Origin of the sequence: Enterococcus malodoratus ATCC 43197 (assembly GCF_000407185.1) — a bacterium.
GTDB classification, from domain to species: domain Bacteria; phylum Bacillota; class Bacilli; order Lactobacillales; family Enterococcaceae; genus Enterococcus_A; species Enterococcus_A malodoratus.
This window is the reverse complement of sequence record NZ_KE136484.1, coordinates 57,672-115,342: the sequence shown is the minus strand read 5'-3', so window position 1 is coordinate 115,342 and position 57,671 is coordinate 57,672. Positions and strand designations below refer to the sequence as shown.

The following is a 57,671-nucleotide window of genomic DNA, read 5'->3' as shown; positions in this document are numbered from 1 at the left end:
AGACGGCTATCGATTTAGGAGGTTTATCTTTAATCGCTTAAAATTTTATTGTTCTTGGTGTGAACGAAAATACCGATTAAAAAAGATATAACTAGAAACAAGTGAAGTAATCGGTAAGATAATTACCGCGGCCATCCCAGTCAGCAGACTGATCAGAAGCTCTCCAACAAAAGCTTTGGAGTTAACGATCTCGAGAAAAGAGTAATTCAAATCTTGGATCCAAATAATCAACGCTAAACTCGATCCCATGAAGGCGAATAGCAGCGTATTGATGGTTGAACTCAATAATTCATGGACCACCGTCATGCTGGAGTGAAGCAGTTCTCTAAATGTCAGATTATTTGTCCGCCGATAAAGTTCATAGGTGGAGCTGCTGACCGCCATGCTGCTGTCGATCACTGCTCCGGAGAAACTCATCAAAATGATTGAAAGATTGAGTGCAGAAAACGGAACAGAAACTGAGAAATCCATCATCTGCAATTCGTCTAGCTCCTCCATAGCGAATCCGTGCGTCTTAACAAGTTGGATGAGCGGCAGCGTGACCAACGTGAATACGATCAAGAAAAACAAGACACAGAGAAAGGCCGCCTTGGTTTTTTGGTTGAAGTCATTAATATAGAACAAAGTCACCACTGTTACCCCTAGGAAAATCAAAAAAGTCACAAGATACACCGGAGAGCCGCTGCTCAATAAATACAATAGTAAAATGAATAGACAGAAGTTAGCAAAAGTCCCTGTAATCATATAGATCGCACTCTTTTTGAAAACTAGCACCATCAGAACAATCAGCAGCAAGGTAAGACAGATTAATACGCTCATTGACTTGCCCTCCTGCCTAATTTTTCAGAGACACTGAATGCCAATAAAGCAGCCGGAACTGACAAAACGATCGCAAAGCCGCCGCACAATGTCCGTAAAATCTCTAATGATAAATGCATCCCGATCACATCAGGGAAATTCCAGCCATTCGCCATATAAAAGACAAAGGATGGGATTGCGCCGCTAAGATAAGCAAACATCAGAACATTGATCATTGAAGAAGCTGTATCCTGTGCAACTTCACGTCCGGACTGCATTAATTTTTTCAATGGGAGCTGTTCGTTTTGTGCGCGGATCTCATCCAACGTTGAAATGATCGTTACCACATTGTCCATACTTGCACCAATCGCGCCAATCAGCAAACCAGCCAAAAAGACCGAGCGGTAAGGTCGCGTAATAAACTGCATCTCTTCATATCTCAAGCCGCTATCCTTCAGCAAATTCATCGCAATCAGACAAATGAAGAATGCGAGAAAGACACTCACCAATGTGCCAAAGATCTTTCTTACATCAAGATTTTTAAACCCATAAGAAGTTCCCATAGCGACAAAGATTGCTACGAAAGTATATATTCCCATCAAAAGCATCAACGACCAGCCGCCATTTTGCTGATTCAGCCATAAAACTAATAACAGCAGCAAACTGTTTATCGCTAACCCGATCAAGGCAAATATCCCTTTTTTTCTGCTGATAAGCAGAATGATCCAAATAAACAGACCAATCAAAATGAATACATAGCCATCTCGCTTCATTTCCAGTACCCGCCAATAATTGCCGGATTTTTGCAGAATCAATTGATTCCCCTTACGGTACAACGGAGAGATACTCTCATTTTTGTAGTACGGAGTCTCCAATGTAACGTTGCCCTTTTGATTCAACAATTTTCCTGCTATTTTTTGTGTATTCGCAGCGGAATTCACTTCCACTTTCTCTACGCGCATCACGGGTTCTGAGTAAAAAATACTGCTCTTTGCTTGAATGAAAAAGCCCAGCAAGATAATAGCTGATAAAGCGATTATGTATGTTAGTCTTTTTTTCATAAAAGACCTCCCTCTAGTTGTGCCTGCCATTTATTCTACCATTCAGCAATAAAGTTAGGCGCGCCTATAATTAATCATTAGGAATTTTTAGTCGATTCTTTATACTTAAAAAATGAGTCAAACTTCACCCTAATCCGAAAAAAACTTCAAAATAGTAAACGAACTGCTTCTTCGCTCACCATTTTGAAGTAGTTCCTGTTTATTCGAACACTGCCAAATCGGGCTGTTTAGTCTTGCTAGAACTAGAGTTGCCTAACTGGATCGTACTATGACCAAATCCTTTTGCAAATTCAAAATCATGGGTGATGATTACAAATGTAATACCCTTGTTGGCATAGTCAACAATCATGCGTTGCACGCGCCGCATATTCCCAGCATCCAATCCTGAAGTCGGTTCATCCAAAATCAGCAGCTCAGGTTCTCGCATCAAGCCTACCGCAAAAACTAAGCGCTGCTTCTGTCCGCCAGACAGTGTAGCTGGATGCTGATCTTTGAATTTCAATAGATTTAATTCTTTCAGTAATCGCTCTGCCTTTACTACATCCGCGTCCGTCTTTTTCGTTCCTAAAAGCAGCTCATTCCAAACACTATCGGAAAATAATTGATAATCGGCATCCTGCAAAACAAACCAGCATTTTTCCCGCCGCTTCTTGACCGATTGAGGTTGGCCGTTGATGCTGATAGTACCAGCCTGCTGCTTGTTCAATCCGCAAAGCGTCCGAGCTAACGTTGTTTTACCTAAACCATTTTCACCGGTGATTAGGATAATCTCGCCTTTTGCTACCTCCAGATCAAGGTTTTTGATCAAGCTGGGAGCCAAGCGATGATAGCCAATTGTCAATCCCTTTAAAGATAAAAAGGACGAGTCACTTTGTTCTTTACCTGTGTCTGCTCTCAATAAGTCCGTGATAGAAATTTCCTGTTTCTCACGAAGATCGAATGAGTGAACGGAAGCTTTTGACAAATGACGAAATTCATCAATCGTCCATTGTGCAGCGATCTCGCCTTTTGCCATATAAACAACTCGGTCTACGACATCCATCAAATAGTGAATTCGGTGATCCGCGACCACAATCGTCTTACCCGCTTGCTTTAACTGTTTTATTGTGGCCGATAATTGTGAGTTGCCCTGATTATCTAAGTTTGCCGAGGGTTCATCCAATACAAAGATCTCGGGAAAGTGAACTTCGACAGCGCCCATCGCAACCTTTTGTTTCTCACCGCTCGAAAGCTGAGCCAATTTTCGTTTCTTCAGCTGTTCCATCTGATTCAGTTGAAGCACATAGTCAATCCGCCGATTGATGGTTTCGGCTGACTGACAATAATTTTCTGAAGCAAAAGCCAATTCATCTAACACATTCGAAGTAAAAAATTGAGAACGAGCATCTTGAAAGACACTTCCGACTTGTTTGCCGTATTCCCAATCCTCCATTTCCTGTGTATTTTCTCCATTTAAATACAGTTCGCCAGTCAATTCTCCTTCATAATAATGAGGAATCAATCCATTGATCAAGCGTGTTAACGTCGTTTTCCCGCACCCTGATGCACCAGTCACCAGAACACATTCTCCTTTTTTGATCTCTAGCGAAAGATTTTTCAACTGTGGTTCTCCCGCATCATAACTGAAACTGATATCGGTCAACTTGATCGCTTGTTTTATCATCTAGACCTCCAAAAATCTGAATGTAAAAATACTGACTGCATATCCAATGAAAAGTACGACGAGCAGTAAATCTTTGCTAGCTAATCGCGTCTGATAAATCGAGGTTCGCTGTCCTGGATGATCGATGCCTTTCGTCATAGCTGATGCAGTCAGCTCATCGGTGATTTTCATTGTCCGCATCATTAACGGAACAAAGGTATATTCAAACGCCTGCAGCGGACGCAGCCAATTTCGGGGTTGCGAATAAGACAGACCGCGCAAACGAGCCGACATTTGGATCGTATCATTTTCCAATTTGATAATCGGAAAAAAACGCAACGTCACTGCCAAAGTAAGAATAAAATTTTTCGGCAGCTTCAAGGATTGCATCGCAGCCATCAAACGACCGGTAGGAACCTCTTGCAAAACCCGTGCCATGATCAGAACTGGACCAAAACGCAATACAAGAAAAATTAGAAAGCCGACATATTTCACCCACTGCTGATCAGAACTCAAAATGTAGAAATATAATGCGGTTGTTGCAGCAATAACTGCCCCGAATTTAAAAGCCGTTTGAAAGAGACCGGCATAGATTAAATAGAATATCCCAAAGACATTCAATAAAATCAATTGATCCATTTGAGCACACAACACTAAAATACTTTGCGCGATCAGTAAAAGAAATTGGATTCTGGGATCGATACTTTTTTTCATACGCGTCTCCTCCAGATTAAGTAGATTTGATAACTCCGGCCTTAACAAAGTGCTTATTCAATAATTTGTAGCCGAACAAACATCCTAAACAAATCGAGACAATCAACGCCGCGGTTGAAACCATAATCCAAAACGGATTCGTCAAATATTCAAGATGATTTTCAGTGTAACCAGAATTTTTCATCACAGAAAAATAGTAATCCGCAGAAATCGCTAAAATAATATAGTTTGAAAAACCATATAAAAGGTTGTAGATCGTAAATACTACTGTTTGAGCACCCAATTTCCGATAGCCATTCGTTTTGGCTAAAATGACTTCACCGATCAGGCCGCCCAATAGTGTTATCGGTAAAATGTAGACCGATCCCATAATGGCGTAAAACAACCCGTTGATCGCGCCAAAGAGCAGCAAAGTTCCACGTTTTCCAACCTTAAAGGCCATCAACAAGTAGATCGGACAAGTAAAAAACAAGACAAAAGCAGTCGCATAAGGATAAAACCACGCCAAGATCGGCAAAGTCGCCATCGACATGACCATCATTACAACAAATTCAACAACGCTATATAACCCAATCGTCAAGTAATCTTTTGAGATAAGTTTCTCCGTTTTTTTATTCTTCATTTTTTTCTCCGTTCCTATAGGGGAATTATTTTTTTCGTTCACTCCAGTATCATTTCGCGATTCGTATGAAAAATACGAATGGGGATCGCGTAAATAGATATCCTTGTTTGTCAAAAAAAGATCGATCAGCCTTTACTGAATTTCCAGTTGGTCGCTTCATTCTGCATATCGACCAGCTTATGGTAAAGCTCACAAGTTTGGTAAAGCTCTTGATGCGTTCCCTTAGCTGCGATCGTTCCTTTGTCCAATACAACAATTTGGTCCGCCTTCATAATCGTTTTTAAACGATGGGCGATCACAATCACAGTTTTATCGGCAACAAGATTTTTGATTGCCTGCTGAACACCAGCTTCATTTTCCAAATCCAAAGCAGCGGTCGCTTCATCCAGTAAAATAATCTCCGACTGCTTAATAAAAGCCCGCGCAATACTGATTCGCTGCTTTTCTCCGCCAGACAAGGTCGAACCGCCTTCGCCAACCAGTGTTTCATAGCCGTCAGGCAAGGCACTGATAAACTCATGGCAATGCGCCTTTTTGGCAGCGGCCACCACTTCTTCAAAGCTGGCTGTTTGATTGCCGACACGAATATTATTTAGGATCGTATCCTTAAAGAGATAAACATCTTGAAACACCATCGATAAATGACTGTACAAATTTTCTGGATTGACTGTCTTAAGGTCCTTTCCTCCGATCTCAATCACGCCCGTTTGGACATCATAAAATCGAGCCAATAATTTTACAATCGTAGATTTTCCGCTGCCGGATGGGCCCACCAAGGCCGTCAATGTTCTAGGCTGAATCTCCAGGTTAATCTTTTGCAGCACCGGTTCTTCCTTATAAGAAAAACCAACATCCGTAAAACGAATTGTATAATCTTCGTTTAGTTCTTCGGTTCCCGCAACCTCTGGCTGATTCCGAATCTCCATGATTCGTTCACCACTGATCAGCGCATAACGCATCTCCGTATAATTGATCATCAGTGTAGTGAAGGGATCATAAATTCGGCTAGCCACGACAATAAAGACTAAGAAAACCGATTCTACTAAACTTCGTTGAGCTAGTAGATATGAACCGATGAAAACTAGGATCGGCAAACCCATCCTCAAAAGTGAGATGGCCACCATTACGACCGGTCCCAATACGCCTTCTATCCGAATCGATTCTTTGCGCAGTGTATCAAAAGCCTGTTGAATTCTAGCAAACTGCTGGCCGCCCAATGAATAGGCTTTGATTTCTTTAATCCCTTGCAGATATTCCTGTAAGCGAGAGGCACTATCTACTTTTGCTTGGATATGACGTCCGCCTAGTTTTTTCATTAAAATATTCGAGCCTTTAACTACCAGTAAAACAATTGGCAGCATAGCATACAGACATAATGTCATTCGCCAATCAATCAGACACAAAGAAACAAAAGCCAGTACCAGTAAGATCACGGCAGCCAATGCTTGAGGGACCAAACGTGAAATCGCACTTTCCAACAAGGCATAGTCCCCTAGCATCATCGTCGTCAAATCCCCTGGATCACGACTATCTAAAAATCCCAGTGATAATTTCCGTAAATGATTCGCCAATTTCGTCCGACCTTTTTCCGAAACATCATAGGCAGCAGTATATTGCTTTTCATATGCAAGCGTGGAGATTAGAACTTGGACCGCAAACCACACAACACTGGCAAGAATCAAGTAAAGAAACAGACGAGTATTCAGCGGACGATTCTGCTGGTAAGATTCAAACAATTCAAAAATTCCATAAAAGGCAATGACTGCCGGCAGCAAACGAGCCACCGATTCCAAGGTCGCCCAAAAAGTTGATTGAACTAATTTCCTAGGTTCCCCCGAAGTAATATTGTAAATCGCGTCTTTCATCTTACTTCACCTCCCAGTCTTTGGTTTCTTCATTGATCATCCACAATTTCTGGTAGAGCGGATTATTCACCAGTAATTCCTCATGAGTTCCAGTTGCTTGTATTTCTCCTTTGTCACAAACCAATATTTGATCGACATGCTGGATCGTCCACAAACGATGAGCAATGATCAAAACAGTTTTCCCTTTGACCAGCTCACTGATAGCCTGTTGAATATAGACTTCATTTTCAGCATCCGCATATGCGGTCGCTTCATCTAAAACTAAAATCGGTGAATTTTTCAAAAGTGCTCGCGCAATCGATATCCGTTGGGCTTCCCCCTTAGATAAGAAAACACCGTGCTCTCCGATCATCGTGTCATAGCCATGCGGCAACGCTTGAATAAACTCATCGCAGCGTGCCAAATCGGCGGCCCAGCGAACCTCTTCCGAACTAGCCTTTTTATTGCCCATTCGGATATTGGCAGCGATCGTATCGTTGAACAATGTAACGTCTTGAAAAACAAAAGAAACATCCTGCATCAGCGTATCGATTGTTACTTCGCGAATATCAGTTCCGCCAATTTTGATTGCTCCTTCTGATGGATCATAAAAACGTAATAATAGCTGCGCAATGGTACTTTTCCCGCCGCCAGACGGCCCGACTAAGGCATTCATCGTATTGGGCTGCAGCTCAAAGCTGACTTTTTTTAAGACAGGATTTCCTTCTGTATAAGCAAAGGACACCTCGTCAAAAGAAATTCCATTTCCTGAAAACTCCGCTGTTGTCGCCTTTTCTACTACCGTCGCCTCAGCAAAAATCTCATCTACTCGTTTGACTCCTTCGTTGACATTACTAAAAGTCGAGGCCGCATACATCAGTTTCATGAAAGGACCCGTCGTTCCTGAAGCCAAAATGATGAACAGCATGACCGTCAATAATAATGTCTTGTCCTGCGGATTCTGACTGATTAAGAACGCGCCAAACGGCATTACAAACAGAACAACAGATGTTATTAACGTGGTAAATAAAACGTATCCTGCTCGAAACCCATTTGACCAATCCATTACCAGACTCCGATAATCCTTGATACTTTGATGAAATCGTTTAAAGTTTCCGACAGACAGCCCGAAGACTTTGACTGCTGGCATTGCCCGAACATATTCAACACCGTTACTGTTCATTGCTTCCAGTGCGTCATGATATTGTTTCACTTTGTTGTTTTTCATCGTTTTCCCCATCAGCGAAGAATAAATCCCGACGGCTAGAAAAAGCGGGACTAGAGACATCAAGCCCAATCGCCAATCAATCGTCAGCATCAGGCCGATATAGATCAATGGAAAGATCAAAGCCGAAACAATATCGGGAATTTGATGTGCGATAAATGATTCCATTTTCTCGACACATTGATCAATGATTTTCATTAATTGCCCACTCGATTTTTGTGTAAAATACCCCATCGAGACCTTCGATAGATGCTGCAGAATATCCATTCGAATTTCGTACAAAATATCGAAGGCGGCAACGTGCGAACACATTGAGGAACCATATAACAAAACTACTCCAGCCAGGACACTCCCCATCGAGACAAGACTCCAATGAATCAACCCTCCTGCCGAGTAATCCCCGATCATCAACAACTCAATAATTTTATAAATACAATAAAAAGGAATAAACTGTACCATTGTTGAGATGGTCGCCAAAATTCCCGATACCGTCAATAATCCTTTCTTCTTCTTGATGTAGCGAATCAAAACCGATTCATTCTTCATCCAACTAACTCCTTCCCTATTTCCTCATTTGAAACAAACATCCCAACAATTAAGAATCTTAAATGATAATGAGATTCATTCTCATTTAACCATTTTTTCTGACCGTTTTCAACATTCTTTTGCAGATGGATGATGATCACCATTGTTTTTAATGGCTGGGAAAGGCATAATTGGGGCTTGATTATTCCTAATTAGATCGTTGTTTTTATTAAAAAATCTATCTCCCAGCTGGGAGATAGATTTTACTATTTCTTAGTTCGATTTCTTTTTGCTTCTTTGATGATTTTCAACGCACGTTTACGGGTCTTGATGTTGGGGCTTTTTAAACGGCGATAAGCACTAGCTAAATCTGTTTTTTCCAATGGCTCCACCTCTTGTTTAATAGTTTAATGCGCCAGCATTTCTTGCGCGATTTCATGGCTCTTCATCGTAGTTGGGTAATAGGTTGGCCAATGATTCAACTCATCATACAAAGCCTTTTGACTCTCTCCGCCAGTATAAATATGGAAATGAGCTGCTTTGGCTGGTGCGATACCATGATCGCTGAATTGAACATATTTGAACTCACCGGCATCTGGATCTTTAGTTTCAAACGTGAAACGTACGCCGCGATTGCCTTTTTCATAAGTCAAAATTTTTGAACCGGCATATTCATACGTATACTTGTGGTGTTTCCCATCAACCATAAAATCTATTTGGTTATTGGTAATCTTAATTTTATCCACCTTGGTCTGATAACCAGTCTCATAATAGGTTTTATACTCTTCTGCTGTTTTATCCTTGTTCAATTTTGCTTTGTAATCGAAGACTTGATCCAAGGTTCCATTCTTCAATAACGGATACACTGATTGCCAATTGCCGGCATAATCGGATAATTTACGGGCTTTTACCTCAGAGTCTTTAAAATACCCGTTATAAACAGTTTGTTCTGTTGCGGTATCCTCTTCAGGCTTCACATCTTTACCGGGAACACTGGTGGTTTTCTTTAAGGCCATCAAGTTTTCTTTCATCACGGATAGGTAGCTTTCACCGGCATCGATCTGTTTATTGGTTAAGCTTTCTATCGGATTGAGCACCTCCAGCTGCACCTTTGTTTCATCCGCCAATGTTTTCGCGGTCTTTCCTTGATTGTTGTTCTCGAAATAAATATATTTGATCTCATTATCTTCCACATAGTGTTTCAACTTAGCAATTCTTGAAGGATCGGGTTCTTGATCTGGGTTGATTCCTGCTATCCCAACCTGATTCAACCCATAATCTAAGGCTAAATACCTAAACGCCGTATGCTGAGTAACGAAATTCTTTTGCTTCGCGTCTTTCAAGGTATCCGAATAATTTTTATCTAACGCTTCTAGTTTAGCCAAGTATTTCTTTGCATTGGCTTCAAAGACATCCTTTTTCTTAGGGTATAATTTGACTAATTGATCTTTGATCGAAGTAACTTCCTTGATTGCACGATGCGGCGAAAGCCATGTATGGGGATCAAGTTCATGATGATGACCTTTCTCATCGCCATGGTCATGATCGTGTTCTTCTTCCTCACCACCGGGCAGTAAAAGCATATCCTTTGTTCCTTCAATCACGTTGGGTGAACCTTTTTTCCATGACTTGGCCGCACGCGGCACCCAAGTCTCCATGTTTTCATTATGATATACAAACGCATCAGCCTCGGTAATTTTCGCCATATCTTTTGCAGACGGCTCATAATCATGCGGTTCTGATCCAGCAGGAATCAGCAAAGAGACATCTCCCGCATCTCCTACAATGTTTTTAGTAAAATCGTACATTGGATAAAATGTAGCGACGATTTGTAATTTCTCATCTTTGCCCTTGGTTGCTGCTTGATTACTCTTGCAAGCCCCTAACCCGACAAGTGCCAGTAGACTGATCAGGGCAATCACAAATTTCTTCTTCATTCCAGACCTCTTTCTTTTTTTAGTTACTTTAATTATTTGATCCCTGACCGATTCATTTCTTTATTCAAAAAAACGCCCCCCGCTTCATCAAATTTGTCCTAGTTCGATCTTCCTGTTATTACGATCGAACTATTTATGAACGTAAGCCTCTCCGGATCATCAATAAACCTTGATTTCATCCATTCCTATTTACGGCTTGCAAATCGTAATGATTACGATTCAACAGCAACACTTTATCATCCTCAGAAAAGAGTGTCAAGATAAAATAACATGAAATTTTATTCATGTGAATGTAGAATCATTTTTGACTAAGTGAAATAAGTTTAGAAAATACTGATTTCACCGTCTATTTTGCCTATCAAAAATTGTTTACACGACAAAAAAAGCGATTAAAATCTTTTGATTTTAATCGCTTGATTCATTTTAAGCCAGCTGCTCTTTCTCAAACTGACTATTATATAAATCGGCATAGAAACCTTTTTGTTCCATCAAATCTTCATGATTTCCTTGCTCGATGATATTTCCTTCGTTCATAACTAGAATCAAATCCGCATTACGAATAGTGGAGAGACGGTGAGCAATCACAAAGGATGTGCGGTTATTCATTAATTTGTCCATCGCTGCTTGAATCAATTCTTCAGTCCGAGTATCGACCGAACTGGTCGCTTCATCCAAAATCAACATTGGCGCATCTTTGATGATCGCACGCGCGATCGTCAATAATTGCTTTTGTCCAACGGATAAACTGACACTGTCATCCAAATAGGTTTCATAGCCCTTCGGCAAGGTTCGAATAAAATGGTCGATCCCAACGGCCTTGCAGGCATTAATGACTGTTTCATCAGAGACATGCCGCTGATTATAGATCAGATTATCTTTGATCGTTCCTTCAAACAGCCATGTATCTTGCAGTACCATACAGAATTGATCATGAACCTCTTCTCGGGTCATATCTTTAATCGAAACACCGTCGATCATAATATTGCCTCGATTCGTCTCGTAAAAACGCATCAACAGATTGACGATCGTTGTTTTCCCTGCTCCAGTTGGACCTACAATCGCGATTTTTTGTCCCGATTTTGCTTCGACATTAAACTGATGAATGATTGTCCGCTCTTTATCGTAACCAAAGCTGACATTTTCAAAACGAACATTGCCTTCTGCGTTTCGTAATTTTGCTGGTTTATCTGACTCATCGGTCAATTCATCCTCAGCTAAAAATTCGAACACACGACTCATAGCAGCCCCAGCCGACTGAAGATTAGAAAAGGCCTGGGCCAGTTGTGATAAAGGTTGTGAAAATAGACGAATATAGACTGTAAATGCTACGACAACGCCTAAAGTAATATCACCCCGCAATGTCAAGACGGCGCCGACAACACAGACTGCTACATACCCAAAGTTCCCAATAAACCCCATCAATGGCTGCATGATTCCAGAAAGGAATTGTGCCTTCCAAACGCTGCCATAAAAATCTTGATTAATTTCATCGAACTCGACCTTCATGTCTTGCGCAGCATTGTAGGCGCTAATGACTTGCTGCCCAGAATAAGCTTCTTCAGCGAATCCATTGATCTTAGCTAATTTCTGCTGCTGTTGGTTAAAGTGGACCTGCGATTTCGCCATGATAAGTGACATCAACAAGAATCCTAATAAAACAGAAACGACCGATGTGAGTGTTAATAGTAAATTGGTGCGGAACATCATGACCAGACAGCCGATGAATAAAGTAATCGATGGAAACAGTGAACTCAAACTCTGGTTCAGTGATTGACTGACGGTATCCAAGTCATTTGTCACCCGACTCAGTGTGTCTCCCTGACTGTGGGAATCAAAATAGTTCAACGGCACCGCGTTGATTTTTTCCGAAATTTGACGACGCATTTGTTTAGAGAAACGCTGAGTAACTGTCGCCACAATAAATCCTTGGAAATATGAAAGAATGGCCCCGATACCATACAAAACCACTAAGCTCAGTCCAATTTGACTGATCCTCGTAAGATTGATCGAACCTCGCAATCCTTGCGTAATCAAATCCGTAATCTCACTTAAACGATTCGGACCGACGATCTGCGTGACACTTCCGATCGTCGCAAATAAGATCGCTGCAATCAAAGGCCATTTATATTGATTGACTGCTTTAACGATATTTTCTCTTAAAGGATGCTCTTTCGTCTGCGTTTGAACATTTTCCAGTGTATTATCCATGAGCTAATTCCTCCTTTGAAAGCTGCGAATAGGCGATCTCTTGATAGACCGCATTTGTTTCTAGCAACTCCTCGTGGGTTCCCTGCCCCACGATGTGCCCTTCATCCAAAACAACGATTTGATCCGCATCCATGATCGTGCTGATCCGTTGAGCGACGATCAATTTCGTTGTATCGGCAAGTTTTTCTTTTAGAACTTCACGTAATTTTTTATCTGTCTTATAGTCCAATGCTGAAAATGAATCATCGAATAATAAGATCTCCGGCTGTCGTGCGATTACCCGAGCAATCGCTAAACGCTGCTTCTGACCGCCAGAAAAATTACTCCCGTTTTGAGCGACATGGCTATTCAATTTGTCTTCTTTTTCATTAACAAATTCACTCGCCTGCGCAATCGACAGTGCTTCCTGCATTTTTGTATCATCCAACGGATCATTGCCGCTGGTTCCAAAATCTAAATTGGACTCGATCGTTCCACTGAACAGTACAGGTTTTTGCGGAATATAGCCGACGATATCATTCAAATTTACATGACTATACGTATTGATTGGTTGCCCATCAATCGCGATCGTCCCTTCACTCACCTCATAGAAGCGAGGAATCAAATTCAGAATCGTACTTTTTCCGCTGCCGGTTGAACCGATAAAAGCGACTGTCTCTCCCTGTTCCGCTTTAAAATTGATATCATGGATCACTGGTTCGGAGGCATCCGGGTAGCGGAAGGTCACATTATTAAATTCCACCGTTCCCTTATTCTCTGGATGAACTTTCTCACCCTCTGTCGGAAATTCGACTGATGATTTTTTAGCTAAGACTTCATTGATCCGTTTAGCCGAAACGGTCGCCCGCGGCAAGATCATGAAAATCATCGACATCAAAACAAAGCTCATAACAACTTGCATCGCGTAAGAAGAGAACACGATCATATCGCTAAAGAGAGACAATTTCACCATGCCTTGCGCCTGTTGAATCATGTAGGCACCAATCCAATAAACAGCAAGGGTCAAGCCGCCGGATATCAAACTCATACCTGGGCTCATCAAGGCCATCACTCGTCCCGCGAATAGGTTGGTCGATGTCAGGTCTTGATTAGCTGTTTCAAATTTTTCTTCTTGATAACTTTCCGCATTATACGCACGTACCACTCGTAATCCTGTTAAATTTTCCCGCGTGATACTATTTACCTTGTCTGTCAATTGTTGAACCTTTGCAAAACGTGGTTGTACTAAGGTCAAAATTACCGATAACAAAATCAGCAAAATCAAAACGGCTACACCCGTAGTTGTGGTCCACTGCCAGTTCTTACCAGCAATCTTCACCACTGCCCAAACCGCCGTGATCGGTCCCTTGATCAACAATTGCAATCCCATCGCAACCACTTGTTGAATTTGAGTTAAATCATTCGTAGTCCGTGTGGTTAAACTAGGGATCGAAAATTGTTGAATCTCATGTGTCGAATAATCCATCACTTGGCCAAACATATCTTGCCGCAAACGGCATGTTAAACTGGCGGCCAATTTGGCAGCGAATAAACCTACGATCGACGAGAAGACAAAACTCATTAACGAAAGCAAGACCATCCAACCACCCGGTTTTAAGATCTCTCCGATGGCGGTGTTAGGCGTTTGGAGCAGTGTTGTGATCTTCGACATATAATCGGGTACTTTTAAATCCATCCAGACTTGTCCAACGATGAATAGAACACTAACCAGTACCAGCAATCGTTCTTTAGAATTGGTTCTTTTTATTAGTTGTATCATGATATCCTCCTTCTGATTACATTAGCATGCTAACTATCGGCGGAAATAGAAATCTGATTGTTTTACCAACCAGATTATACTTCGATATTTCGTTTGAACTTTTGCATCGTTGCGAAAAACTGAGCCAATTCTTCCTCTGAAATTCCCTGCTTCAATACCTTCTCGATGCCTTCAATTTGTTTTTCAACCTCAATCGTTGTTTGAATTGCCTTCTCCGTTACGATCAGTTGTTTCAATCGCTTGTCCTTTTGAGATGGAGCAGTCGTTAGAAAACCATTTTTGATCATACGGTCAACTAGATTGCTGGCGGTGGGTTTTCGAATCGACAACCTTTCTTCCAAATCTTTTTGATAGATTTCCTTGTCGCGATTGTGGACCAAATAGCCTAAAGCAAAGCCTTGTGGCCCACGAATGTGCCCGCCTTGACTCATTTTCTCAATATACCTAGCAATCAGCAGCGATAGCTCCCTGACCTCAAAACCAATGGTTTCTGGCTCATTCATGTTATTCTCTCCCTAAATAGTTATCATGCTAACTATTCTAAAGTCATTTTCTATTTTTGTCAACCTTGTTTGCTATTCTCTTCTTTTTTATAGATCAGTGTCACGATGTCGCAGATCAAGGCACAGAGAAAACAAGAGATCGTTGCCATAAGCACCTTATTACTGGCAGAAATTTCACTTAGCCTAAATATCAGATATAACAGCAAAGAGGTTCCCATTAAAATCCCGCCAAACAAACGATTTGAAAACTGCCAAATTCGTTTCCCGTAACAAATAAACGCCAGTCCTCGATAGCCGATCCCGCCAGTATATTCCTGTGCGCTAATCACCAGAACAACTAAGCCTAAAACTGCGAATAATAAGGGTACCGAGTCTACCTGTGCTTTTTCTATGATCCCTGCAACGAACATCTCTAGCCCTCCAGTGTTCACTTTTATAAATCGATTATACCCTATATTTGAATATACAAAAAAAGCGATCAAAACCAGATTGGTTTTAATCGCTTTACATTTTTTACGCACGTTTAGTATTGTCGCAGCTTGGTCCTGTCGGTGTTTCATTTTTATTTGATTTAGCTAATCCTTTGATCGATGCACGAATGATCATTGAAGCCGCGAAACCAACCAATGCCAAAACAGCGAAGATCCGTAACACATTGGTATACGCATGGAACATTTCAGTGATCTTATTCAAGAAGATCGGACCAAACATTCCTGCTGCGGCCCAAGCCGTCAAGATATACCCGTGGATCGCGCCGACTTCTTTCGAACCAAAAACATCACCGATATAAGCGGGAACGATTGAAAATCCTGCGCCGTAACAGGTCATCAGTAAGCAGATCAATGCCGCAAAAAGCAGCGGTGAGTTCACCACTGATAAACTCAGCAACACGACGATATCAATGACGAAAAGGATCGTAAAGACATTTTTCCGGCCTAAGAAATCGGATACCAAAGCCCAGACTAAACGACCGCAACCGTTGAAGACTCCCATCACTCCGACCATCGTAGCGGCCATCCCTGCGCTCATTCCAGTGATTTCCTGCGCCATTGGCGAAGCTTCGGAAACGAGCGAAATTCCACAAGTAATATTTAGAAACAGCATGAACCATAATAACCAAAATGTTTTGGTTTTAATTGCTTGATTAGCGGTTAATTGAACACCGCTGTATTGTATTTTAACTTCGGTTTTTGAATCGGGCGCCTCAAAACCTTTCGGCGTCCACCCAACAGGCGGTTTTTCCAAATAACGCGAAGCGGTAAACATGACTAAGAAATAAGCAACACCTAAAATGTAGAAGGTTTTAGAAACGCCGACATGCACCATCAATTGCTGTGCGATCGGTCCAGTGATCATTGAAGCAAAACCGAAGCCCATAATGGCCAGTCCAGTGGCTAGTCCTTTTCTATCCGGGAACCACCGAATCATTGTTGATACTGGTGTTACATAGCCAGCGCCCAACCCAATCCCGCCGATAATCCCATACGTAAGATACAGCATTGGCAGCGAATGACTAGAGATGGCAAAACCAGTCGAGATAATTCCTAGGCCGAATAAAATCGATGCGACCGTTCCGGTTTTTCTTGGACCAAATTTCTCCACGAATTTCCCCATGAATGCCGCTGATGTTCCTAAACAGAAAATCGCTAAACTAAATGCAAAAGAGATCGACGATTTGTCCCAACCTGTCATCTCTTTGATCGGTTCCTTAAATACGCTCCACGCATATGCTGAACCGATAGACAGATGAATCGCTACTCCTGATAAGGCGATCAGCCATCTATTTTTTTCCCTTTGCATCCTCTTCCCTCCTGATTTCAATGCATTTGTTGTGTTTGAGTGCGATAAAAAAGAGATAACATCCGTTATCTTTTTTTATTTAAAAAAATATTTTTTTCGAACACCCAATAAACACGAGTATACGCTCTCATTTACTTAAATTCAACAAAAATTTTAATATAATTCGAATACAATCTTTCTTGTTAAAAAAAAGAATTTTGGAGGAGGAGTTTATGTATTATCATCTTATTTTTAAGTTCATCATAACCGATCAAACCGCGTTTTCATATTAAAAAGATTACTGAGAGACAAAACAGCTCTCAGCAATCTTTTGTTCTTTTCTAAATTACTCGTTAATCGATCGTCCATTTCAGCAGCCTATTTTTAATTTTTTCAAACAGCTGCATCACCAATACCAGTACTAGCACCATAAAGATGAAGCCGCCCCACATGTTTTTGTAGATACCTAAGCTCGAATAGCGTTTGACGTAGAAACCCAGGCCATATGTTGCACCATACATCTCCGCATAGACCAGCATCACGAAAGAACTGCGTAAAGAATTGACAAAGCCCGATAAAATCGACGGACTAGCCGCCGGTAAAATGACTTTGAAAAATTTCTTCGCCCCATGTAATTCTAAGGTCGCGGCATTATCCAAATAGCGCTTATCAATCGTTTGAATCCCCGTAATCGTCGCAAAAAGTGTCGCCCATACCGTCCCGTAGACAATCAAAATGACCGATGCCCACCAAAAGTCCGGTGCCAATAAAACGACAAACGGCGAAAGCAAAATCGACGGTACACAGCTGAAGGCGTAAATGATTGGATGCAAAATCTCGCGCAGGCGAGTATTCATCCCAACCAGTACTCCTAATCCTAAAGCGATCACTAATGTTACTGCAATCGAAGGAATCAGGAGCTTCAACGAATAAAGTAGATTGAGTACCGCATAATCTCGATCCTTGACAAAAGCTGCCCAGATATCTTCGACTGGCGGAAACATCAGCGCATTGAATAATTTATTGTCAGAAATGTATTTATAAAGAAAGACGAACCCGACGCAAATCAGAAACGTGATCCAATATTTTTTGATGAATGCCTGTATTTTTCTCATCCTAAATCTTCCTTTAGGCGACTACAAATTATTTTCTTCATAGAACGTAACCGCATTTTTATAGAACTCTGGATCTTCATCACTATATTTCTCCACAGCCTCATCTAGCGCTTCTTTATAAAGATCCGAATAGATCCGATCCTCAAGCTTCACATCTTTATCTTCTTGATCGATCCCGCCAACGGCTTTCATATACTTGTAGTTATCCATAACCGTATTTTTAACCGTATCCGGATTAATCCGGTAATGCTCATTCAGCATATAGGCTTCAACATACTCTTTGTCTGTACCTAATTGTTCTGCCATTAACCCTACACATTTTTCACGATTTGCTTCAAAATAGGCCTGCGCACGGATCAACGCTTCATTCAATAATTTAACGGTTTCTGGATTTTTCTTCACCCAAGAATCCCGTGCGACCATCCGGCAGCAAGAATAGTTTGGCGTGATATCGCTGCAATAATCCACGATCTTGATCCCTTTTGTGTTTTGGACTTGATACATTTTTCCCGTGCCAATTACAGCATAATCAAGTTCGCCTTTTTGGATCGCAGTTATTTCATCATCATCGCTGATATCAACAAAGTCGATTTCTTTTTCTAAATCATGTCCCTGTTCATACAATTCATGCAATGTTGCATAACGAGAGATCGTATCTCCATATTTACTTCCTAATAAGGATTCAGGACCCTTCCATTCCGTATCATCTGCCGCAATAATCGGCATCGAACCCGTCAGCATAAAGCCGCCGATAATCGCCATATCATCTCCCGCCGCGATCATTTGGACCGGCGTCCATGTTCCTGAATTAGAAGCAATGTCGACTTGCCCAGTAGTCACTGCTTCCAGCTGTCCTTCATCCAAAGGAACCTCGTCGATCGTTAAGCCAAGCTCTTTAAAATAGCCCTGATCTTTGGCGATACTCACCAAAACATTTCCGCTATTTCCCTGTGCCCACGTGATTTTTTTAGTATTGCTCTTTTCTGACTTCGCATCTTTCTTGGTATCCGCTGTGCCACTCTTCGCTGAATTTCCGCCGCAGGCACTTAACCCCAAAACCAACGCTGATAATGCCAACAAAGCCATCACTCTTTTTTTCATGCTTCTCCTCCTAATGTACTTCCTATTCAATATGTTTTTCAACATCGCGATTGATGTTCTTAATCAAGGTATTACGCAATTTCAGCACCTCTAGATTTTCAAATTGCGTGTCTCTTGTCGCTCGTTTTTCATCGGGAATCCGACATTCGTAAATAATGTTGCTTGGCGACTGGCCTAAAACAACGATTCGATTTGCCAACAGGAGCGCTTCATCCACATCATGCGTCACAAAAAGGACTGTTTTTTTCATTTCTTCTTTTGACCATAAATCTAGAATCAGATCTTGCAGACGGGCACGTGTTACTGCATCAAGTGCTCCAAAAGGTTCATCCATCAAAAGAATCGGGGAATCGACGCTCAGTGACCGTGCAATCGCACAGCGCTGTTTCATCCCGCCCGAAAGCTCTTTCGGCAATTTTTTATAGACCGTTTGATCCAGACCAACCTTTTCGAACATATCTAAAATGATCGTCTTCAATTCCTTTTTATCCTTTTGCGGATATTTTTGTTTCAACGCGAGTAAAATATTCTCACCCGCACTCATCCAAGGAAATAAACCATAGTCTTGAAAAACGACCCCTCTCTCTAAACTCGCTCCCTTGATTGGGACAGAATCGATGGTAAGAGCTCCCGAAGTCGGCGTTTCCAATCCGGCCAACAGCCTTAAAAAGGTGCTCTTGCCGCAACCCGATTGTCCTAATAAACAAACAAATTCTCCAGATTCAATCTCCAAATTGACATCTTTCAAAATCAATCGATTCGGTGCTTCCTTATACGCAAACGATACATCGGCAACTTTTATCTGTTCCATGTGTCTCCTTTCCCAGGCTAAAGGCTCCCCCGTAAAATGAAGGAAATCTCTATTTTCGTTTCGAATGCCCTGCCGCTGATCGCCAACAAGCATTCTTTTCCAAAGCTATCTATGATTGTAGAACGGCAAAAGCCTGTTCAAAATCGGCAAGGATGTCTTCCTTATTTTCCAGCCCGCAAGACAAACGAATTAAATTGTCTTTGATTCCTGCTGCTTCTCGATCCTCTTTTGGCATATTGCCGTGGGTCATGCTGGCAGGATGCTGCACTAATGTTTCTGGGTCCCCAAGACTGACCGCGATCGAGGCAAGTTTCAATTGGTTCACGACTTTTTTACAAGCAGTAAAGCTATCCATGCCGTTGATTCCCTCTTTTAACTCAAACGCCATGATCCCGCTGAACTGATTGCTCATTTGTACTTTAGCCAATTCATACTGCGGATGACTTTTTAGCCCCGGATAATAAACCTTTTCGACAAAAGGCATATTTTCAAGATATTCAGCGACCGCCAAACCGTTTTCGCAATGACGTGCCATTCGTAACTCCAATGTTTGCAATCCGCGAATAACTAAAAACGAATTGAACGGACTTGGCGTTGAACCGCAGATTTTCGTTGCCGCATCTTTACGAATCGTCGTAACATCTGCCTCATTACCGATCACAAAACCTGAAATCACATCCCCGTGTCCATTAATATATTTCGTACCGCTATGCACGACGATATCGGCGCCTAAACGTAATGGGTATTGAATTGGCGGCGGCGCAAAAGTATTATCGACCACTACTTTGATCCCATGCTTGTGGGCTAATGTTGAAATCGCCGTGATATCCGTTAATTCAAGTGTCGGATTCGTCGGTGTCTCAAAGTAAATCATTTTTGTATTTTCTTGGATTGCTGCTTCCACCGCAGCCAGATCACTGGTATTCAGGAAAGTCGTTGTAACACCAAATTTTGTTAATGTATTTTTCAACACCAGTGACGAACAGCCATAAATACATTCCCCGCTGATCACATGGTCTCCAGCTTGTAATAAGCCCATAAAAACTGAACCAATCGCTCCCATGCCCGACGCCGTTGCAACACAAGCTTCGCCGCCTTCTAATGCCGCCAGTTTATTTTCTAGCGTTGCATTCGTTGGATTGCCTCCACGAGAATATGCATATCCCGGAATCTCACCGTCAAAAATTTGTGTCCCTTTTTCGACTGTCTCAAAACAAAACGTCGATGTTTGATAAATCGGTGTAGCCAATGATCCATAAACCGGATCAGGCTCTTGCCCTGCATGAATAGCCAATGTTCCAAACCCAACTTGTTCCAAATCAATCTTGCTCATTTTATTCCTCCACTTGTCTTCATTATTGATTCGCTTAAACTTCCATTCATAGATACCTTGGATTCCTTCGATTAGAATGTTTTTTAAATACAGACGTTATTAAACAGGTATCGCTTGCCTGCAATTTTTTTGTCCACGACAAAAAGAGGCATACCATTCAGTATGTCTCCCCATTTTTCAATCGCAAATAAACCCACTAATTATTGAAAAAAATGAGGTGAGAACGCCTGTTTATTCTGTTAGCTGTCCTAGAAACTCTAAGAATTAGCGATTCTCACGCTCAGTAACGATGCTTAAACACATTCTCACCTCCTCGTTCATTCCAATTAAGTGAATTCCATCACTAGTATACCTTTTAATGATAGCGTTTTCTATACTATTCAAAAAATAGTTCTTTTTTCATTTTTTTAAGAAAAAGACCACCCAACGATATACGTCAAGTGGTCATTTTCAGAATGAATCCCCTAATTATTAATGCGTCTTTTTTTGAACAGGTACATAGAACCGCATTTTTCCCACACCTGAATAGTCTTCAAGATTAAAATTTCCGGCAATTTGAAAAGCTTCATTTTGTGTCAGTTCACCATAACTGCGGCCAATCAGCTGATCTAACTCGATTTGATCGGTATAACTCAGTTCAAAACACGCATATGTTCCGGCCGGCAAATCAAATGTTGAAGGACGCAGCTCTGCTGTCTCTGTATTCCCGATCAGATAGCATTGATCGCCATCAATTACTGCGTTTACTGCAAGCAGTTCCCCTTCAGCTTTTGCTGCGTATTCTTCTTTTGCCCGTATTTTCTGTTTGCTCATTTCTGCCAATCCATCCGCGGAAGTCGGAGCCCTCAAGGTCGTGATCCAACCATGAACGGTCATCGCCTCTCTCTCAATCGTCTTAAACATGACCAGTTTCCTTCTTTCTTTTGAGTTAGCTGTCTTATTTATCAGTAAACATTCTTTCTCTATACAAAATCTGGGATTCATCCACTACACGTTAAATATATGCCCCTCACCTACTCAGTACAACAAAGATGCCTGCTAAAAATGAACGATTTGTGCGGCCGCAAGAATATAAAGCACTAAACAAAAGAGATTCGCAAAAATTGTAATGAGCAAGAAAATACTGACACTATTTTTTACGAACGACGTCATGTCATCCTGCAAGTTTTTAAAATGAATCACACATAGCCAGATCGTAACGATCATTATCCAAAGTTGAACAGGAATGATATTCTCTAATCCCCCGCCATTGAGCACCGCTGCTAATCCAATCATTGAAAATAAGAACATAGAACCCGCGCCAATGATTGAAAACAACCCCATTCGAAGCGAATCCAACAACTTTGCCTCTTTCCTCATCTTAGTCATGTACTTCGCATCTCCTTTCATCAAATAATCAAGGGATACCTCATAATAATCACTGATAGCAACTAACGTCGGAATATCCGGGTAATTCTTTTCATTCTCCCAATTCGAAATCGTTTGACGTGTCACATGAAAAATATCCGCGGCCTCCTGCTGTGTAAGCCCTCGTTCTTTTCTTTGAGTCTTTAAAATTTCAGCAATCATAATGATCTCTCCCTCCTAACTTAATGATAGAATCTCTAATTAAATTATACTAGAAAGGACCGCTTTCCTGACTCATTTATCGCGCAAGCCGTGTTTGTCATTTGAATATTGCAACGACATTCTGCAACAAACTTGCCTTTTCCTGCAACAAACGAAAAATAGATTCTTTCTGGTACCAATACTTGCTATGCTTAAGTCACAGAAAAGGACAGAGGGGGACAGATTACTCGAACTATTTCATTATATAAGGAGAAAACAGATGCACATCAACTTTACCTGGGTAAAGGAAAAAGCGATAAACGAAATAGATATCTTCGCTAATCCTGAAAATGAAGCACGATTATTACACATTGAAAAACAACTACAGCAAGAGCAGGAATTACTCGCGATCGATCCAAAGAATAATCGCTCAGTCAAATTGTCCTTGAATCAAATCTTATCTTTTGAAACGCTAGGACATCTGGTAAAAGTGACGCTGCTGGATCAAAAATCATATATCCTGCAAAAGCGGCTCAAAGAACTAACTGCTTTAGAAAGCCAAAATTTTTATCGGATCAATAACTCGCAAATTTTAAATCTAAACTGTATCCAATCGTTTCAGTTAGGTGAACATGCCCGCTTGGAAGTTCACACGCAAACAGCTTCAATTTATGTCGTCAGTCGCCACTATGCTAAAAATATTAAGGAGAAACTCTCATGTTCAAACAATTAAAAAATAATTTCTTTCAAGCAGCTTTCGGATCAATGGTCTGGATCACCATCATTTGTTCACTAACCGATTTCTTTTCAAAAATCCCCTTCAATTACGTGTGGAATCTGATCGGGATCAGCGGAATGGTCGGTCTCGTCTTTGGCATAATTTATCCCTATTTGTGGAACTACTCTACGTTGAAGGCTTCCACTAATATCATTCTCTGCACAGGAATCAATACGCTATGTGCCTATGCTTGTGTTTATCTTTATTCGACACAGATGTTTGATCTAATCCGTCCATTTTTTATTGGGGTTTTACTTTTGACGTTGATTTTGCACATTATTTCCTTCTATTTTTATTCAAAACACGACAACAAGAAAATGGCCGCAACCTTAAATCAATTAAATCCTTAAAAAAAATCCCTGACGTGATCACTCATGTCAGGGTTGTTCTATGCTCTAATTTACGATCAAAACGTTACGGTTTTATCGGCCCATTCTACCATTTCGACACAATCAAACATGGTTGAAATCGGACAAGACGTCTGGTCTTCTAATTGACGCGATTTTAGACAAGTGCCGCAAGCTAATAACTCGCCACCCTGTTCCTTTAGTTTTTTCATCTCTGCCGGCACATCGTATTGCTCATCTTCAATGCTTTCGACTTCAACAGCTTCCCCCATTAAGAAAAATTTTACTTCATGCTTTTTCTTTAATGCGGCTACACCAAAGCGAAAGGCATTCCACGCCTTTTCATGTTCCTTTGTCTCCAAAATAATTACTACCTTCATTTCATCGCTCCTCTACTTTAGCTCATAATAGTCTTTATCCTATTTACCTAAATTATAGCGTTTTCAATAACTGAAGACAATCGTTCGAAAAATAATCGTTTATTTCTACGAGCCTAAGATTCCTGCTGACCAAAAAAATAAACGGTACTCAGTTTGCACCACTATCGCGATCGATGCCGGTGTAAAGATATTGTTTGATATTCTTTTATTAATAATCGGATAAAAATCTTTCCACTAATTATTTGCACAAATTTTAGAACACTTTCATATCTTGCACAGTCACCTTTGGAATCACTTGAGACAAATAGGCAGCAATCGTTTGAAGTTCCTCACCTATTTGTTCCTCCGTAACGCCAGGCACACCATAAATAAAATATAACCCATTCTGCGTATTCTTCGTTATTCTCGTTCGAAAATCTGGGCCTTTGATAATACTTGAAACAACCCCAGTTTGATCCGATAGATGCATATCTTCAAGCATCAATGATTGTTCCTTTTTTGATATTCCTTGGTACGTGAAAGGCTCATTTGCCACATCAATCACTAAAGAGCCTTCAAAGGTATCTAAGTCATGCCCTGCGGTTAATAACAGGTGTTTGACCTCCGCTAAAAACATCGCCTCTACCGCCGGTCCCACCGAAGGAATGCTTTTGTCTTTCAAAAGGATGGATTCCAACTGACCCAAGACATGATAGGTTTTCTTGAATTTTTTGTAATATGCGCCATAGTGACACAACGGTTTCGTTTCTAACATTTTTTTCCGTTCATACTCGGGATAAACCGCCCTCAACTGCTCAATTTCTCCAGATACGATTGTATCCATTATCGCTCTATCACTGTCTTCTTGTAATCCATTAACCACTAAGTAACCAAACTTGGCATCAGGATAAAACTCACTCACTGCTGCTGATTTATCGATCATCTTTTCATTCCTTTCCTTTTTCAGATATGCTATGATTTTAGCATCCAAAAAGCGGACCTAAAAGTACCGCTTTATTGATTTTTTGATAGTACCACTTTAAAGGAGTTGTACCTATGTGGATCAAGCTTGATAACAAAGGTAAGCTGGCGCTGTCCCGGCAAATTGACCATCAAATTCGCCAAGAAATTCTCAGAGGACAGTTGCCCGCCGCAACCAAACTGCCCTCTACTCGAAAACTGGCTGCTGAGCTATCTGTCTCACGCAATACTGTGGTTGAGGCTTATAATCAGCTCATTGCCGAAGGGTACTTGAAGACCTATAAAGGATCTGGCACTGTTGTAGCTGAAGGTCTGAACGCAAAAGATCTTCTTATCGCAACTGCTCAAAACAAGCAGGTTAAGCAAAAGAAATTACATAAAGAACGAATTGATTTTAAAACAGGCGTTCCGGCCTTAGAACATTTTCCTCGAAAAATTTGGAGCAAGCATTATCGTGATGTCTGTGAAAACATTTTCCCCCCCGAGCTTGGTTACACCGTAACTTCAGGAGTATACGAGCTTCGTGAGGCAATCGCTCAGTATTTGTATCAGACAAGAGGGGTCGTTTGTGATCTCGATCAGCTCATCGTTACTTCCGGAGCCACACAAGGTCTCTCTATAGCCGCTCATCTGTTGAAAAACACCCGAAAAAAAGTCTTAATGGAAAATCCGACCCACCGTGGTCTGCGTGAGGTGATCCTAGCTGCTGGCTGTTCGATTACTGATATCCCCGTTGATATTCAAGGGATTTGTACTGAGTTGATCCAAAAAGAAAAAGAGTCCTCCTTCATCTACACTACTCCTTCTCACCAATACCCATTGGGAAGTATTTTGCCAATCAAGAGAAGATTGGAACTTGTACGTTACGCTGAACAGAACGATTGCTTTCTTGTTGAGGATGACTATGATAGCGAGTTTCGTTACGAGGGGCGGCCTATCAGTACATTGTATGAGCTAAATCCTGAGCGAGTCATTTATCTCGGCTCTTTTAGCAAAGTATTAGCCCCGTCAATCCGTTTAGGCTTTATGATTCTTCCTAAAAGCCTTCTTGATAAGGGAAAATATTTAAAAAAGTATTCAGATGTTCACTCCGATACCCTCAGCCAATATACTTTGGCACGTTTTATAAAAAGCGGTGAATTCGAGCGGTATATTTGGAAAATGAAAAAACTTTACGCCAAAAAGCGACAGCATATGATTCAAACCCTGACAACTTATTTTCCCAATCAATTTGAACTTTTAGGTCATGCTTCTGGACTTCACCTAATTGTGAAATTCACTGATGCTGTCTTCACCCCAGAGCTGCTAGAAAAACTTGAGGCTAATGGAGTTCGTGTTTATCCAATAGGATCTTTCTATTCGCAAAGGAACGTCGCTCAAAATGATAAAATTATTCTTGGCTACTCACATCTGTCACTTGAAGACATTTCCAGTGGGATAAAAATTATCCGCAAGACGTTAACAGAATAACAAAAAAAGTATCAGTATTTTTTCATACTGATACTTTTTAATTGGGCCTAACGATTCATCCTTAGGCGCAATCAGTTTACTCTGGTTTCTGGGTTACGTCTTCTTGCATTTTTCCTTGCGCAAGGATATTTACACGAGTTTGTAACTCTTCATAAAGTGAAAGAACTGATTGACGTGAATCATTCACTTCTTCAGAAATTTCTTTTGCCTGATCATTGATTGTTGCTAATTCTTTTTTGGCTTCATCAATAATCCGATAAGCTTCCATCTTAGACTTTTCTACCATACGATTGGCTTGTTTCCGTGCTGAAATCAAGACCTCACCAATCTCCTGTTGCGTTGAAATCGCTTCTTGTTTCAACTGTTCATTTTCTGAGTGGAGTGCCGCAACTCTTTCTTGCAATTCAGCCATTTCTTTTGCTTGAATCTCTTTAGCCGCTTGTTCTTCCACCATTTGGTCCATCGCTTGATCTTTTTCAACGATTACTTTGTCTAATTGAGAATACTGTTCGTCCTTCTCATTAATTTCTGCGAGAAGTTCATTGATCTGACCTTCCAATTGATGGATTTTTTCTTGGCGTTGGATTTCTTCATCTTTTTGCTGAGCAACTAACGCTTGGTGTTCTTCGTGAATTTCTTCCAACTCCTGTTCTACAGTGGCCAAATGGGTTACGGAATCCTTCAATTTCTTGTTTTCTTCTAGAGTTTGCTCCAATTGTTGTTTCAGATTGTCTAACTCTTGGGTCTCTTTTAGACGCTGAACCTCTTGCCGAGCTCGTTGAACTTCTGCTTCTAAATCTTGAATTTGTCGACGATTTTGTGCCTTTTCCTCACCCATTCGTAAAACAGATTGACGATAGTTCTCATTTTCTTTAGTCAGCTGTTGATTTTGGGTCGACATTTCTTTTTTATACTTCTGTAAAACTTGTTCTTTTTCAAAAATCAAACGCTTCAATTCTTTTACTTCTTCTGTTTGCTTTTCTGATAACTCTGGTACCGTATTATCAGAGACCATCTTTAAGGCAGGCGCAGGCTTTGCTTGAGTCGGTGTCGGTGCCTGCGTTTGACTCTGTGTTTCTGTTTCAACTTTCTCTTCTGGAACGGAATTGATTTCATCGATAATGTTCTTATTGAAAAACCATCCGCTCTTTTTTTGTTGTGCTACCATCTTTTTCCCTTCTTTCCATTAGTCTTCTTGAATCATTAAAAATTTATCTTCTCCATTCTCACGAGAGAAAGTACAACTGTAATCTTGTTTCTGTTTCTCCCCATCCCTTACATTTAGTTGGAAGGTGATCTGAGTCAGATTGGATACCCCCTCTGCTTCAGTCGCAAACGCCTGGATGTTTTTCTTGATTTGTTGGCGATTGTCTTCACTGGTCAAATCTCCCGCCAAAGCAATGTTTAAAGTTTGAGTCGGTATATCTAAGACGATCAATGTCGTCGGCAAGCCAAAATAAGGACTAAGTTTATTGGAAAGATCACTCTCCATTGCATATTGTTTTTCCCGGCTATCATCGGAGAACAAATCGTCCCATGAATATTCCTCCAAGCCGATCCCCTCTTTGGGGTACTCTTTGACCGGCAGCTTATTCACGAGTTTCTTTTGTTCCTTTTTCATCACTTGGACATCATCTTTTAGTGCATTGTTCTGTTCATTGACTGCATAAAGCTGATCTTGTACTTGGAACAAGCTATAAGTAGTCAATAGTACCCCTACTGCTAAACAGAAGGTTACGAATAATAAAGCTGATATATGTTTCGTTTGTTGAATTTGCCTGACATAATCCAACTTCCGCTGAAAAGTCGCCGATGCATCTCTTGGTGGCTTGATCAATTGCAAGCGAACGTTGATAACCATTCGATATAACCACACTAAGAGCACTACAATAATGAGCCCTATGCAAATCCAATTAATGATTATCACGAGTTTTCCCCTTTTCTTTTAGTCTCCCAATCTTGCGAGATGAATCGCTGGAAAACGAAATTGGACAGTTCCCTCGATTGATTTTCGGTGTACAAAACCAAACGTTCGACTGTCTTTAGAAACGTCTACATGATCCCCAACCACAAAGTAAACATCCTCTGGAATTTTGTTTAGCGTTTGAAATTCATCTGCTACGGTTGGCGATAGCTGATACGTGTTTGTCGTTTCAAAATCACCTTGTTCTCCAATATCTAGAACCATCCGCTCATTTCGTACAAACATGCTGTCGCCTGGTAAACCAATCACACGTTTGACAAACATCCCTTCTTCCTTATCAATTGAAAAAGCAACAATGTCGTAACGTTGAACCTGACTTTTTTTCTTTACTAGAACTTGATCCTCTTCGGTCAACGTTGGGATCATGGAAGTGCCTGAAATCGTATGAACACTATAGTGCTTTTGTAATTGCCCTCTCATAACAAGCAGCATCGTTACAGATAAAATGATTAGAAGTACGACAGTTAAGAGTAATGTTCTCCTATCATTCGGCGGATCCTCAGCGTGACCATAGCGCTTATTTGCCATGAGTGATGGCACCCCTTTATTTTGCTTTAATATACGTAACTAGATCGGATTTCGCTAAGTTTGCATCAATAACCCGATAGGAAATCACAGTACCTCCATAAACATTGCCTTCAGAGATCAAGATTCCCTCTGGTCGAACGACCTCAACAAAGGCAACATGTCCATAACGCGGATCTGATCCTGCTGTACCCGGTGTGAAGGATATCAACCAGCCCGCCTTTGGCTCACGACTGATTTCATAGCCTAATGCTTTCCCTTTTGTTCCCCATTCACCGCCGTTGCCCATAAAGTCATCCACGCTCTTTCCTAACTGTTTAACTCGGTTAAAGGCGTACCATGTACATTGTCCAACTGGATACGAGCCAGAGGTGTTGTAATTGACCCCGTTATAATCTGGGTAACGCATCAAGGAACGATATTCTTCTGGAATCTCTTCTTTTCCTTTAACAAAGACTCCTGAAGACTGGTCAATCTTCACTTGATCGTATTGCGTCAAGTTATAGACCGCAATGATCGAATTTAATTTTCTATCATAAGAAGTATCTGTGGCGTAGGTTCCAGTCAATGCATGCGTTGACCGCAAATAATTTTTAGCTGTGGACCGCCATGTTTTTTGATAGTAGCCATCATTACCGGAAATTCCTCCACGCAGTAATTGAACATAATCCCCAAGTGAGGCTGCATAATTTGGATACTTGCGGAAGGAAGAGTTAATGGAATACAGCTCGCCATTTCCACGATCTTCTTGAGTCGCCATCGAAACAGCCTGCCCTTGATAAGTTCCTTTCACCCCGAAAAGGTTATAGTTTGGCGGCAATGATAAACCGCTGCTTCCCGAACCACTTTCCAGCAACGCTTGTGCGATCATCACTGAAGCAAAGACATCATATTCTTGACCCAATTTACGCGCGTCTTCCGCAATTTTTGAAATAAAGTTCTTTGACCCTTCGTTTTCAGTAAAATTAATCGAGGCAGGATATTCCGCTAAAATCGTTTGACCATACTCTGTCAGGGTAACGTTAGGCAACGCTTGAACCAATAGATCTTCCTCTATATCCATCGGCTGAAGAACGACTTGCCGCTGCTTTTCTTTTTTGTCTAGTTCTTTCTCTTCTTTATCTAAACTCTTATCAGCCTTTTTAGCTTCATCATCTTCCTTAGTTTCTGCTTCTGTTGATTCTGATGAAACATCTGTTTCCACATCATCCACAGTCAAATAGTAATCTTTACCGACATATACACCGACGATTTCAAGCTGATCCTTTTTTTTCTGATAGAGTACGCTGCCGACACTGATTTCTTCTTTCGGTTTCTCGGGCGTTCCTGTGATCTCAGCCGCAAAAAGATCGCTATAAAGTTTAGCCGCTAATTGTTCTACATTGAAGTCTTGTTCTTGTTCAATTCCAAGCTTTTTGATACCGTCGTAAATCAAAGCCGCATGGGCTTTATTTTCAAAGCTTGAAAGCAGCGGCAACTCGAAACCCTTCAGATCTGATTGTGCAACTTCAGTAGTTTTTAAATCACTTGGCAGCTGCAAGGTACTCGTTTCTGAAAAAGCATCTGGTGTTGTTTGATTAATAGCCGCACTAGCCTCAACCTTGGGCTCACTTGGTGCCGGCGGTGTAGGTGTACTCTGTGCTGGATTTTGACCTGAACCTGGTGCTGGTGTAGACGGAGCTGGCGTACTTGGTTGCGGTTGCTCCTGGTCAGAACTTGGCTGCGTCGAAGAACTGTTCGTTGTTCCCGTTGCCCCTCCACTAGTTGAACTGGTAGTACTCCCCGGCGTACTGCTAGAAGTAGAAGTTTCACTTGTAGAAGTACTTGGTTTGGTAGTGCTAGATGTTTGACTCGTTGAAGTCTCACTGCTTGAATTTGATGATTCTTTTGTTGAACTATCGCTTGTTGAACTTTCACTCTTCGGTGGCTCAACTGTGCTGCTCCCTGCTGGTACTTCCGTTACCGATTCCTTCGGCGTATTCGCCACTGGCGGTTGCACCGTCGGAGTTTCTGCCGCAGTGGATGGTTCCGCTGATGGAGCATCTGGCACAGGAGCTTCAGGAGCCGCTGATGGTTCTATTGGTGTTTCTGGTGTGGGCGTGACAGGTTCCGGAGCAGTTGGCTCAGCAACTGAACTTTCTGGTACCGTTGTCTCTACGACAGAAGATTCTTGCAGTAATTCATCTGCTTTCAATGCCCCGCTGCGCAGGCTAGCTACTCCCCAACAAAATACTGCTACCCCGCAAATTACCATAACAATCTTTTTCATGAATATTTCCCCTTCTTTCTATCTTGGATCAAGCAAAGTATTAAAAAATACTAGGGGCAACCAATGACTTGAAAAAAAATCAAGGATGCTGACAACAATCCGCATCCTTGATTCATTCTTCGATAATGATGCATCCATCACTTAAAAATTATCCAATGAATGCTGATCATTCTTCGCCGCTCATTGCTAAAATTTATAAGTAGCATCTGATAAGTCACAATATTTCACTGACTCACGGCTTTTTGGCTTCTCACAATAAGGAGAGACGCTAATCAACATGATCGATGACTGATACCCATCAACCTTCTACATGTTGTCAGTAATAAAATTACAATGACCGGATTTCTTATGTATTTTTGTTTTTTTATGAATCGTTTATGATAATTTTGCTCATTGCAAATGATCGTTACTTAACCTCTTTACAACAACCGCAGAAAAATCTAGAAACACCTTCATTGCGCGCACCATTGGTTACACATATTATTTTACCTGCATTTATAAGGAATGTCCCAGCCATTTTTAAAATATAAAATTTAATTTTTGGATAAAAATAAGCATTGACGCTATTTGTATCCGCTTCCAAATTTGCCGTTGCCTAAGTCTAGCTGATTCCACAATTATTAAGAGTGATAATATCAGAAAAATTCTTTTTTTGTTTTTTTTATTCACTTTTTGGATAATTACTTTTAAAGTGTTGAGCCTGCAAAAAAAAGGAAACATCGGCTATAAAGGCCGATGTTTCTGTCAATGAACAATACTATTTTCTTTTTTGGTTCGTAATTTCTGAACTGTGGAATGTTCCTGTAAAATCTCGGCTAATTCCAGTAGATTCTTGATACACAGATCTGCGCCCTGTTGGTAGAAAATTTCGGCCGTTTGTTGGTTTAGAAGCTCCATTTCTTCTTTTGAAAGCTGTTTGTATTCTTCCAAAGATAACCCCATCACTGAACTGCCTTCTGTCACTGCGATGCTCAGAACACCCGCATTTTTACCTTCTTGAATATCAGAAATGGTATCTCCAACTTTGATGACCTCTTCCATCGAGTGATTTTGAAAGTAACGCATATTATCAAAAATCATAAAGGGATACGGCCGTCCTAATGAATCTACATCATCTGGTGTAACAACATAATCTGGATGGTAGCCCTCTACTTTGGCAGTTTCAAAAACAACGGCCATCATATCCTTGGTATAGCCAGTTGTTGAACCAATATTATAGCCCAGCTGCTTGATCTTTTTCATTGCTTGTTTGGTTTCCGGCTTAAGGTGACTGTTTTCTGCTAGATCCGCAAACAAGTATTTTTCAAAATCTTGATAGATACCTAATACATCCGCTTCAACTGAAGGTCGGCCATACAGATTAAACCATTGCCTTTTAACTTTATCAAGTGCAAGCAGTTGCTTGATATGATCGATTTTAAGCATCCCCATCGGCTTTCGAATTTCCTCATACGTAAGCTCAATGTTTTTATTCTCAAAAGCCTTCTTAAACGCTGCGACGGGAGCCATACAACCAAAGTCGACAGTCGTTCCCGCCCAATCTAAAATTATCGTATTAACTGACATTCGCTACCTCCGTATATTTCTCAATGACTTCGACTAACTGATCGATATCTGCTGGATAAATATCACCGATATTTCCAATTCGAAAACAATCAACCGTACTGATTTTTCCCGGATAGATTACAAAACCATTTTGTTTTAGATGATGATAAAACGTGTCGAAATCAAATGCTAATTGCTCTGGGTAAAGGAAAGAAGTAATAAATGGCCCCTGATGCTGCTTGATAAATGGCTGGAACCCTAATTCTGCCATTTTTTGCCGCAACAGCCGATTATTGGTCAAATACCTCACATAACGCTGGTAGATGCCACCTTCTTTATCCAATTCCTTCAATGCTTGATGAAAAGCTAAGACTATATGCGTTGGTGAGGTAAAACGCCACTTCCCATCTTTTTCCATCGTTTCATATTGATCATAAAGATCTAATGAGACAGTTCGTGCAAAATCTCGACGTTTCTCCAGCTGATCCCGTTTCGCCAAAGTAAAGGAGAACCCGGGAACTCCCTGGATACACTTGTTCGAACTTGATATCAGAAAATCAATCGATAACGCGGAAACATCGATCGGAATGCCGCCAAAACTAGACATTGCGTCAACAATAAATAGTAGTTCATTATCCTTGACCAGCTTAGCGATCTCATCTAATTCGTTTAAAATACCTGAAGTCGTTTCACTGTGAACCATTGCGATAGCAGTAATTGATGAATCATTCTCAAGAATTTCCGCTACATCTGCTGCCCGTGGAATCTCATCCTCAGCAACTTCATAGACCGTGTAAGTTAAGTTATGCCGCTCACTCATACTGACTATTCGACGGCCGTACGCTCCATTCACACAAATCAGTATATGATCCTCCGGTCCGAGCATTGAACTCAAAACAGCTTCAACACCAAATGATCCACTGCCTTGCATCAAAATCGTTGTATATTCTGCATCCGATACTCCTGCTAAAGACAACAATTCTTGTCGAATCTCTTGGGTAATGGTTTTGTATTCCTGATCCCATGTACAATGGTCAACCATCATCGCCTGTTTAACTGATTTGGTCGTTGTCAACGGTCCAGGTGTTAATAATTTATAGTCCATACTGCACTCCTTAATCAACCAATTTTTGATGCTTCTCAAGTAATTCTGCTGTTAATTCATCCGGGAATACTTTCTGATCCTTCGCTACTTGTTCTGTATCGACTGTTTCTCCCTCATACAATGCACTAGGATAAATTTTTAATAGATCTTCCCGTCCTTTTTCTAAGATCAGATTCACCATTTTTTCTGCTTCTGGGTTAGTCTTTTCACCCTTATCAATCACAGCCAGTGATTCTGTCAATGTGTAAGTCCCTTCTGAAGGTTCAATAAAATCAATCGGCAGTCCGTCCTGTTTATCTTTGACTGCCTGATGTCGTAGTCCAAAACCAATTGCTACTTCGCCTAAACGAACCTTTTTCAATGGACCGGAGCCAGAGCTTTCCAAATGATCACCGGCATTCTTATAAATTCCTTGTAGAATCGTTTTTGCTTCGTCTTGCCCATAGTTATCAACTAATGCTTGGAACAGCAGCCACGCTGTAGAAGATTGTTTAATATCTGAGATCGACAAAGCATCCTTATATTTCGGATCGGCTAAATCTTTTAAACTCGTTGGAACCGACAATTTCATTTCCTTCATTACATCGGTATTGTAAAAAATCGTCCCTTCTTGAACCGTGAAAGGTGCGGCATAGTCTGGTATTTTCGTCAATGGATCGACAGACAAATCCAACTTTTTGAACATCTTATCTTTTTTCTGAGCACTATTTAAATAGAAGGTGCTCATCGTCACTAAGTCGGCTTCAATGTCTTTTCCCTCTGCCAGAAGTTTGCCGCCTAACTCAGAAGTTCCAAAGGATTGCAGTGTGTATTTCCCTTTATATCCATTTTTATCCAAGACATTTTTAATCACTTCAACTGGTTCTTCGTCAGCATTGGTATAAATCGTAACCTTCTCATTCGCCGCGCTGCCCTTGCTGCAGCCACCTAATAATAGAAGGAACAGCAGACCCCCAATTACCGTGATTAATTTCTTTTTGTTCATTCATCATTCTCCTTTTTCATATTAATGTACTTATTTTTCCACGGAAAAATTACTCTGATTTTCAAGCCGTATACCATTCCTCTATACTCTTTTTCTCCTAATAGAGGGGACTTTGGCATTTAGTACCTTTTTTGGCTGTCTAACTTGGAAAAGAGGAACTGGCATCCTTTTTCATATTCATATATTCATTTTTCTATGCTTTTTTCCTATGAATCGTCGTTACCTTGGCATTTAATCCTTTTTTCGCCTGTCTGGTTGAGAAACGCGAAAATGACATCTTTTTAATGAGCTGTGTGAGTCCCTGCATGATTAAATTGATGAGTAGTAAAAACAACGAAAGCATAAATATGTCGTTAAACCGGCCAAAGTGCTGTAATTCTTTTAGTTTGGCGGTAATAACCATCGTGTTAGCACTGGTTAAGAAAATCACAGCGCTGATCGTAACCATCGAATTGAAAAAGTAATAAGCAAAAATATCTACGATCGTCACTTTAGAATTTGGGATCAAAATTCGCCAAACCGTTTTTAGCCAACTATCTCCCATCAACTTAGCGGTACTCTCCCAATTTAAGTTCATTTTTTGTAGTGCCTCTTTCGCCATTTGATAAGGCGTTGAGAAGTAATGAATAATTGTTACGATGACTAAGATCATCAGGGTGTTATGCAGCTGACTACCGCTGAACAGTAATAAGTAAGCAACACCGAGAACCATTCCTGGAATCGAATTTGTGATCGTCGCGATGCTGTCGATGATTTGATTTATCTTATAAATTTTATGTTCTCTGGAAGTCAGTATCGCTGCTGAATAAGCGATACTTGTTCCAAGTCCGGCCGTTAATAACGCCATCATAAGAGAATTTTTCAAAGTTGAAACCAAGCTATCATCTTGAATGAAACGAGCAAAATTATTTAATGTTGGACTCAATTCATATGGCCAATTAGTCACCATAGGGATAATAATCAAGACCGCAAATACTCCTAAAATGAAAAGAGATAAGCTGACAAAAAGCAGTTTGAAACACCAATCTCTGACAGTATTTTTTTTGATTACTACTTGTCGCGGCCGCTCGTAGCGCACTACTTTTTTTTGTAAATGATTCAAAGTCAAGATGCTGATGATTGACGGCAGTAACATCGTTAGAGCGACCAAGGAGCCAAATTGGAAGTTAGGGATCGTCCCCATGAATCCTTCATATAATAATGTTGTGATAAATGGTGTTTGTCCGCCCACCGCACTGGGAATCCCGAAATCGGTAAAGGACATGAAGAATCCCTGCAAAAAAGCGACTGCCAAAACCCGTGTCAATGGATTCAAGATCGTTTTATAAAGCGATCGATACCAACTATCTCCCATCAAGCGAGAAACAATGAATAGTTGCGTATCCAAATATTTCATCGAATTATTGATCAAGATGTAGATCGGCGGCAGCGTATAAATGATAAAACCTAATAAAATACCGATGGACCCATAGATGTGAAACAGTTCCTGTTGAAAAATCTTGCTCCACAAGCCTTGTTTACCAAAGGCATAAATTAGGACAAATCCATAAGTAATTGTTGGCAAAAGCATCGGAAATTGCAGAATACTCTCGTTTATCTTCAAAAATCTCCGATTAATCCGTGTAAAGTTATTTCCGTAAGCCAAGAAAAAGCCTAAAACTGTTGAGCAGCTAGTCGCCGCTAATGAATAGTTCAAACTATTAGTAAATGAACTGCGCCAGCTTTGATTGAAGATATGCAGACTGTCTCCACCCGTTTGAGAAAAGGCTGTAATGACAATTTGAATGATCGGATATGCCAAAAATAAAAAGAAGAAAGCCAGTACAGCCCAGCTGATTATTTTTTTTAATGAAAAAGTGATGCTCATGAGGCTGCTCTTTTCATTGATTGTTGAAAAATCTGTTGGATATTTTGTTGCTTGATCGCTAATTGATTGACGATAAACTCTTCAACGAAATTACATGAAGCCTGACTCATAATCTCAATCGGAGAACTGCATTGAGCAATTTTTCCTTCATCGAGAACCACGATTTTATCAGACATCGTCAATGCTTCTTCCGGATCATGGGTAACGATCACAATAGTCAGATGCAGTTTCCGAGCGATTTCTTGGATCTTTGCCTTAATTGATTCCTTAATTACGCCATCTAAAGCACTCAACGGCTCGTCTAACAAAAGTAATTGGGGCTTCATCACTAGCGTCCGTCCAAGTGCGACCCGTTGTTTTTGTCCACCAGACAGCTGATGAATTGGTTTATTTAAATGTTTTTCCAAATCTAATAATTGGATTAGTTCATCTACTTCAGATTCAGTTGAACACTCCTTTTTATTGCGTAATCCATAAGTTAAATTCTGATAAGCAGTCAAATTAGGGAACAGCGCATAATCCTGAAATACAATATTGAATGGACGTTTTTCCATCAAAGTATGGGTAATGTTGCTTCCGTTAAAGAATATTTCTCCCCCGCTGGGTTCTTCCAAACCTAAAATTAAATTCAGCAGAGTCGTTTTGCCGGAACCGGATTGTCCAAGTATAGAGACGATTTCGCCAGATGCTATTTCCAAATTGATATTTTGCAGTACTGTCGTCTCTTGAAATTTTTTGGTGATGTTTTCGAGTTTTAACACGTTTATCTCTCCTTTTTCCACTACATACTATTCCATTTCTTTAATGGCTTTTTTTTCATGTATAATTCTTCTGCTGCTTTATTTGTAAAAAGTACAACTGGCACCCTCTGATAAAAAGTATAGCGATGCAGTGTAAAGACACCGTCAAGTTCCTGCAAAGATAAAATAAAGATTGTTGTTTTTATGTAAAGAGTGTAAATTTTTGCACATTGACACTTAAAGAAAAGTACTGAATGGCACTGTACCAGCAATAAATTTCTTTCTAACCAAAAAACGTTGCACCCGCAACGTTTTTCTTTTATACTATTCTATGTTTGTTTAATCTGGATTTTGATAATTATCAGGGAGGAAAAGGGAAGTGGATTCTTTTGTTAAAATGATCAACCGTATTGCACGGCTTTCTGCTTTATACCGCGAAAAAGAATTTAAGCGATTTGGATTGGGTGAAATGCACCATGCCTATATTCTAGGTGTCTGTGCCGAACCAGGTATTTCCCAAGAGGAGTTAGCTTGTAAAATATTTATCAACAAAAGTAATGTCGCACGACAGTTAGCTCAGTTGGAACAAAAAGGGTTTATCACTCGGCAAAGCGATCAAAATGACGCACGTCGCTTGAGAATATTTCCAACAGCCAAATCTTTAGCCATAGAAGCAGAAATCCGTTCGATCCTAGCAGACTGGAATCAGTCATTATTAGCAGAGATACCAAAAGAGCAACAAGAAGCTGTATTGTCTGGCTTACAAACAATTATGGAAAAAGCCGAAACAAATATGTGCAGCAAGAAATGATATACGGCTTGAAAATGACTAAATAAGGAGCAAAAATGAAATTAATTATTAACTACTTGAAACCCTATCGTTCTCGCGTCACGTTAGCGGTTATTATTAAATTCCTAGGAACTATGATGGAATTAGTTCTTCCGTGGAACTTGGCTTATATTCTAGACCAAGTCATTCCACAAAAAAATCCGCAAAAGATTCTTTTTTGGGGTGGTGTAATGTTGGTGGCTTCCGCCTTTGCTCTATGGGCAAATATCGTCGCCAATCGGATGGTCTCACGTATCGCGAAAGACACGACACAGCATATTCGCGGTGATCTCTTTCATAAAATCACCTATTTAGATACGACACAGATTGAAGAAGTCGGAGTTTCGTCATTAGTTTCACGTGTAACATCTGATACCTATAATATTCATTTAACACTAGGCGTCATGATGCGAATGGGGATTCGCGCACCGATTCTTTTAGTTGGCGGAATTTTGATCACTACTACATTAGATCCGATTTTGACTTTAGTTTTGGTCGCAGTAATGCCGATCATTTTTGTAATGGTGACACACATCTCTAAAAAGGGTGTCCCTCTTTTCGGCAAACTTCAAAAGCAAGTCGATCAACTAGTTTTGGCTGTACGCGAAAATGTGACGGGCTCACGAGTCATCAAGGCTTTATCAAAGGAAGCTTTTGAGCGTCAGCGCTTTGAACATGTCAATCAATCTTTAGTAAACGCAGAAACAACTGCGAATGTTACGCTGGCCGCCTCACCAGCCCTTTTGGATTTATTCTTGAACTTAGGATTAACACTCGTCATCGTAGTCAGTGCTTATCGAGTTAATGCAGGTTTAACACAACCGGGAGTGATTGTGGCTTTCTTGACTTACTTTACAATTATTTTGAATGCGATGCTTTCAATCACACGAATTTTTGTCTTGTACTCACGCGGATTGGCTTCTGCCAATCGGATCAACGAGGTAATACGAAAGAAACCTTCGTTAGTTCCAGGTTCATTGAACCAACGAAAAGAGACTGCGACCAAATTGGTTTTTGATGATGTCACATTCGCCTATCCTGATGGCGGTCCCGCCATCGAGCATATCAGCTTTAGTGTAAGTGCAGGAGAGACGTTAGGTATTATGGGAGCGACTGGCAGCGGAAAAACTACGATTGCTAGTTTAATCCTACGCCTATATGATCGAACCTCTGGTCAGATTTTACTAGACGGACAAGAGATTAAACATTACTCACTCGATGCCTTGCATCAGAAAATCGGAGCTGTTTTGCAAAAAGATGTTCTTTTTGCCGATACGATTCGAGAGAATATCTTGTTTGGCCGTTCATTCTCAGAAGAACAACTTCAACAGGCAATCGATGATGCGCAGGCACGAGAATTTATCGACAAACTGGCGGAGGGGCTGGAACATCGTTTAGAAGCTAAAGGTCAAAACCTCAGCGGCGGACAAAAACAACGTGTTCTTCTTGCTCGGGCATTAATCGGACAACCCGATCTGTTGATTTTAGATGATTCTTCCAGTGCGTTGGATTACCATACCGATGCAAATTTGCGAAGAGCCTTACGGACACATTTCGCAGCTACAACAAAAATCCTGATTGCACAACGGATCAGTTCAATTCAACACGCCGATAAAATTCTGCTATTGGATAAAGGAGAGATGATCGGCTATGGTACTCATGAAGAACTATTAGCCGCAAACTCAACCTACCAAGAAATTTATCAAGGACAGACGGGAGAACAAGCCATTGAAGAATAATAACAGTAAAAATTCACGCAAAGGCACGTTGCTTCGTTTATGGGGATACCTCTATCAATTCAAATGGCTGCTATTTTTGGCTGTAATTCTAACTATTGTCAGTAATTTATTTGCTCTGGTCGGGCCGCTGCTATCTGGTTACGCTATTGATGCGATCCAAATTGGCAAAGGCAACGTCGTCTTTCAAAAAGTCTTCTTCTATTGTAGTTTGATGGCGGGCTTCTATTTGGCCTCTGCGATTTTAAGTTACGGCATCAGCCGTCTGATGATCTATTTGAGTCAGAAAATCGCCTTTCGCTTGCGGAAAGATCTTTTCAATAAAATCGTTTCTCTGCCAGTCGGCTATTTTGACCAACATCAAACGGGCGATATCGTTAGCCGTATGAGCTATGATATTGATACCATCAATACATCGCTGGCGAGTGATTCAGTCCAAGTATTGAGCAGTTTGGTCACGATAATTGGTTCCTTTATAATGATGCTGGTGATTTCGCCTTTGATGGTGACGATCTTTTTAGTTACGGTCCCAGCATCGATTTTACTAACTCGCTTCTTAACGACTAAGTTCCAACCATTATTTCGGAAACGTTCAGCAAAGCTTGGTGAACTGAATGGCTTGACGGAGGAACTTTTATCGGGGGAACAAACGACCAAAGTTTATCATCAAGAAGAGACGATGATCACTCGTTTTGGGCAAAAAAACAAAGAAGCTATGGATGCCTACTACAACGCGGAATACTACGGCAGTATGACCGGACCATCCGTCAATTTTATCAACAATGTTTCACTTTCATTAATCAGTGTCCTAGGCGCTTTCTTGTTTCTTTTTGGCCACCTAACGCTAGGAAAGCTTTCCTCATTTGTCCTTTATTCACGGAAATTTTCGGGACCAATCAATGAATTGGCTAATATTTTCAGCGACCTGCAATCTTCTATTGCGGCGGCTGAACGGATCTTCAAATTATTAGATGAAGAACCAGAAGTCCAAGATGTCTCAAATGCTTATACTTTCGAAAAAGCCCGTGGGGATATTCGTTTCGATCATGTCGCTTTCAGTTATCAAAAAGAGCAGCCTGTTATCAGAGATTTGTCTTTTGATATTTCCGCCGGTAATGTCGTTGCGATCGTTGGTCCAACTGGAGCTGGAAAAACTACGATTGTCAATTTATTGATGCGTTTTTACGATCCTGACAGCGGTGCAATCTACTTGGATGGGCAAAATATCAAAGAAGCGACACGCAGCAGTCTAAGAAAGCAATATGCGATGGTCCTACAGGATACTTGGCTCTTTACCGGAAGCATCTTTGAAATCCTGACTTATGGTAATGAAGAAGCCACTTTGGAAGACGTCATCAAAGCGACTAAGGCCGCTCATATCCATGATTTCATCACGCAATTGCCAAAAGGTTATGATACTGTGATGACTGAAGACGGCTTGGCCATTTCTCAAGGACAAAAACAATTGCTGACGATTGCTCGAGCTATGCTGCTAAACGCCGAACTACTGATTCTTGATGAAGCAACCTCAAACGTCGACACGCAAACGGAATTGCAGATTCAAGAAGCCATGAGCAAATTGATGGTAAACAAAACCTCCTTCATTATTGCTCATCGCCTATCAACCATTCGCGAAGCCGACTTGATCTTAGTGGTCAACGACGGTAATATCGTCGAGCAAGGGACGCACGAAGAATTATTGGCTCAACAAGGTCGCTATTATCAACTGCATCAAGCACAATTTGAGAATTAAAAAACCGCAGCTCTACGAGAATCTCGTGAAGCTGCGATTTTTATTTGTTTTCTTCTGCAATCTGTTGGACAACTTCAGCAAATCGTTCTTGTTCATTGATCCATGGATTGTGACCTGAATGTTCAAACCAGATGATCTCCTTACTGGGCGCCTCCAACTTTTTATAATAGTCCTCAGCCAAGCTCAACGGTGCATTAAGATCGTGTCTTCCTAATAAAAAATAAATCGGAACGTCCAGCTTTCCGTACTCCTTTCGTAAATCTGTTTCATAAAGCTGCGGATATACATGATTGAAGGTTTGGAGAATCCCCCGTAGATAATTCACCTTATCAAGCAAACCATATTCTTTTGCTGAAAGATCGCGCAGTGTTTGAAAACCCGCGTTCTGAATCTCAGGATTTCGTGCCATAACCTGGCTGAGATAATTGAGATAAGTCGCACTTTTGGTTGTAACCGAGTTGCCATAGTAAGGCGGCTTCCCGTTCTGAATCAATTTATCAATAATCTTTTGATCATCATTTTCCTTTGCCAACTTCATCGCTAAATCATAGTCGATTCGCTCTGTCTCCTCAAAAGCCACCATCTGTCCGGTCCCCATAAAAGCATGGTACAATTCAGGCTGCTGCTTCACCATAAAAATACCTAGAGCACTTCCCCAAGACTCACCGATAAGATAGATTTTCTCCTGCTTAAACTCCTTTAAGAGTGAGCGGACGAGCGCCGTCCCATCCTCAACGTAAATTTCCGGCGTCAATTGTTTTTTTGATACAGCCGAATAAGATTTGCCTGATCCAGGCTGTTCCCAATTGACGACAACAAAATTTTTCTCCAGATCTGAAAGTTCATAACGGGTTGCTGCTAATTGAGACCCTCCCGGACCGCCTGCCAAAAATAAAAGTACCGGTTTGTTGCGGGATTCGCCCCGGAGACTAATCCATTCTTTTCGACCATTCAAGCGAACTTCCCTCAGTTCCGCGATACTGTCTTGTTTAGCAATTTTTGGTGTTGTCGCAGTGACTTGAGTGATAACGATTAAAATAATACCCAAAACTAAAAAGCCGAACATCCCAAATACACCCTTTCTGACTCCTTTTGTAGCGAATGCTGCGTCCTTTCCTCGTAAACGTTTAAACATGAAAAGTAAAAACTTAATCAAAAATACCAAACTGAACAACAAGAGTACTAAGACAATCAAGATAAATATACCCAGAACCAACATAATAACCCCTCCTTCATTTTTGACCACCGTTCAACAATTTCATCATAACAACTTTTTGAACGGCGGTCAACTTCTTGTGATATACTATTTTGGGAGGTTGTTTACCATGAATAAACGAGAATTGATCTTGGATGCCTTGCAGGAATTACTTTATGAAGGAACAGCCGGCACCGCTTCCGTTCAAGATATTGCCAGTAAAGCTGGAATCGCAAAAGGCGGTCTCTATTACTATTTCAAGAGCAAAGAAGAAGTTCTTGACGCTTTAGTTGAACGCCAATACAGCAACGTCATCGAAACTTGCCGAATAAAGTTGGCTGCGGTAAACGTAGCAGCTTCTGAAAAAATAAAATTATTACTTTACTTTTATCGCAGCACTGCTGTAGATCAGAGTATCGATGTTGCCTTGCATGAACCGCAAAATGCAGCTATCCACCAAAAATCGATGGCTTTTATTATGCGGCAGCTGGCGCCAATTGTTGCCGATATTTTGCAACAAGGAGTGGCTGAAAAAATCTTTGTCTGCGATCAGCCAGAACAGATGGCGGAAATTTTATTGTCACCGATTATTTTTCTGCTCGATCCCGGATTGTTCACTTGGACCGATCATGAAGTCCAGCTGAAATTAAAAGCCTTAGCACACATGCTTGAAGCTAGTCTCCAAGCACCCGCAGATTCATTTGCCTTTCTTTATGAAAATTGGACACAGCAAAGCTTAAAATAGAAAAAAGTTGAAGGCGGAGGCCTTCAACTTTTTTAACTGTTCAGCATATTTTCTACTATCTCTTTACCCAGAAAAGTTTTTTCACCTAGTTCATTAACGGTTAATCCATCTGCGGCCAATCGTTTCACCATAACTGTCAAATCTTCACCGACTTGAATAACATGTTTATCCGGATCATAAAAGCAAGCAACCTGTTGCCCCCATGGCATCGTTGCGACGTCTCGCAAAAATTCCAGCTCTTCTCCTTTAGTCCGCTCGATGAATCCGTCAAAATCCTTCGCCTCAAAATAGAATTCTACCGTGTTGTTCTGATAGTTGAATACCTCTTTATCACAACCAGTAAAACGAATCCACGACTCTTCCGTCTGCAGCGAAAGTCCTCCATTGAAGGTCACATTCTCACCAAAATCAGAAACAATATCCACTTCTAAAATTTTTCGATAGAACGCTTTTGACCGTTCCATATCTTTTACTACCAGCATAGGTCCTCGATACTCCATCCCGTTCCTCCATTCTTTTAAAGCGTTTACATTATTGTTTACTATATCACAAAAGAGTTGTTTAGTGCTTAGTAAATTTATCTCATCATTTTACTAGCTATTAATCCAACAGTTTAGTGAACTCGTTTTTCACATTAATAGAAAAAATCTTGAAGCCTTTTCGGACCTCAAGATTTTTATGTTTTATTTTGCTTCTGCGCAGGTCAGTTTTTTACCTGTCATCTCTTCATAATCAGTAACCATAATTTCCCACGCCTTCGCGATGTCTTCATCTAAACCAAACAACCCGCTGCGTCCAACGATATAAATATCTGGATCGGCAGCATCAATGCGTTTGAATGATTTGCGGTTAGATGAGCCATCCATTTCGATGACATATTTATAACCTTTTTCTTCTCGCAATGCTCGTAGATCAACGATTTTGTCTAATGTACTCTCAATAAAACGTTGTCCTGCAAAACCTGGATCGATCGTCATAATCGTGATTTTATCGACGAGTTCGATATAAGGAAAAATCGTTTCGATCGGTGTTTCTGGATTTAATACGATCCCAGCTTTCAGCCCGGCATCATGGATTTGATCAATCAAGCGAAAAGCCAAGCCATCTAATACTTCCGCGTGCATACAGATCCATTCACACTGCAAATCAATCAATTGCTGAACCCAAAAACTTGGGTCGGTTACCATTAAATGAGCGGACATCGGCAACGTCGTAATCTTGCGTAATTCTTCAATAAACCACGGAGATAAAGTAATGTTCGGCACATAATGACCATCCATTATATCGATATGGTATGAATCCACCTGATTATTTAAAAAGGTGATTTGTTCTTTAAACTTATCTAAATCCATCGTCATTAGTGATGGAGAAAATTCTACTTTTTTCATGTGTCGTCACACTTTCCTAAAAAATTTGAATGTCTTCTAAATTAATATCATCTTCTTCTTTTTCTACTTGCATCGCTGCATCTTCTTCAGTCACATTTTTCTTAATAACTGCCAATACAACTGCCGTTACGACTACATTGACTAAAATCGCGATCACACCCGCCCAAGGTCGGGACATCGTTGGAATCATCAACACACCGCCGAAAGGCACTGTCGCATCTGCTCCTAGGATCATCGTCGTTGCTCCGCCAGCAAAGCCGCCGATAGCAGTCGCTACAACACCGCGGACAATATCATTCATGACTAGCGGAATGACACCTTCAACGATATTGATAACACCCATTGGTACTGCTGATTTTAGCGTTTCAACTTCTAATTTCGTGTAAATATTTTTGCCGAATAATTTTGCGATGAAGAAAGCCAAACCAAAACCGATTGGAGTTGCGGTATTAACTAGCTGTAAAGCAGTAATCGGACCGTTCAAGCCCTCTGCCTGCATCGTTAACACAAAAGCAAAAACAGTTTTGTTGATTGGACCACCGTAGTCAACACCACTCAATAGACCAATGACACCGCCAAATACTAGTAATGAAGAGTTGCCTAATCCGTCTAAGAAGTTGGTCAATAATGATGTTAATGCTGCAATTGGTGCACCGATAATATATACCATAATCAATCCGCCGATAATTGATGTTAAGAATGGAATGATCAGCGTTGGCATTAAACCTTTTGCCCAATTTGGTAATTTAACATATTTTAAAATGGCTAATACTAAATAACCGGCTAAGTAACCGCCTAAAATTCCGCCGATAAAACCGGCACCGATAGCATTTGCTGTCAAACCAACGATAAATCCTGGAGCAATCCCTGGTTTGCCGCCGATTGAATACGAGATTCCCGTCGCGATAACAACCGGTAACAAGCCTAAACCTTTGCCGCCCATCGTTGCTAGAGCATCCCAGATCGTAAACTTCCCTTGCACTAATGCATCCTGACTTGAACCGCCAAAGGCCATTCCGATGGCGATCAAGAACCCAGCACCGCAGACGATCGGAATCAAATAAGAAATCGCCGTCAATAAGTGCCCTTTAAGATTTAACTCTTTAATTTTTTTCATTTTTCTTCCTCCATTTAACTAAGCGAATGCTTCAACAACATCTTCTGGCTTTTTCGCCTGCAACAGATTGCCAACTACTTCATCGTTTCCTAGTTTTCTGGCAAACAACGACAGCAATTTCAAATGATTCGTCGCACCGTCATTGTCATTTCCTACTGCAAAGAGAATGATTCCCTTCACACCTTTGCCATCTAAACTTTCCCACGGAATTTCCTCTTGATTAATACCGATCGCCACACCAACTTTATTGACGTAGGCACTTTTTCCATGAGGGATCGCGATATAATTTCCAATACCCGTTTGACCTTCCGCCTCACGAGCATAAATGTCTTTGATAAATCCTTCTACTTCAGAAATATAGCCATTATTTAATAATTGATTTGCTAAATCATTCAACGCATCATCTTTCGTCTTAGCAGTCATATTGGTTTTAACAATGTCTACATCCACGATGTCCTTTACTTCCATTTGAACCCCTCCTGCTTCTTACTGCTGTTCATAATATTTATCGATTCAGCTAAACTTTTTGTGCAACAACCTCTTGAGCCTTTTCAATCAATTTATTTGGCGACTTCACGGCGATCTCTGTCGGCACTTGGATGATTCGTTTCCCAGCAAATCGTTCTCTGCCGGAAATCTTTACATCAACGGCAAGAATCACGATATCTGCTTGATCAATTTCCTCTTGCGTCAATTCGTTTTCGATTCCGATCGTTCCTTGTGTTTCTACTTTCATTTCACAACCCGCTTTTTTTGCGGCATTTTCTAATTTTTCTTGGGCGATGTATGTATGGGCGATCCCTACTGTACACGCTGCTACTCCAACGATTTTCATATTGGTTCCTCCTAATTTTTTTCTTCTAATATTCGATAAAAGTCTTCTTCGCTTTCAATATTCAGTAATAATTCTAAAAATTCGTCATCGGCTAATCGCCGGGTGAATTGTGCGATTCTTTTCTTCTTTTCTTGGCTCTCATTGCTTTTCAATAGAATCGTGATGACCAGTTGAACAGCTGGTGTTTCTTCATCCAAATCTACTGGATCTTTTAAACGAATCAATAAGACTTGGCTGTGTTCAATCTTGGAACTTTCTAAATGAGGCAAAATCACATGTTCTGCAATCATCGTATTGCCGACCTTTTCTCGATTCTTCAATAAATCTATCAATACGTCTGATTCCGCCTTATTGGCAAAATCTGCAATAAACCGTTGAAGCTGCTCTTTATCGGTTAACGTTTGGTCTAAAAAGACTTGAAAAAACTCAGCGTTCATCATAGATCGCCTCGATTCTCTTTTGCAGCCTGTTCTGATCGTCTCGTGTAAACATCGCGCTTACCAGCAACGATGGAATCGGGATCGTATCACTGACACTGATCGTCGTCAAAATCAGATCAATCCCAGGATATTTTTCCGTAAAACGCTGCGCGTCCCGTGAAGCAACCACATCAACAATCTCTAATTCAGGAAATTTTTTCTCGATCTTAACCCGTAACAGTTCCGAAGTCCCGACACCGGTCGTACACATGATCACGGTACGAATCGGCAATTGATTGGTCTCAATGATGCGGGCGAAATACAAGGTGATAAAACCATTTTCGTCATCATTAATCGTTGGTAATGTAAAATCCTGGCTCACTTCAGCTGAAACATTCGTGACATCCGTAAAAATTGTTTCGTACGTCATTTTGATCTGATCCAATAAACTATTTTTTATATGGATACCATGCTCCAATCGATTGATCATCGGTTTGATATGATTTGCTAAATCAAGAAAAATCGAATCTCCTTTGATTGGAATATTCAAACGTTGACTCATGCCATTTAGATACGTATTTGTGATTTCAACCACTTTTGAAGAAAATTTCGTCACCTTACTCAAGGAGCCTTGCATCCGTGAGTAGCTTAGGTACTGATAAAGATAATAGACTTCTGACGTCGGCAGACTGCTGTGCAGATAATTTTCGACATTTCCAATCGCCGCTTGAGCAACTTGGTAAAGGGCTGTATCCTGTTGCAATCGTTCTTGTTCTTTCTTAGAAAGCGGACTCATTTCTTCATTCGGTAACTGATGAACTTTTCGTAAACGACTGATCAAAATATACAAATGAGAGAAAATATTGACATTATACGGATAAGGAATCGTCATTTCCAATTGTTTTTCGATTAGTTTCAGTTGGTCTAAGATAAATAGAACATCATAGTGGTTAAAATTTAATTCCGAATTATTTTTCAGCTCATCGATCTCAATAATATTATGCATCTGAATCAAATCAGCAATTGCGCGGCGAATATTGGCCTCTTTTCCTAATGCCGCTAATGTCCGCTGCTTTCGTTCCAGTCTCAGATCGTATTGCTGCAAATGCTCCGCAATGAGCTGCTCATCGCTGAAGATGACTGACTCGCCAACATAGTATTCTTCAAACAAGTCATACACATTCTTTGCGTTAGGTGATGACAGCAATAGTTCCTCCGTCACACGATTTCTACGCTCTTGTGGTGAATATTGACTTCGTTGACTGGGTTGAAAATTCGTTTGGCTGATGTATTTTTCGTAATTTAATTTGTAGCCTCGCCCCTTTTCTGACTGAATCAATCCATCGCCATGTGTTTCATTGATCTTCTTGATTAAGCGATATATCGTTTTTTGCGAAGTTCCTAGGTGCTCCGCCAATTCGTCGGATGTCATGTAGTCATGTCGTTTCGTTAGAAGTAGTAACAGCCTTTGTTCACGATCTTTCTTTGTTCCCATGGCTATCAACCTCCCCTTCTTGTTTTTATCATAACCTGTCAGAAAGAAAACGCTTCACTCGTTTTTGACCGTTGCAACGGACAAAAAATAAAGCTTCTCACATTTATTATAGTCGGGAAGCGTTCATAAAGCGGAAAAAATTTGGATAATTCATAAAATTTAATCCCGTTTGTTTTTATCTTCCAGCTTAATAATGTGAACAAAATCAAAAAACAGTATTGGTATTCAACGCAAATATCATTCCGCTGATCTTACTAAAGCAGGAGGTAGAACTGGCAAAAAAAACGTGAGACAAAAATCGTCTCACGTTCATTTACCCACTATTTAATTACCATCCGCCTGAAGCGCCACCACCACCGGATGAACCGCCGCCGAATGACCCCCAAGAAGAGCCGCCGCCTGATCCGCTATCATTATCGGACCAGTTATTAGAATTATAGTTTGATGCCAAGTAAGCTGTTGTCAAAACATCACCATTACCAGAATACAAGGTATCGCCAATTAAGATACGTCCGAACATTTTCTTTTCAGCAGAAGGGTTTCGCAACAATCGTCCTTGAATGATTGCCCGGTTGATTCCTCTGACCGACAAGCCAATCAGCAAACCACTTAACAAAATGTGATAAAGCTCCGTATGTTTAACTGCTCGTTGTAATTCTTCATCACCCGCAACTGCAGCTGTCTCTGATTGATATTTTTTGTAATTTTCTTTTAGGAAGACACGCGCCCGCAAAAGATTCACTACTAATAACAGGCTGACAAAAAGAAGCAGACCTAAGACAACTGCACCCGTCCAGTGAAAGAACATCAACTTTGTTCGCTGACTCGAAACATTTTTGATTTGCGAGTCCACCAGAGCCGTTTTAGTATTCATGATAGCGAACACTTCATCTAAGACTTGGTTGACTCCCTTATCGTAATTTTCGTCTTTAAAGTCATCAACTACATCATCATTATTGATGATATCGTCCGCTTTACCATCAGGAATCAAGCCTTCCAAGCCATATCCGACCTCTAAACGAAATTCTCGTTCATCCAAAGCAATCAAGTATAAAACACCATTGTTTTCGGTCTTGTCACCAATTCCCAATTGATTGAAAATCTTATTCGCATAAGATTCGATATCCTCCCCGCGAGGCAATTCTGGAATTGTAACAATTTGAAATTGAGCACCGTTAGTACTTGCTGCCAATTGCTTATTCAACTGATAAATCTTTTGTTTCGTTTTCTGACTCAGCATCTTAGCATTATCAGAAACGAAGATATTATTTTTATTGATCGTTAAATGACCATCCGTATCTTTTATCGCCACATCGTAATTATTGGCCTGCTTCGGATATTCCTTCAGGTTTGCCAAATTGTCATTCAGGGTCGTTTTAAAAGATTGACTGACCGTAACTTTCTTACCAGACAAAATGTCTTCTCGATCTTGATTTAACGTTGTCAGCTGTTGATCATAGGCAGCCTTCTTATCCCCATAGCCGTTACTTGTAAAAAGATTAAACAATCCAAATCCGCTAACCAACATGACGATTACTAATATTAAGGAAAAGAACCCGTTGCGTTTGCGTAACTTGCGATAATTCTCAACAACCTCTTGCTGGATTCGTTCCCCTGAAGTACGCTGTTCCCTTTTCATTTTCTCTCACCCACTCTTATTCAAAGCTGACGTCTGGTACTTCTTTAGCCTTGTCATCAGCTTTAAAGTTGGCTTTTTTATCGAAGCCCAGCACTTTCGCCGCCATATTTTTAGGGAAGCGAACCAAACTTTGGTTATAATCATTGACTTGTTCTATATAATTTTTCCGTTCAACTGAAATACGATTTTCGGTACCTTCTAGTTGCACCATCAGTGTTTTAACATTTTCATTCGAAGCAAGAGTTGGATAGTTTTCTTGAATGACATTCACCATTGTCCCCAAACTTTGTTCGATTTGATTGTTGGCCGCATTTTTTTCTGCCGGTGTTTTTGCGCTATTGTAGGATTTACGCGCATCAGTGATTTCTTTAACGATTTTTTCTTCATGATTCATGCTGCCTTTGACGCTGTTCACTAAATTTGGAATCAAGTCTGCCCGACGCTGCATCACATTTTCAACTTGCGACCATTTTGCATCCACATCATTCTCCGCTGAAGCTAATGAGTTATATGTCGTCATCAGATAAGCTCCAATTGCTAGAGCGATTACGACAAGTCCAACAATGATACCTGAACCTTTTCTTTTCATTTTTATCCCAACCTTTTTTTGATTTTTTTGTTCTGTGTGATTGAGCTAATTATATCATTCGGGGAAACCTACACCTCAGACTTTCGACTGATTTTTCAATTAGGCGGTTGACAAAAAAATCTATTGTTTTTTTCCTTCATATATAGAAAAGAAAAAAGCTTTCAAACTTTTTATTGTAAAAGTTCAAAAGCTTTTGGATTTAACTGAAATAGACGGGTCTAGCTTCAATATATCCTCGATATCCTTGTGGCTCCAATTGAATGCGCGGCGCATCATTTTCAGCCCACTGACAATTGTTTTCGTTAGGATCATACTGATCAATCTGCTTAATTACAGCATTGATTGCCTCGTCAAATCGTTTCTCGTCATACGGATCTCCCTGGAACAACAACATCATACATGCTGGCAGATCGATTATCTCAAATCCTGCAGGGATGATTCCTTGATAATCGAATGGAACCTCAACACCTTGCGCATACCTTGATGTTCCTTCTGAGCGCATACTTTCAGGCAGCCACAGACCTATAGGTTCATACAGAGCTTCCTTAATACTAGCAAGAATACCCCACACGTCACAACCAGCCTCATGAGCATACTCAATATACGTTTCAGCCTTTTCTCCGCGTAGTAAAATCAGCTTGCGAGCCGGAAAATTAATTAATCGTACATGCAGATTTTTCGATACTGGTAATAATTCATCATGCTCCTCGCCCATTAAATAGTAGCTTTCAACAGGATAGGGGGTAAACAACGGGATTGGCGGTGTCTTTTTTTGATAGGTTTTGGGAGTAACGCCAAACTGCTTTCGAAAGGCGCGAGTAAATCCCTCATGGGAGTCAAAAACAAAATCTAAAGCCACATCAATCACACGCAATTGCTCATCACGTAAAACCAAAGCTGCTTTTGATAGTCGCAATTTGCGAATGTATTCAAAGGGAGATTTATTCGTATACTCCTTAAACATTTTGGCGCAGTGCCAGGGTGAATAGCCTGCTTGCTGGGCTAAAGCATGCAAAGTAATCTCTTCTTCTAAATAATCATCGATATAATCCTGCATCCGAGTGACCGCTGCCGCATGCTCCAAATTTGCCATAATATCCCTCCGCTTATCTTTCATACTATGTAAAAATCGGCTCGTTAACTTTTGGCTCTTTTTTCATTTATGCTCCACTAAGAATCACAAGGAAGGTCAAGAAATGCTTTCGAAGACCGCCTATACTTATGTTATCAACTAAAAGGAGTGTTGCAAAGTGGAAATCATTAAAAAAAATTTAGTACGTCATATGGAAAAATTATGTCAGGAAATCGGGCCGCGAGCAACTGGTTCAGCTGGAAATAAAGCAGCGGTCGAGTACGCAGCAGAAACATTTAAAACGTTGGGCTATGATGTTTGGTTGCAGGAATTTCCTTGTATGGATTGGCAAAATGATGGCGCAGAGTTGATCGTGGATGGTCGAGCTGTGGAAGTGGACGCAGCAGAATATGCGATGCCGTGTGAAGTAAGTGGCGAACTGGTTTGTGTACAATCGATCCAAGAATTAAAAACAGCGAATTTAACCGATAAGATTTGTGTGCTGTATGGTGAATTATGTAAGGAACCAATCATGCCGAAAAGTATGATTTTTTGGAACCCTGAAGAACATCAAACGATTATTCGGGAACTGGAGCAAAAACAACCTTTGGCCGTCATTACAGTAAGCTTTCTCGAAGATGTACCCGTGCCCATCATTCAAGACGGCGACTTTAATGTTCCATGTGGAACAGTCAAAGGAAAATGTTTATCCTTACTATTAAACAAGAAAAACGCTACTCTCAGACTGCGGACTGAACGTAGACCCGCTGTCGGAGCAAACGTGATCGCTACTTTGGGTACTGGAAAAAAACTTGCTTATTCTGCTCACATCGATACTAAACCAACGACTCCAGGAGCATTGGACGATGGGTCAGGTGTCGCAGTACTGCTAACTTTGGCGGAACAATTAACTCAGACAAAACTGGAGAATCAACTTGAATTCGTCCTGTTCAACGGAGAAGACTACTATTCAATGCCGGGAGAAATGACTTTTATGAATCAGTCACTAAGTCAACCAACAGAATATGACTTTGCCTTTAATGTCGATGGTGCTGGTATGCAAAATAGTACCATTTCTTATTCACTTTACGAATGTAACGAACAATTAGATGCGCAGTTAGAAGGCTTTGCAGCAGATTATCCAACCGTTGAAAAGGTTGACCCTTGGCCAATGGGAGACCATATGCTATTTGCCGGAGCAGGAATTCCAGCCGTTGCTATCGCTTCGACGCAAATGCATTTATTGATGGAAGCGGTCATGCACACACCAAAAGATAATTTATCGATTGTAGACTTTCAACGTTTAGAAGAAGCCGTCCTATTTTTAACTGAGTTGACTCATTCCTTGAAACAATAATCATTCGTTGGAACTATCGAAAGACTGTCTGCCGATTTCCGGCAGATAGTTTTTCGGTGTGAACATTTTTCTGCACTTTACGTTATCGGCCCTTTTAATGAATAGGTTAACAAAGGGACAGAAAGCAGCATTTTATTAGCTCTGGTTTCTGCCCTCTAATTTTTTATTGCTTACTCCATTCACAAATATACTCGGCACATTTTTCAATATCATCAGACACGCTGGTTTTTCGTCGGATCAAATAAAAATTTCGTTTGAAACTTTCATCGAGTCTTTGATGAGAAATCCCTTCCACCGCCCGCTCTGAAATCAAGGAGCAGCCAAAGCCCTGCTTCAGCAAACCGACAATCACCTCATTGTTTTGAATCTCCATAACAGGCCCTTCGATATCCTTTTCTTCCAAAAATCGTTTCGTATAATAATAGACCCCAGAAGTATTTTCCCGAACTAGCCATGGCCCCTTTTCTGTATCTCCAGCCAAGACGAGTTGATCTTCCATCAACGGAATGCGTTTGATATTTGGTGCAGACAAGGGTTTTTCAATAAAGCCGATGTCCACTGTATGGTGCTCCACCGCCTGTAATACTTCCAAAGAGTTCATCATCTGGACACTAAACCGAATTTGCGGAAATTTCTGATGCAATTGGATCAAAAGCGCTGGTAAAACATAATTCGCAAATGTATGGGAGGCACCAATCACACAACGAACAATCTGTTGCTGATTGGTTTGAACTGCTTGATATAAATTATCCCAATCGTCCATTAAATCGACGACCCGTTCATATAGGATCTCCGCTTGCGGCGTTACCAAGACTTCTTTTCTGCCGCTGCGAATAAATAATTGTGTACCGAATTCATTTTCCAATTGTTTGATCTGAGAAGAAACCGTCGGCTGGGAAATGAATAGAATTTCCGAAGCCTTAGAAAAATTTTTGGTTTCATATACCACTTTGAAGGTTTCTAACCATTTAAATATCGTAATCACTTCCATTATCTTTTTCTATCTAAGGTATTATATCAATAAATTATAATAATGAAAGATGTTGGTTATAATTTAGTTCATGAGTAGCGATTCCCTCTAGACGATGAGTCGCTAATAGTCTGATTACCGCCCATAAAACAAACATCTTACTATCAAATAAATTATTTATTAAGAAAGGAGACACACTATGTTTACTACCACGTTAAACAAAATAAAACCGATTTTACCGGGACTGTTGTTGTCACTGGCCGTCGCGATTTGCGGAAAATTATTAGCATTGCTCATGCCCAAATTAGGAGGGGCCACCTTGGCGATTCTGTTAGGAATTATTTTGGGCAACACCTTGTTTAAACAACCCGTTTTAGCAGCTGGGACAAAATTTTCCGAAAGTCGTTTATTGGAGTATTCCGTCGTCTTGCTTGGTTTTACAGTAACTTTCCAAACGATTGGTGAAATGGGGATTAAGGGGCTGCTGTTCATTGTATTGATCATGACAACCGTTCTTACTGGAGGTTATTGGATTGGCCGAAAACTGGGTTTTAATGAAAAAATGGCTATGATGATGGCCGGTGGGAACGCCGTTTGCGGTTCATCAGCGATCGGCGCAATTGCACCTTCGATCGAAGCCAATGATGAAGAGAAGGGGCAGATTATAACGCTGGTCAATTTACTAGGAACCGTCATGATGTTGTCACTCCCTTTTTTGGGTCTGTCATTATTCGGTGATGCTTTACTAAGTAAAAGTGCTTTGCTGGGCGGAACATTGCAGTCTGTCGGCCAAGTCGTTGCTGGCGCCAGCCTGATTAATCCAGAAACGGTAAAATATGCGATGCTCTTCAAGATTACCCGTATCATATTTTTGGTAGTCGTCGTCTTTATTTTTGAACGTAAAGCTCAACAGGATGGCTTGGTGACCGCTAAGGGTTCAAAGAAAAAGTTCCCGATTCCTTGGTATGTTACTAGCTTTTTGATTTTCTGTGTCATCAACAGCTTCTTTTCATTGCCGCCGCTCTTTAGTGACGGGGCTCATTTTATCAGCACTTGGTTTGAGACCACGGCATTGGCAGCAATCGGACTGCGGTTGGATTTCCGAAAATTCTTAAAAGAAGGACCGCGTTTCTTGCTTTATGGTCTATCGGTCGGAGCAGTTCAAACAGTTGCTGCGGTAGTATTTATTTTCCTTTTGCATATCTAAAAAAACAGAGCAGGTTGTATTCCTGCTCTGTTTATCTTTATTCAACTACCGCTACAATCTCAACTTCTACCAAAGCGTCCTTCGGTAAATTAGCGACACCCACACACGAACGACTAGGTTTTTCATTATCGAAAAAGCTTTCGTAAATCTGATTAAATGCAGTAAAATCAGACATGTTTTTCAAGAAGCAAGTTGTTTTGACTACTTGGTCATAGTCTACCCCAACAGCCTTCAAAACCCCTCCGACATTCCGTAAAACCTGATACGTTTGATCTTCAATCGTTTCGCCGACTAATTCTCCACTCGCCGGATCAAGCGCGATTTGACCTGACGCATACAGCATGCCGTTCACGACTTTGCCCTGAACATAGGGGCCGATTGCTTTTGGCGCCTCTGTTGTTTCGACTGTTTGGATCATTGGTTCTTGAAAGTTCACCTTTGTTACGTTGTTTTCCATTTTCCCCACTCCTTTTTTTTGATTGCAATTACCCAACAACTGACTCGTCACAAACTTGCCTATTTTTCTGCTCATTTCCTTGAAATCACGAACAGAACTGATCTGGACTGACAGCTAATTCGTACTAATGGAAAATATTTCTAATCCTAATCGCGCATATCATTTTGCTAAACAACTTGTCACTAACTTGATTAGAAATCATGCTTAGCTGTCATACTCTATACACTGCGAAAAACAAAACTGACAAAAAAAGCATCTCACTAATTAAAGTGGGATGCTTGGAGAATCCCACTCAACAAATGTCAAACAGGACTTCAATCTGTTTTGCACAAAACAGAATTCAAGTCCTCAGTCTAATAATAATCATTTGTTTAGTAGTCGTCGCGTTCATAGAAATTCTCCTTTAAAATTAAATTTAAATGGCAATTAAATTAATTTATGATTGTAATGATAACGGAGGTTCTATTACTTGTCAATAAGTTTAAAGAATTTTCTGACATTTCAACCTCTCATTTTTGTAAGTAGATTGTTCGCTCAATATATGGTGATCGGCAAAAATATTCGTTAATGTGACATTAAGGAAAGAGCGGATACTCACTTCGCTGTACGTCAATCAACTTTATTTTTCTTGAAATAAGGTTGATTGACGGCTGAGTAAATAGAAATTTTCTTTAAATTAGTGAAAGAGGTTTTTTAATGAATAAAGGAATGACTGGTTTCCAGTTGAAAGTTTTAGGGGTTGTAACGATGGTGCTTGATCACCTTGGAGAATTTTTTCTCTTTTTAGGTGTCCCCATGTGGTTTCATTGGATTGGACGAATTGCCGCACCGATTTTCTTATTTGAAAGTTCTGAAGGCTTCATCCACACGAGTAATCGGAAGAGATATCTGTTTCGTTTATTAGCAGGCTATTGGTTGATGGGCATTATCAATATGATTTTGAATCACTATTTTACAATTGATGGCGCGATCGTGATCAACAATGTCTTCGGTACACTATTTTTAGGTACCGTCTATATGCAGGCCTGCGAATTTTTCAAACAAAAGAAATTCGGCAAAGGAATGATATGGTTCCTTGTGCCAACGCTTTTGAGTGTGTTTGTAATGATATTATTATCTAGCGGCAGTCTATTGGCTTCAAAATTCGGACTGCTCTTCTTCCAAATCTTTACTTTGCTTGTTCCAACCTTAATGATGACTGAAGGCGGTATTCTATTTGTTTTACTTGCCGTTCTATTTTATCTTTTTCACGGTAGGAAGGCTTTACAAATCGCTGCTTTGGTTATAGCAGCAATGATCACTCTAATTCTTGGCGGCGGCATTCAATACGCCTTTACCTTCAATTTCCAATGGATGATGTTTTTAGCAGCAATTCCAATCATTCTATA

At 40.6% G+C, this 57,671-nt stretch carries 54 protein-coding genes (1 of these 54 only partly in view); 10 read left to right on the top strand and 44 right to left on the bottom strand.

Annotation, left to right across the window (positions count from 1 at the left end):
* Positions 1-45: 45 nt before the first annotated feature.
* The 20 genes from I585_RS21300 to I585_RS21210 form a co-directional block, all read right to left on the bottom strand.
* Positions 46-819, bottom strand: coding sequence for a YibE/F family protein (locus I585_RS21300; protein WP_010741295.1), 774 nt, complete (start codon positions 817-819; stop codon positions 46-48).
* Positions 816-1,859 (bottom strand): YibE/F family protein, encoded by a 1,044-nt coding sequence (locus I585_RS21295; protein WP_010741296.1) that lies wholly within the window; start codon positions 1,857-1,859, stop codon positions 816-818. Before I585_RS21295 ends, I585_RS21300 begins: the two co-directional genes overlap by 4 nt.
* 199 nt (positions 1,860-2,058) lie before the next feature.
* Positions 2,059-3,522, bottom strand: a complete 1,464-nt coding sequence (locus I585_RS21290) for an ABC transporter ATP-binding protein (RefSeq protein WP_010741297.1) — start codon at positions 3,520-3,522, stop codon at positions 2,059-2,061.
* Positions 3,523-4,215, bottom strand: a complete 693-nt coding sequence (locus I585_RS21285; RefSeq protein WP_010741298.1) for an energy-coupling factor transporter transmembrane component T — start codon at positions 4,213-4,215, stop codon at positions 3,523-3,525.
* 16 nt (positions 4,216-4,231) lie between these two features.
* Positions 4,232-4,837: an MptD family putative ECF transporter S component gene (locus I585_RS21280; protein ID WP_010741299.1), complete on the bottom strand. Its 606-nt coding sequence runs from the start codon at positions 4,835-4,837 to the stop codon at positions 4,232-4,234.
* Between the two features lie 125 nt (positions 4,838-4,962).
* Positions 4,963-6,702, bottom strand: a complete 1,740-nt coding sequence (locus I585_RS21275; protein ID WP_010741300.1) for an ABC transporter ATP-binding protein — start codon at positions 6,700-6,702, stop codon at positions 4,963-4,965.
* 1 nt (position 6,703) lies between these two features.
* Positions 6,704-8,452, bottom strand: coding sequence for an ABC transporter ATP-binding protein (locus I585_RS21270; RefSeq protein WP_010741301.1), 1,749 nt, complete (start codon positions 8,450-8,452; stop codon positions 6,704-6,706).
* Positions 8,453-8,697: 245 nt separating this feature from the next.
* A complete protein-coding gene (locus tag I585_RS23155) occupies positions 8,698-8,814 on the bottom strand; it encodes a putative metal homeostasis protein (protein ID WP_090404283.1) in 117 nt (38 codons plus the stop codon).
* A gap of 24 nt (positions 8,815-8,838) precedes the next feature.
* Positions 8,839-10,368: a metal ABC transporter solute-binding protein, Zn/Mn family gene (locus I585_RS21265; protein WP_010741302.1), complete on the bottom strand. Its 1,530-nt coding sequence runs from the start codon at positions 10,366-10,368 to the stop codon at positions 8,839-8,841.
* Between the two features lie 423 nt (positions 10,369-10,791).
* Positions 10,792-12,576 (bottom strand): ABC transporter ATP-binding protein, encoded by a 1,785-nt coding sequence (locus I585_RS21260; protein WP_010741303.1) that lies wholly within the window; start codon positions 12,574-12,576, stop codon positions 10,792-10,794.
* A complete protein-coding gene (locus tag I585_RS21255) occupies positions 12,569-14,335 on the bottom strand; it encodes an ABC transporter ATP-binding protein (protein ID WP_010741304.1) in 1,767 nt (588 codons plus the stop codon). Before I585_RS21255 ends, I585_RS21260 begins: the two co-directional genes overlap by 8 nt.
* 74 nt (positions 14,336-14,409) lie before the next feature.
* Complete coding sequence (locus I585_RS21250; protein ID WP_010741305.1) at positions 14,410-14,838, bottom strand: MarR family winged helix-turn-helix transcriptional regulator; 429 nt, start codon at positions 14,836-14,838, stop codon at positions 14,410-14,412.
* 59 nt (positions 14,839-14,897) lie between these two features.
* On the bottom strand, positions 14,898-15,248 hold the full coding sequence (locus tag I585_RS21245) for a hypothetical protein (RefSeq protein ID WP_010741306.1): 351 nt from the start codon (positions 15,246-15,248) through the stop codon (positions 14,898-14,900).
* A gap of 103 nt (positions 15,249-15,351) precedes the next feature.
* Complete coding sequence (locus I585_RS21240) at positions 15,352-16,638, bottom strand: L-lactate MFS transporter (RefSeq protein ID WP_010741307.1); 1,287 nt, start codon at positions 16,636-16,638, stop codon at positions 15,352-15,354.
* Between the two features lie 332 nt (positions 16,639-16,970).
* Complete coding sequence (locus I585_RS21235; protein ID WP_010741308.1) at positions 16,971-17,732, bottom strand: ABC transporter permease; 762 nt, start codon at positions 17,730-17,732, stop codon at positions 16,971-16,973.
* A 21-nt stretch (positions 17,733-17,753) separates the two neighbouring features.
* Positions 17,754-18,833: an ABC transporter substrate-binding protein gene (locus tag I585_RS21230; protein WP_010741309.1), complete on the bottom strand. Its 1,080-nt coding sequence runs from the start codon at positions 18,831-18,833 to the stop codon at positions 17,754-17,756.
* Between the two features lie 22 nt (positions 18,834-18,855).
* Positions 18,856-19,644 carry an ABC transporter ATP-binding protein gene (locus I585_RS21225; RefSeq protein ID WP_034709641.1) on the bottom strand — a complete coding sequence of 263 codons (789 nt, stop codon included), beginning with the start codon at positions 19,642-19,644 and terminating at the stop codon, positions 18,856-18,858.
* Positions 19,645-19,753: 109 nt separating this feature from the next.
* The gene (locus I585_RS21220) at positions 19,754-20,977 is read right to left on the bottom strand and encodes a trans-sulfuration enzyme family protein (RefSeq protein ID WP_010741311.1); all 1,224 of its coding nucleotides are present in this window, start codon (positions 20,975-20,977) and stop codon (positions 19,754-19,756) included.
* A 471-nt stretch (positions 20,978-21,448) separates the two neighbouring features.
* Positions 21,449-21,880 carry an effector binding domain-containing protein gene (locus tag I585_RS21215; protein ID WP_010741312.1) on the bottom strand — a complete coding sequence of 144 codons (432 nt, stop codon included), beginning with the start codon at positions 21,878-21,880 and terminating at the stop codon, positions 21,449-21,451.
* A gap of 135 nt (positions 21,881-22,015) precedes the next feature.
* Complete coding sequence (locus I585_RS21210) at positions 22,016-22,546, bottom strand: helix-turn-helix domain-containing protein (RefSeq protein ID WP_010741313.1); 531 nt, start codon at positions 22,544-22,546, stop codon at positions 22,016-22,018.
* A 259-nt stretch (positions 22,547-22,805) separates the two neighbouring features.
* Here I585_RS21210 and I585_RS21205 point away from each other — a divergent pair, with 259 nt between their 5' ends.
* Together I585_RS21205 and I585_RS21200 are read left to right on the top strand one after the other, a co-directional pair.
* Positions 22,806-23,258, top strand: a complete 453-nt coding sequence (locus tag I585_RS21205; RefSeq protein WP_010741314.1) for a LytTR family DNA-binding domain-containing protein — start codon at positions 22,806-22,808, stop codon at positions 23,256-23,258.
* Positions 23,243-23,653, top strand: coding sequence for a hypothetical protein (locus I585_RS21200; protein ID WP_010741315.1), 411 nt, complete (start codon positions 23,243-23,245; stop codon positions 23,651-23,653). The genes I585_RS21205 and I585_RS21200 overlap by 16 nt, the downstream gene beginning before the upstream one ends.
* Before the next feature lie 56 nt (positions 23,654-23,709).
* Here the strand turns inward: I585_RS21200 and I585_RS21195 are convergent, their stop codons facing one another.
* Positions 23,710-24,030, bottom strand: coding sequence for a DsrE/DsrF/TusD sulfur relay family protein (locus tag I585_RS21195; RefSeq protein WP_010741316.1), 321 nt, complete (start codon positions 24,028-24,030; stop codon positions 23,710-23,712).
* A 253-nt stretch (positions 24,031-24,283) separates the two neighbouring features.
* On the bottom strand, positions 24,284-24,952 hold the full coding sequence (locus I585_RS21190) for a hypothetical protein (protein WP_010741317.1): 669 nt from the start codon (positions 24,950-24,952) through the stop codon (positions 24,284-24,286).
* Positions 24,953-25,065: 113 nt separating this feature from the next.
* Between I585_RS21190 and pdxR the strand changes: the two genes are divergently transcribed.
* Positions 25,066-26,460 (top strand): MocR-like pyridoxine biosynthesis transcription factor PdxR, encoded by a 1,395-nt coding sequence (gene pdxR / locus I585_RS21185; RefSeq protein ID WP_010741318.1) that lies wholly within the window; start codon positions 25,066-25,068, stop codon positions 26,458-26,460.
* A gap of 76 nt (positions 26,461-26,536) precedes the next feature.
* On the opposite strand, the gene I585_RS21180 is transcribed toward pdxR, so the two are convergent.
* The 9 genes from I585_RS21180 to I585_RS21140 all read right to left on the bottom strand — a co-directional run bounded on the left by I585_RS21180 (position 26,537) and on the right by I585_RS21140 (position 37,501).
* A complete protein-coding gene (locus I585_RS21180) occupies positions 26,537-27,628 on the bottom strand; it encodes a coiled-coil domain-containing protein (protein WP_010741319.1) in 1,092 nt (363 codons plus the stop codon).
* A gap of 18 nt (positions 27,629-27,646) precedes the next feature.
* Positions 27,647-28,387, bottom strand: coding sequence for a hypothetical protein (locus I585_RS21175; RefSeq protein WP_010741320.1), 741 nt, complete (start codon positions 28,385-28,387; stop codon positions 27,647-27,649).
* 18 nt (positions 28,388-28,405) lie between these two features.
* The gene (gene lepB, locus I585_RS21170; RefSeq protein ID WP_010741321.1) at positions 28,406-28,972 is read right to left on the bottom strand and encodes a signal peptidase I; all 567 of its coding nucleotides are present in this window, start codon (positions 28,970-28,972) and stop codon (positions 28,406-28,408) included.
* A 16-nt stretch (positions 28,973-28,988) separates the two neighbouring features.
* A complete protein-coding gene (locus I585_RS21165; RefSeq protein ID WP_010741322.1) occupies positions 28,989-31,238 on the bottom strand; it encodes a glucosaminidase domain-containing protein in 2,250 nt (749 codons plus the stop codon).
* Positions 31,239-31,982: 744 nt separating this feature from the next.
* Positions 31,983-32,804 carry a phosphonoacetaldehyde hydrolase gene (gene phnX, locus I585_RS21160; protein ID WP_010741323.1) on the bottom strand — a complete coding sequence of 274 codons (822 nt, stop codon included), beginning with the start codon at positions 32,802-32,804 and terminating at the stop codon, positions 31,983-31,985.
* Entirely contained in the window at positions 32,794-33,888 is a 1,095-nt protein-coding gene (gene phnW, locus I585_RS21155; RefSeq protein ID WP_010741324.1) for a 2-aminoethylphosphonate--pyruvate transaminase, read from the bottom strand. Before phnW ends, phnX begins: the two co-directional genes overlap by 11 nt.
* Positions 33,889-33,898: 10 nt before the next feature.
* Positions 33,899-34,873 carry an extracellular solute-binding protein gene (locus tag I585_RS21150; RefSeq protein ID WP_010741325.1) on the bottom strand — a complete coding sequence of 325 codons (975 nt, stop codon included), beginning with the start codon at positions 34,871-34,873 and terminating at the stop codon, positions 33,899-33,901.
* Between the two features lie 193 nt (positions 34,874-35,066).
* Positions 35,067-36,740, bottom strand: a complete 1,674-nt coding sequence (locus I585_RS21145; protein WP_010741326.1) for an ABC transporter permease subunit — start codon at positions 36,738-36,740, stop codon at positions 35,067-35,069.
* Entirely contained in the window at positions 36,737-37,501 is a 765-nt protein-coding gene (locus I585_RS21140; RefSeq protein ID WP_010741327.1) for an ABC transporter ATP-binding protein, read from the bottom strand. Before I585_RS21140 ends, I585_RS21145 begins: the two co-directional genes overlap by 4 nt.
* A 358-nt stretch (positions 37,502-37,859) precedes the next feature.
* On the opposite strand from I585_RS21140, the gene I585_RS21135 reads away from it, so the two are divergent.
* Genes I585_RS21135 through I585_RS21125 form a run of 3 tightly spaced genes read left to right on the top strand, consistent with a single transcriptional unit; the run spans position 37,860 to position 41,798 of the window.
* Entirely contained in the window at positions 37,860-38,291 is a 432-nt protein-coding gene (locus I585_RS21135; protein ID WP_010741328.1) for a MarR family winged helix-turn-helix transcriptional regulator, read from the top strand.
* A gap of 35 nt (positions 38,292-38,326) precedes the next feature.
* Positions 38,327-40,048: an ABC transporter ATP-binding protein gene (locus tag I585_RS21130; protein ID WP_010741329.1), complete on the top strand. Its 1,722-nt coding sequence runs from the start codon at positions 38,327-38,329 to the stop codon at positions 40,046-40,048.
* Positions 40,038-41,798: an ABC transporter ATP-binding protein gene (locus tag I585_RS21125; protein WP_010741330.1), complete on the top strand. Its 1,761-nt coding sequence runs from the start codon at positions 40,038-40,040 to the stop codon at positions 41,796-41,798. Before I585_RS21130 ends, I585_RS21125 begins: the two co-directional genes overlap by 11 nt.
* 40 nt (positions 41,799-41,838) lie before the next feature.
* On the opposite strand, the gene I585_RS21120 is transcribed toward I585_RS21125, so the two are convergent.
* Positions 41,839-43,017 carry an alpha/beta fold hydrolase gene (locus I585_RS21120; RefSeq protein WP_010741331.1) on the bottom strand — a complete coding sequence of 393 codons (1,179 nt, stop codon included), beginning with the start codon at positions 43,015-43,017 and terminating at the stop codon, positions 41,839-41,841.
* Positions 43,018-43,123: 106 nt separating this feature from the next.
* On the opposite strand from I585_RS21120, the gene I585_RS21115 reads away from it, so the two are divergent.
* Positions 43,124-43,738 (top strand): TetR/AcrR family transcriptional regulator, encoded by a 615-nt coding sequence (locus I585_RS21115; RefSeq protein WP_010741332.1) that lies wholly within the window; start codon positions 43,124-43,126, stop codon positions 43,736-43,738.
* 32 nt (positions 43,739-43,770) lie between these two features.
* Here I585_RS21115 and I585_RS21110 read toward each other — a convergent pair whose 3' ends face one another.
* The 10 genes from I585_RS21110 to I585_RS21065 all read right to left on the bottom strand — a co-directional run bounded on the left by I585_RS21110 (position 43,771) and on the right by I585_RS21065 (position 52,313).
* Complete coding sequence (locus I585_RS21110; protein WP_010741333.1) at positions 43,771-44,238, bottom strand: VOC family protein; 468 nt, start codon at positions 44,236-44,238, stop codon at positions 43,771-43,773.
* Between the two features lie 183 nt (positions 44,239-44,421).
* Positions 44,422-45,126: a D-allulose 6-phosphate 3-epimerase gene (alsE, locus tag I585_RS21105; RefSeq protein WP_010741334.1), complete on the bottom strand. Its 705-nt coding sequence runs from the start codon at positions 45,124-45,126 to the stop codon at positions 44,422-44,424.
* 16 nt (positions 45,127-45,142) lie between these two features.
* Positions 45,143-46,243: a PTS fructose transporter subunit IIC gene (locus I585_RS21100; protein ID WP_010741335.1), complete on the bottom strand. Its 1,101-nt coding sequence runs from the start codon at positions 46,241-46,243 to the stop codon at positions 45,143-45,145.
* An 18-nt stretch (positions 46,244-46,261) separates the two neighbouring features.
* Complete coding sequence (locus I585_RS21095) at positions 46,262-46,711, bottom strand: PTS sugar transporter subunit IIA (RefSeq protein WP_010741336.1); 450 nt, start codon at positions 46,709-46,711, stop codon at positions 46,262-46,264.
* Positions 46,712-46,760: 49 nt separating this feature from the next.
* Positions 46,761-47,078 (bottom strand): PTS fructose transporter subunit IIB, encoded by a 318-nt coding sequence (locus I585_RS21090; RefSeq protein WP_010741337.1) that lies wholly within the window; start codon positions 47,076-47,078, stop codon positions 46,761-46,763.
* An 11-nt stretch (positions 47,079-47,089) separates the two neighbouring features.
* Positions 47,090-47,518, bottom strand: a complete 429-nt coding sequence (locus tag I585_RS21085; protein ID WP_010741338.1) for a PTS sugar transporter subunit IIA — start codon at positions 47,516-47,518, stop codon at positions 47,090-47,092.
* Complete coding sequence (locus I585_RS21080; RefSeq protein WP_010741339.1) at positions 47,505-48,992, bottom strand: BglG family transcription antiterminator; 1,488 nt, start codon at positions 48,990-48,992, stop codon at positions 47,505-47,507. Before I585_RS21080 ends, I585_RS21085 begins: the two co-directional genes overlap by 14 nt.
* Positions 48,993-49,320: 328 nt before the next feature.
* A complete protein-coding gene (locus I585_RS21075; protein ID WP_010741340.1) occupies positions 49,321-50,631 on the bottom strand; it encodes a TPM domain-containing protein in 1,311 nt (436 codons plus the stop codon).
* Between the two features lie 16 nt (positions 50,632-50,647).
* Positions 50,648-51,220 carry a LemA family protein gene (locus tag I585_RS21070; protein ID WP_010741341.1) on the bottom strand — a complete coding sequence of 191 codons (573 nt, stop codon included), beginning with the start codon at positions 51,218-51,220 and terminating at the stop codon, positions 50,648-50,650.
* 199 nt (positions 51,221-51,419) lie between these two features.
* A complete protein-coding gene (locus tag I585_RS21065; protein ID WP_010741342.1) occupies positions 51,420-52,313 on the bottom strand; it encodes a helix-turn-helix transcriptional regulator in 894 nt (297 codons plus the stop codon).
* A 157-nt stretch (positions 52,314-52,470) separates the two neighbouring features.
* Between I585_RS21065 and I585_RS21060 the strand changes: the two genes are divergently transcribed.
* Entirely contained in the window at positions 52,471-53,649 is a 1,179-nt protein-coding gene (locus I585_RS21060) for a M28 family metallopeptidase (protein ID WP_010741343.1), read from the top strand.
* A 163-nt stretch (positions 53,650-53,812) separates the two neighbouring features.
* Here I585_RS21060 and I585_RS21055 read toward each other — a convergent pair whose 3' ends face one another.
* Complete coding sequence (locus I585_RS21055; RefSeq protein ID WP_010741344.1) at positions 53,813-54,640, bottom strand: LysR family transcriptional regulator; 828 nt, start codon at positions 54,638-54,640, stop codon at positions 53,813-53,815.
* Positions 54,641-54,818: 178 nt separating this feature from the next.
* Here I585_RS21055 and I585_RS21050 point away from each other — a divergent pair, with 178 nt between their 5' ends.
* Positions 54,819-55,826 carry a YeiH family protein gene (locus I585_RS21050; protein ID WP_010741345.1) on the top strand — a complete coding sequence of 336 codons (1,008 nt, stop codon included), beginning with the start codon at positions 54,819-54,821 and terminating at the stop codon, positions 55,824-55,826.
* A gap of 37 nt (positions 55,827-55,863) precedes the next feature.
* Here I585_RS21050 and I585_RS21045 read toward each other — a convergent pair whose 3' ends face one another.
* Positions 55,864-56,283 (bottom strand): Rid family detoxifying hydrolase, encoded by a 420-nt coding sequence (locus tag I585_RS21045; protein ID WP_010741346.1) that lies wholly within the window; start codon positions 56,281-56,283, stop codon positions 55,864-55,866.
* 696 nt (positions 56,284-56,979) lie between these two features.
* On the opposite strand from I585_RS21045, the gene I585_RS21040 reads away from it, so the two are divergent.
* Positions 56,980-57,671 carry the 5' portion of a TraX family protein gene (locus I585_RS21040; RefSeq protein WP_010741347.1) on the top strand. 100 nt of this gene lie beyond the right edge of the window, so the window shows 692 of its 792 coding nt (coding positions 1-692); it begins with the start codon at positions 56,980-56,982; its stop codon lies beyond the right edge, outside the window.

Bases quoted from the DNA above. Each gene is read 5' to 3' on its own strand.
- I585_RS21300 (WP_010741295.1), bottom strand. From the start codon at position 819: ATGAGCGTATTAATCTGTCTTACCTTGCTGCTGATTGTTCTGATGGTG.
- I585_RS21295 (WP_010741296.1), bottom strand. From the start codon at position 1,859: ATGAAAAAAAGACTAACATACATAATCGCTTTATCAGCTATTATCTTG.
- I585_RS21290 (WP_010741297.1), bottom strand. From the start codon at position 3,522: ATGATAAAACAAGCGATCAAGTTGACCGATATCAGTTTCAGTTATGAT.
- I585_RS21285 (WP_010741298.1), bottom strand. From the start codon at position 4,215: ATGAAAAAAAGTATCGATCCCAGAATCCAATTTCTTTTACTGATCGCG.
- I585_RS21280 (WP_010741299.1), bottom strand. From the start codon at position 4,837: ATGAAGAATAAAAAAACGGAGAAACTTATCTCAAAAGATTACTTGACG.
- I585_RS21275 (WP_010741300.1), bottom strand. From the start codon at position 6,702: ATGAAAGACGCGATTTACAATATTACTTCGGGGGAACCTAGGAAATTA.
- I585_RS21270 (WP_010741301.1), bottom strand. From the start codon at position 8,452: ATGAAGAATGAATCGGTTTTGATTCGCTACATCAAGAAGAAGAAAGGA.
- I585_RS21265 (WP_010741302.1), bottom strand. From the start codon at position 10,368: ATGAAGAAGAAATTTGTGATTGCCCTGATCAGTCTACTGGCACTTGTC.
- I585_RS21260 (WP_010741303.1), bottom strand. From the start codon at position 12,576: ATGGATAATACACTGGAAAATGTTCAAACGCAGACGAAAGAGCATCCT.
- I585_RS21255 (WP_010741304.1), bottom strand. From the start codon at position 14,335: ATGATACAACTAATAAAAAGAACCAATTCTAAAGAACGATTGCTGGTA.
- I585_RS21250 (WP_010741305.1), bottom strand. From the start codon at position 14,838: ATGAATGAGCCAGAAACCATTGGTTTTGAGGTCAGGGAGCTATCGCTG.
- I585_RS21245 (WP_010741306.1), bottom strand. From the start codon at position 15,248: ATGTTCGTTGCAGGGATCATAGAAAAAGCACAGGTAGACTCGGTACCC.
- I585_RS21240 (WP_010741307.1), bottom strand. From the start codon at position 16,638: ATGCAAAGGGAAAAAAATAGATGGCTGATCGCCTTATCAGGAGTAGCG.
- I585_RS21235 (WP_010741308.1), bottom strand. From the start codon at position 17,732: ATGAGAAAAATACAGGCATTCATCAAAAAATATTGGATCACGTTTCTG.
- I585_RS21230 (WP_010741309.1), bottom strand. From the start codon at position 18,833: ATGAAAAAAAGAGTGATGGCTTTGTTGGCATTATCAGCGTTGGTTTTG.
- I585_RS21225 (WP_034709641.1), bottom strand. From the start codon at position 19,644: ATGGAACAGATAAAAGTTGCCGATGTATCGTTTGCGTATAAGGAAGCA.
- I585_RS21220 (WP_010741311.1), bottom strand. From the start codon at position 20,977: ATGAGCAAGATTGATTTGGAACAAGTTGGGTTTGGAACATTGGCTATT.
- I585_RS21215 (WP_010741312.1), bottom strand. From the start codon at position 21,880: ATGTTTAAGACGATTGAGAGAGAGGCGATGACCGTTCATGGTTGGATC.
- I585_RS21210 (WP_010741313.1), bottom strand. From the start codon at position 22,546: ATGATTGCTGAAATTTTAAAGACTCAAAGAAAAGAACGAGGGCTTACA.
- I585_RS21205 (WP_010741314.1), top strand. From the start codon at position 22,806: ATGCACATCAACTTTACCTGGGTAAAGGAAAAAGCGATAAACGAAATA.
- I585_RS21200 (WP_010741315.1), top strand. From the start codon at position 23,243: ATGTTCAAACAATTAAAAAATAATTTCTTTCAAGCAGCTTTCGGATCA.
- I585_RS21195 (WP_010741316.1), bottom strand. From the start codon at position 24,030: ATGAAGGTAGTAATTATTTTGGAGACAAAGGAACATGAAAAGGCGTGG.
- I585_RS21190 (WP_010741317.1), bottom strand. From the start codon at position 24,952: ATGATCGATAAATCAGCAGCAGTGAGTGAGTTTTATCCTGATGCCAAG.
- pdxR (WP_010741318.1), top strand. From the start codon at position 25,066: ATGTGGATCAAGCTTGATAACAAAGGTAAGCTGGCGCTGTCCCGGCAA.
- I585_RS21180 (WP_010741319.1), bottom strand. From the start codon at position 27,628: ATGGTAGCACAACAAAAAAAGAGCGGATGGTTTTTCAATAAGAACATT.
- lepB (WP_010741321.1), bottom strand. From the start codon at position 28,972: ATGGCAAATAAGCGCTATGGTCACGCTGAGGATCCGCCGAATGATAGG.
- I585_RS21165 (WP_010741322.1), bottom strand. From the start codon at position 31,238: ATGAAAAAGATTGTTATGGTAATTTGCGGGGTAGCAGTATTTTGTTGG.
- phnX (WP_010741323.1), bottom strand. From the start codon at position 32,804: ATGTCAGTTAATACGATAATTTTAGATTGGGCGGGAACGACTGTCGAC.
- phnW (WP_010741324.1), bottom strand. From the start codon at position 33,888: ATGGACTATAAATTATTAACACCTGGACCGTTGACAACGACCAAATCA.
- I585_RS21150 (WP_010741325.1), bottom strand. From the start codon at position 34,873: ATGAACAAAAAGAAATTAATCACGGTAATTGGGGGTCTGCTGTTCCTT.
- I585_RS21145 (WP_010741326.1), bottom strand. From the start codon at position 36,740: ATGAGCATCACTTTTTCATTAAAAAAAATAATCAGCTGGGCTGTACTG.
- I585_RS21130 (WP_010741329.1), top strand. From the start codon at position 38,327: ATGAAATTAATTATTAACTACTTGAAACCCTATCGTTCTCGCGTCACG.
- I585_RS21120 (WP_010741331.1), bottom strand. From the start codon at position 43,017: ATGTTGGTTCTGGGTATATTTATCTTGATTGTCTTAGTACTCTTGTTG.
- I585_RS21115 (WP_010741332.1), top strand. From the start codon at position 43,124: ATGAATAAACGAGAATTGATCTTGGATGCCTTGCAGGAATTACTTTAT.
- I585_RS21110 (WP_010741333.1), bottom strand. From the start codon at position 44,238: ATGGAGTATCGAGGACCTATGCTGGTAGTAAAAGATATGGAACGGTCA.
- alsE (WP_010741334.1), bottom strand. From the start codon at position 45,126: ATGAAAAAAGTAGAATTTTCTCCATCACTAATGACGATGGATTTAGAT.
- I585_RS21100 (WP_010741335.1), bottom strand. From the start codon at position 46,243: ATGAAAAAAATTAAAGAGTTAAATCTTAAAGGGCACTTATTGACGGCG.
- I585_RS21095 (WP_010741336.1), bottom strand. From the start codon at position 46,711: ATGGAAGTAAAGGACATCGTGGATGTAGACATTGTTAAAACCAATATG.
- I585_RS21090 (WP_010741337.1), bottom strand. From the start codon at position 47,078: ATGAAAATCGTTGGAGTAGCAGCGTGTACAGTAGGGATCGCCCATACA.
- I585_RS21085 (WP_010741338.1), bottom strand. From the start codon at position 47,518: ATGATGAACGCTGAGTTTTTTCAAGTCTTTTTAGACCAAACGTTAACC.
- I585_RS21080 (WP_010741339.1), bottom strand. From the start codon at position 48,992: ATGGGAACAAAGAAAGATCGTGAACAAAGGCTGTTACTACTTCTAACG.
- I585_RS21075 (WP_010741340.1), bottom strand. From the start codon at position 50,631: ATGAAAAGGGAACAGCGTACTTCAGGGGAACGAATCCAGCAAGAGGTT.
- I585_RS21070 (WP_010741341.1), bottom strand. From the start codon at position 51,220: ATGAAAAGAAAAGGTTCAGGTATCATTGTTGGACTTGTCGTAATCGCT.
- I585_RS21065 (WP_010741342.1), bottom strand. From the start codon at position 52,313: ATGGCAAATTTGGAGCATGCGGCAGCGGTCACTCGGATGCAGGATTAT.
- I585_RS21055 (WP_010741344.1), bottom strand. From the start codon at position 54,640: ATGGAAGTGATTACGATATTTAAATGGTTAGAAACCTTCAAAGTGGTA.
- I585_RS21050 (WP_010741345.1), top strand. From the start codon at position 54,819: ATGTTTACTACCACGTTAAACAAAATAAAACCGATTTTACCGGGACTG.
- I585_RS21045 (WP_010741346.1), bottom strand. From the start codon at position 56,283: ATGGAAAACAACGTAACAAAGGTGAACTTTCAAGAACCAATGATCCAA.